Origin of the sequence: Lapillicoccus sp. (genome assembly GCF_046595215.1) — a bacterium.
In the GTDB taxonomy this organism is placed as follows: domain Bacteria; phylum Actinomycetota; class Actinomycetes; order Actinomycetales; family Dermatophilaceae; genus Lapillicoccus.
The window spans coordinates 1-45,033 of the sequence record NZ_JBKJPP010000216.1 but is presented as its reverse complement, the minus strand read 5'-3'; the positions used below and the strand labels follow the sequence as shown (position 1 = coordinate 45,033).

At 71.5% G+C, this 45,033-nt stretch carries 45 protein-coding genes, 1 tRNA gene and 1 pseudogene; 27 read left to right on the top strand and 20 right to left on the bottom strand.

Annotation, left to right across the window (positions count from 1 at the left end; genetic code table 11):
- The 8 genes from ACLL9L_RS18595 to ACLL9L_RS18560 form a co-directional block, all read right to left on the bottom strand.
- Positions 1–206, bottom strand: a 206-nt coding sequence (locus ACLL9L_RS18595; protein WP_411286142.1) for a hypothetical protein, incomplete at its 3' end; no start/stop codon positions are given.
- A gap of 149 nt (positions 207–355) precedes the next feature.
- Positions 356–943, bottom strand: coding sequence for a hypothetical protein (locus tag ACLL9L_RS18590; RefSeq protein ID WP_411286141.1), 588 nt, complete (start codon positions 941–943; stop codon positions 356–358).
- Positions 944–1,043: 100 nt separating this feature from the next.
- The gene (locus ACLL9L_RS18585; RefSeq protein ID WP_411286140.1) at positions 1,044–1,460 is read right to left on the bottom strand and encodes an SRPBCC family protein; all 417 of its coding nucleotides are present in this window, start codon (positions 1,458–1,460) and stop codon (positions 1,044–1,046) included.
- A 309-nt stretch (positions 1,461–1,769) separates the two neighbouring features.
- Positions 1,770–2,501: a gamma-glutamyl-gamma-aminobutyrate hydrolase family protein gene (locus ACLL9L_RS18580; protein WP_411286139.1), complete on the bottom strand. Its 732-nt coding sequence runs from the start codon at positions 2,499–2,501 to the stop codon at positions 1,770–1,772.
- Between the two features lie 3 nt (positions 2,502–2,504).
- Positions 2,505–3,272: a 3-oxoacyl-ACP reductase gene (locus ACLL9L_RS18575; RefSeq protein ID WP_411286138.1), complete on the bottom strand. Its 768-nt coding sequence runs from the start codon at positions 3,270–3,272 to the stop codon at positions 2,505–2,507.
- Between the two features lie 56 nt (positions 3,273–3,328).
- On the bottom strand, positions 3,329–4,684 hold the full coding sequence (locus ACLL9L_RS18570; RefSeq protein ID WP_411286137.1) for an aldehyde dehydrogenase family protein: 1,356 nt from the start codon (positions 4,682–4,684) through the stop codon (positions 3,329–3,331).
- A 1-nt stretch (position 4,685) separates the two neighbouring features.
- Positions 4,686–6,059 carry a glutamine synthetase family protein gene (locus ACLL9L_RS18565; protein ID WP_411286136.1) on the bottom strand — a complete coding sequence of 458 codons (1,374 nt, stop codon included), beginning with the start codon at positions 6,057–6,059 and terminating at the stop codon, positions 4,686–4,688.
- 20 nt (positions 6,060–6,079) lie between these two features.
- Entirely contained in the window at positions 6,080–6,808 is a 729-nt protein-coding gene (locus ACLL9L_RS18560; RefSeq protein ID WP_411286135.1) for a FadR/GntR family transcriptional regulator, read from the bottom strand.
- Positions 6,809–6,980: 172 nt separating this feature from the next.
- Here ACLL9L_RS18560 and ACLL9L_RS18555 point away from each other — a divergent pair, with 172 nt between their 5' ends.
- Positions 6,981–8,537 carry an amino acid permease gene (locus ACLL9L_RS18555; protein WP_411286134.1) on the top strand — a complete coding sequence of 519 codons (1,557 nt, stop codon included), beginning with the start codon at positions 6,981–6,983 and terminating at the stop codon, positions 8,535–8,537.
- Positions 8,538–8,580: 43 nt separating this feature from the next.
- On the opposite strand, the gene ACLL9L_RS18550 is transcribed toward ACLL9L_RS18555, so the two are convergent.
- Positions 8,581–8,979, bottom strand: coding sequence for a PPOX class F420-dependent oxidoreductase (locus ACLL9L_RS18550; protein WP_411286133.1), 399 nt, complete (start codon positions 8,977–8,979; stop codon positions 8,581–8,583).
- A 103-nt stretch (positions 8,980–9,082) separates the two neighbouring features.
- On the opposite strand from ACLL9L_RS18550, the gene ACLL9L_RS18545 reads away from it, so the two are divergent.
- Both ACLL9L_RS18545 and ACLL9L_RS18540 read left to right on the top strand, forming a co-directional pair.
- A complete protein-coding gene (locus tag ACLL9L_RS18545) occupies positions 9,083–11,260 on the top strand; it encodes a glycosyltransferase (RefSeq protein ID WP_411286132.1) in 2,178 nt (725 codons plus the stop codon).
- Complete coding sequence (locus ACLL9L_RS18540) at positions 11,257–12,570, top strand: nucleotide disphospho-sugar-binding domain-containing protein (RefSeq protein WP_411286131.1); 1,314 nt, start codon at positions 11,257–11,259, stop codon at positions 12,568–12,570. Before ACLL9L_RS18545 ends, ACLL9L_RS18540 begins: the two co-directional genes overlap by 4 nt.
- A 126-nt stretch (positions 12,571–12,696) precedes the next feature.
- Here ACLL9L_RS18540 and ACLL9L_RS18535 read toward each other — a convergent pair whose 3' ends face one another.
- Positions 12,697–13,101, bottom strand: a complete 405-nt coding sequence (locus ACLL9L_RS18535) for a DUF1622 domain-containing protein (RefSeq protein WP_411286130.1) — start codon at positions 13,099–13,101, stop codon at positions 12,697–12,699.
- Positions 13,102–13,151: 50 nt separating this feature from the next.
- Positions 13,152–13,529 (bottom strand): DUF3253 domain-containing protein, encoded by a 378-nt coding sequence (locus ACLL9L_RS18530; RefSeq protein ID WP_411286129.1) that lies wholly within the window; start codon positions 13,527–13,529, stop codon positions 13,152–13,154.
- 69 nt (positions 13,530–13,598) lie between these two features.
- On the opposite strand from ACLL9L_RS18530, the gene ACLL9L_RS18525 reads away from it, so the two are divergent.
- The gene (locus ACLL9L_RS18525) at positions 13,599–14,525 is read left to right on the top strand and encodes an NADP-dependent oxidoreductase (RefSeq protein ID WP_411286128.1); all 927 of its coding nucleotides are present in this window, start codon (positions 13,599–13,601) and stop codon (positions 14,523–14,525) included.
- A gap of 22 nt (positions 14,526–14,547) precedes the next feature.
- On the opposite strand, the gene ACLL9L_RS18520 is transcribed toward ACLL9L_RS18525, so the two are convergent.
- Complete coding sequence (locus ACLL9L_RS18520; RefSeq protein ID WP_411286127.1) at positions 14,548–14,691, bottom strand: hypothetical protein; 144 nt, start codon at positions 14,689–14,691, stop codon at positions 14,548–14,550.
- On the bottom strand, positions 14,691–15,284 hold the full coding sequence (locus ACLL9L_RS18515; protein ID WP_411286126.1) for a hypothetical protein: 594 nt from the start codon (positions 15,282–15,284) through the stop codon (positions 14,691–14,693). The genes ACLL9L_RS18520 and ACLL9L_RS18515 overlap by 1 nt, the downstream gene beginning before the upstream one ends.
- Positions 15,285–15,373: 89 nt before the next feature.
- Here ACLL9L_RS18515 and ACLL9L_RS18510 point away from each other — a divergent pair, with 89 nt between their 5' ends.
- Positions 15,374–15,763 carry a TraR/DksA family transcriptional regulator gene (locus ACLL9L_RS18510; RefSeq protein WP_411286125.1) on the top strand — a complete coding sequence of 130 codons (390 nt, stop codon included), beginning with the start codon at positions 15,374–15,376 and terminating at the stop codon, positions 15,761–15,763.
- Positions 15,764–15,887: 124 nt separating this feature from the next.
- Complete coding sequence (locus tag ACLL9L_RS18505; protein WP_411286124.1) at positions 15,888–16,349, top strand: SRPBCC family protein; 462 nt, start codon at positions 15,888–15,890, stop codon at positions 16,347–16,349.
- Between the two features lie 34 nt (positions 16,350–16,383).
- On the opposite strand, the gene ACLL9L_RS18500 is transcribed toward ACLL9L_RS18505, so the two are convergent.
- A complete protein-coding gene (locus tag ACLL9L_RS18500) occupies positions 16,384–18,003 on the bottom strand; it encodes a phytoene desaturase family protein (protein WP_411286123.1) in 1,620 nt (539 codons plus the stop codon).
- 411 nt (positions 18,004–18,414) lie between these two features.
- On the opposite strand from ACLL9L_RS18500, the gene ACLL9L_RS18495 reads away from it, so the two are divergent.
- Genes ACLL9L_RS18495 through ACLL9L_RS18485 form a run of 3 tightly spaced genes read left to right on the top strand, consistent with a single transcriptional unit; the run spans position 18,415 to position 19,872 of the window.
- Positions 18,415–18,597, top strand: a complete 183-nt coding sequence (locus tag ACLL9L_RS18495; protein ID WP_411286122.1) for a hypothetical protein — start codon at positions 18,415–18,417, stop codon at positions 18,595–18,597.
- Positions 18,594–19,202, top strand: coding sequence for an isopentenyl-diphosphate Delta-isomerase (gene idi, locus ACLL9L_RS18490; RefSeq protein ID WP_411286121.1), 609 nt, complete (start codon positions 18,594–18,596; stop codon positions 19,200–19,202). The genes ACLL9L_RS18495 and idi overlap by 4 nt, the downstream gene beginning before the upstream one ends.
- A gap of 31 nt (positions 19,203–19,233) precedes the next feature.
- Complete coding sequence (locus ACLL9L_RS18485; RefSeq protein ID WP_411286120.1) at positions 19,234–19,872, top strand: CDP-alcohol phosphatidyltransferase family protein; 639 nt, start codon at positions 19,234–19,236, stop codon at positions 19,870–19,872.
- Here the strand turns inward: ACLL9L_RS18485 and ACLL9L_RS18480 are convergent.
- Positions 19,786–21,212 (bottom strand): annotated as a pseudogene (locus tag ACLL9L_RS18480) (dihydrolipoyl dehydrogenase family protein). The gene ACLL9L_RS18485 and the pseudogene ACLL9L_RS18480 sit on opposite strands and share 87 nt — an antisense overlap.
- Positions 21,213–21,523: 311 nt before the next feature.
- Between ACLL9L_RS18480 and ACLL9L_RS18475 the strand changes: the two are divergent.
- Together ACLL9L_RS18475 and ACLL9L_RS18470 are read left to right on the top strand one after the other, a co-directional pair.
- On the top strand, positions 21,524–22,228 hold the full coding sequence (locus ACLL9L_RS18475) for a class I SAM-dependent methyltransferase (protein ID WP_411286119.1): 705 nt from the start codon (positions 21,524–21,526) through the stop codon (positions 22,226–22,228).
- A gap of 37 nt (positions 22,229–22,265) precedes the next feature.
- Positions 22,266–22,988: a haloacid dehalogenase type II gene (locus ACLL9L_RS18470; RefSeq protein WP_411286118.1), complete on the top strand. Its 723-nt coding sequence runs from the start codon at positions 22,266–22,268 to the stop codon at positions 22,986–22,988.
- On the opposite strand, the gene ACLL9L_RS18465 is transcribed toward ACLL9L_RS18470, so the two are convergent.
- Genes ACLL9L_RS18465 through ACLL9L_RS18445 form a run of 5 tightly spaced genes read right to left on the bottom strand, consistent with a single transcriptional unit; the run spans position 22,982 to position 27,369 of the window.
- On the bottom strand, positions 22,982–23,311 hold the full coding sequence (locus ACLL9L_RS18465) for a DUF427 domain-containing protein (RefSeq protein ID WP_411286117.1): 330 nt from the start codon (positions 23,309–23,311) through the stop codon (positions 22,982–22,984). The two genes, ACLL9L_RS18470 and ACLL9L_RS18465, sit on opposite strands and share 7 nt — an antisense overlap.
- Positions 23,308–23,760 carry a PaaI family thioesterase gene (locus tag ACLL9L_RS18460; RefSeq protein WP_411286116.1) on the bottom strand — a complete coding sequence of 151 codons (453 nt, stop codon included), beginning with the start codon at positions 23,758–23,760 and terminating at the stop codon, positions 23,308–23,310. The genes ACLL9L_RS18465 and ACLL9L_RS18460 overlap by 4 nt, the downstream gene beginning before the upstream one ends.
- Positions 23,757–25,229, bottom strand: coding sequence for a glycoside hydrolase family 130 protein (locus ACLL9L_RS18455; protein ID WP_411286115.1), 1,473 nt, complete (start codon positions 25,227–25,229; stop codon positions 23,757–23,759). The genes ACLL9L_RS18460 and ACLL9L_RS18455 overlap by 4 nt, the downstream gene beginning before the upstream one ends.
- Entirely contained in the window at positions 25,226–26,236 is a 1,011-nt protein-coding gene (locus ACLL9L_RS18450; RefSeq protein ID WP_411286114.1) for a glycosyltransferase, read from the bottom strand. Before ACLL9L_RS18450 ends, ACLL9L_RS18455 begins: the two co-directional genes overlap by 4 nt.
- On the bottom strand, positions 26,233–27,369 hold the full coding sequence (locus ACLL9L_RS18445; protein ID WP_411286113.1) for a glycosyltransferase: 1,137 nt from the start codon (positions 27,367–27,369) through the stop codon (positions 26,233–26,235). Before ACLL9L_RS18445 ends, ACLL9L_RS18450 begins: the two co-directional genes overlap by 4 nt.
- Positions 27,370–27,680: 311 nt before the next feature.
- Here ACLL9L_RS18445 and ACLL9L_RS18440 point away from each other — a divergent pair, with 311 nt between their 5' ends.
- The 16 genes from ACLL9L_RS18440 (at position 27,681) to ACLL9L_RS18365 (ending at position 44,906) form a co-directional block, all read left to right on the top strand.
- Entirely contained in the window at positions 27,681–28,703 is a 1,023-nt protein-coding gene (locus tag ACLL9L_RS18440) for a glycosyltransferase family 4 protein (RefSeq protein ID WP_411286112.1), read from the top strand.
- Positions 28,700–31,225, top strand: a complete 2,526-nt coding sequence (locus ACLL9L_RS18435; protein ID WP_411286111.1) for a DEAD/DEAH box helicase — start codon at positions 28,700–28,702, stop codon at positions 31,223–31,225. The genes ACLL9L_RS18440 and ACLL9L_RS18435 overlap by 4 nt, the downstream gene beginning before the upstream one ends.
- 106 nt (positions 31,226–31,331) lie before the next feature.
- On the top strand, positions 31,332–33,044 hold the full coding sequence (locus ACLL9L_RS18430) for a SulP family inorganic anion transporter (RefSeq protein ID WP_411286110.1): 1,713 nt from the start codon (positions 31,332–31,334) through the stop codon (positions 33,042–33,044).
- Between the two features lie 337 nt (positions 33,045–33,381).
- A complete protein-coding gene (locus ACLL9L_RS18425) occupies positions 33,382–33,582 on the top strand; it encodes a hypothetical protein (RefSeq protein WP_411286109.1) in 201 nt (66 codons plus the stop codon).
- Positions 33,583–33,686: 104 nt separating this feature from the next.
- On the top strand, positions 33,687–34,313 hold the full coding sequence (locus tag ACLL9L_RS18420; protein WP_411286108.1) for an NTP transferase domain-containing protein: 627 nt from the start codon (positions 33,687–33,689) through the stop codon (positions 34,311–34,313).
- Positions 34,314–34,340: 27 nt separating this feature from the next.
- Positions 34,341–35,234 carry an AAA family ATPase gene (locus ACLL9L_RS18415; protein WP_411286107.1) on the top strand — a complete coding sequence of 298 codons (894 nt, stop codon included), beginning with the start codon at positions 34,341–34,343 and terminating at the stop codon, positions 35,232–35,234.
- A 2-nt stretch (positions 35,235–35,236) separates the two neighbouring features.
- Complete coding sequence (locus ACLL9L_RS18410; RefSeq protein WP_411286106.1) at positions 35,237–36,340, top strand: vWA domain-containing protein; 1,104 nt, start codon at positions 35,237–35,239, stop codon at positions 36,338–36,340.
- Entirely contained in the window at positions 36,333–37,649 is a 1,317-nt protein-coding gene (locus ACLL9L_RS18405) for an XdhC family protein (RefSeq protein ID WP_411286105.1), read from the top strand. The genes ACLL9L_RS18410 and ACLL9L_RS18405 overlap by 8 nt, the downstream gene beginning before the upstream one ends.
- Before the next feature lie 29 nt (positions 37,650–37,678).
- The gene (locus tag ACLL9L_RS18400; protein ID WP_411286104.1) at positions 37,679–38,146 is read left to right on the top strand and encodes a (2Fe-2S)-binding protein; all 468 of its coding nucleotides are present in this window, start codon (positions 37,679–37,681) and stop codon (positions 38,144–38,146) included.
- Complete coding sequence (locus ACLL9L_RS18395; protein ID WP_411286103.1) at positions 38,143–40,602, top strand: xanthine dehydrogenase family protein molybdopterin-binding subunit; 2,460 nt, start codon at positions 38,143–38,145, stop codon at positions 40,600–40,602. The genes ACLL9L_RS18400 and ACLL9L_RS18395 overlap by 4 nt, the downstream gene beginning before the upstream one ends.
- A complete protein-coding gene (locus ACLL9L_RS18390) occupies positions 40,599–41,456 on the top strand; it encodes an FAD binding domain-containing protein (RefSeq protein ID WP_411286102.1) in 858 nt (285 codons plus the stop codon). Before ACLL9L_RS18395 ends, ACLL9L_RS18390 begins: the two co-directional genes overlap by 4 nt.
- 4 nt (positions 41,457–41,460) lie before the next feature.
- Positions 41,461–42,216, top strand: a complete 756-nt coding sequence (locus ACLL9L_RS18385; RefSeq protein ID WP_411286101.1) for an SRPBCC family protein — start codon at positions 41,461–41,463, stop codon at positions 42,214–42,216.
- A gap of 99 nt (positions 42,217–42,315) precedes the next feature.
- A complete protein-coding gene (locus ACLL9L_RS18380; RefSeq protein WP_411286100.1) occupies positions 42,316–43,359 on the top strand; it encodes a chorismate-binding protein in 1,044 nt (347 codons plus the stop codon).
- Between the two features lie 100 nt (positions 43,360–43,459).
- Positions 43,460–44,299, top strand: a complete 840-nt coding sequence (locus ACLL9L_RS18375) for an aminotransferase class IV (RefSeq protein WP_411286099.1) — start codon at positions 43,460–43,462, stop codon at positions 44,297–44,299.
- On the top strand, positions 44,296–44,781 hold the full coding sequence (locus tag ACLL9L_RS18370) for a TIGR02611 family protein (protein WP_411286098.1): 486 nt from the start codon (positions 44,296–44,298) through the stop codon (positions 44,779–44,781). The genes ACLL9L_RS18375 and ACLL9L_RS18370 overlap by 4 nt, the downstream gene beginning before the upstream one ends.
- Before the next feature lie 48 nt (positions 44,782–44,829).
- Positions 44,830–44,906, top strand: a tRNA-Val gene (locus ACLL9L_RS18365).
- Positions 44,907–45,033 lie beyond the last annotated feature (127 nt).

Genomic DNA, 45,033 nt, shown 5'->3' with positions numbered 1-45,033 from the left:
GGGACCTGCGGCAGGGTGGCGTTCCTTGCTGCGGCGACGAACGCCGTCTCGTCCTTCAGGTGCGTCCTGCCGGGGGTGCCGGGGGCGTAGTTGGCGACGTCGTTGAACGGCTGGCGGTGGTACTGGACGTTGGCGCCCGGTGTCCCGGCCACGGCAGCGTCCCAGCCGCCCGAGTACCAGTTCCACGTTACGCCGACCGAGCTCATCCGGTCGCCGATGTTCGGGTCTGGGGCGTCGTCGATGAGCGGGATCGTCGCACCGAAGGACGACGCGGGCGGGCTGGACGGCCGGGCTCACCACAGGGCCGTGGGCGACCGGCAGTCCCCAAGCCGTTGTGGTGATCCCGGCGGCCGGGTCACCAACGGTGTGCGACGTCGATGACCACTCGTGATCCCGTGCCCGGCCCGGCCAGGACGAAGACGCGGAATGGCAGCCGAGCCCGAACGCCGAGTCCGATGTTCGACTGGCCCTCAAAACTACCCGCGGAAGCGACTTGCCGGAACGTCCGGTAGCCCGTGACCGACGTCAGCTCGCCCGGGACGGCGGGGGAGTAGGTCGAGTTCCCGGTGTTGATGTCGTTCGTGGGGGAGTGAACGACGATCTGCAGCCGTGCGCCTCCGCGCAGCTGCACGACGTCACCTCTGGGATCGTTGAAGACGGTCGAGACGTAGGTCGCCGACGCGGCGGCGCCCCCTGACCTGACATCGAGGACCAGCCGGTCGTAGCACGCGTGCCGACCACTGCGGACGTTGACGAGCGCGCTCGAGATGGTGGGGTCGGACGGCACGCTGAGTGAGGCCTCCTTGGGGAGCGAGCCCCACGTCAGGGCGCAGGAGGGCGCGGCAGAGGCCGTGGTGGCGGTCAGCCCCACGGAAGCCGTGGCCGCGAACAGCGCGGCCATGATCGAGGAGCGGACGATGTGCAGGCGATGACGGGTTGTCATGACAGGTCCTCCTTCCGGACACCTCTACAGACGCTGGGCTCCGGTCAGAGGTTGACCTGCGCAGGTTGCACGGCGACCACGCGGGCAGGGGTCCTGAGGATCAGCCGGCGGCGGACTCCTCCGCTGCGGTCTTGATCCCGACCAGGGTCTCCTCGAGGCGCGAGTCGATGGATGGACCTGCGGTCCGCTCGGTGTGCAGACGCACCGTCAGATGTGAGGTGCCCTCGGCATCACCGGGGTCGACGTCCAGCTCCCCTCGGTAGTCGTTCGGCCCGGGAGCGCCCCAAGCGAGCGTCCTTCCCTCCTGCTTCACCGACACCCAGGCCTCGCCCTCGACGTCCCTCTCAGGGCCATCCGGCGGGTTGAGGTGTGCGGTCACCCGCACGCGGTCGTCGCCCGCCGGCTCCACAGAGGTCAGCTGCGGCAGGAAGCGAGGGAGGTTCTGGACGTCACCGAGATAGGAGAAGAGTAGTTGTGGCTCGACGTTGACAGTCGTGGACTTCTCGTAGTCACCCATGACGTTGCTCTACCCCCTCCTGCCGCCCCGAAACGCCTGCGGACGCTCGGCCCTCGGATCCGTCTGCGTGCACAGCCTGCTCCCGCTCGGTGCATGTCGTCCCCGGGCCACCCTCCTTGCGCGTCGCAGCCCGGTGGGCCGCACGGGTCGCGCAGCATCCGCGGAGTCGCCGGTGTGCGAGGCTCACAGCTGCGTGGGCTCACAGCACGGGTAGTCGAAGTTCGGTGTTGCCGTCAATGACGGTCTCGTTGATCCTGGCGACGAACGGACCCTCGGGCGGCACCGCGTGGTGTCCGACGGTTCCCCGGATCAGCTCGCGACGGGAGGGACCGGCCCTCGTGCGGCGGCCGCGACCAGGCCCCGGAAGAGGCCGGCGTCCTCGCGTGTCTCGGGATGCCACTGAACCCCCAGCACGAACCTGTCGCCGGGACGCTCAATGGACTCCAGTGTCCCGTCCGCCGCCGCGGCGGCGACGGCGTAGCCCGGGTGGGCGTCGACCGACTGGTGGTGGTGGCAGCCGACCTGCAGCCGGTCACCGAGGAGAGTTCTCAACCGCGAACCCACGACGACCGCCACCTCGACGTCTCCGAAGCGGTCCCCACCGGGGTCGTGCAGGTCGGTGCCCGTCACCTCGGGCGTGTGCTGGTGCAGCGAGCCGCCCCCGTGGACCGCCATGAGCTGCATCCCCCGGCAGATCCCGAGCACCGGCAGTCCTCGCACGTCAGCCGCGTCGAGGAGCGCCAGCTCCCAGCCGTCGCGGTCCCGGGCCCACCGCACGGTCCGTGCGTGCGGCTCCGCGCCATAGCGCGACGGCTCGACGTCGGCGCCACCGGCGATGACCAGGCCGTCCAGCCTGGCCACGACGGCGGTCGCGTCCCGCGCGCAGCGGCGCGGCGAGGAAGGAGGAGGCAGCAGCACCGGTATGCCGTCCGCGCTCTCGATCGCGACGGCATACGGCGTCGGCAGCAGGTCGGCGGACTGCGTCCAGATCCCCCAGCTGGCCTCTTCGCGGTAGGTGGTGATGCCGATGAGGGGGCGCACGGGTCAGACCGGGGTGACGTAGGCGCCCGAGATGCCTCCGTCGACGAGGAAGGTGCTCGCCGTCATGAAGCTCGACTCGTCGCAGGCCAGGAACAGCGCGGCGTTGGCCATCTCACGGGGTTCGGCGAAGCGACCCATGGGGATGTGCACGAGCCGGCGTCGGGCCGCCTCCTCGTCCTTGGCGAACAGTTCCTGCAGGAGGGGGGTGTTGACCGGGCCGGGGCAGAGCGCGTTGACGCGCACCCCCTGGCGGGCGAACTGCACCCCTAGCTCGCGCGACATCGACAACACGCCACCCTTGGAGGCCGAGTAGGAGATCTGCGAGGTGGCGGCGCCCATGACGGCCACGAACGAGGCGGTGTTGATGATCGAGCCCTTGCCCTGCTCGATCATGTACGGCAGGGCAGCCTTGCAGCAGAGGTAGACGCTGGTGAGGTTGACCTCCTGCACCCGACGCCAGGCGTCGAGGTCCGTGTCGAGGATCGAGTCGTCCTCCGGCGGTGAGATGCCGGCGTTGTTGAAGGCGACGTCGACCGACCCGAAGGTGTTCTTGGCGGCGGCGAACAGCGCGTCCACGTCGCCCTTGCTGGTCACGTCGCAGTGCACGAAGAGACCGTCGACCCGCTGCGCGATCTCGTCTCCGCGGGCGTCGTCGAGGTCCCCGATGACAACCCGGGCACCCTCCTCGGCAAAGCGTTCGACGGTGGCCAACCCGATCCCTGAGCAACCACCTGTGATGACGGCAACCCGGCCCTCGAGACGTCTGGTCATGACTTCCTTTCCCCGTTCGCCCGGGCGAGGCAGGCCCGCGCCCGACGAACTTTCCTCTAGTTGGCGATGAACACGTTCTTCTCCTCGGTGAACGCCCGGGGCGCGTCGGGGCCAAGCTCGCGGCCGAGGCCGGACTGCTTGAATCCTCCGAACGGTGTCCAGTAACGCACCGAGGAATGGCTGTTGACACTGAGGTTGCCGGCGTCCACACCACGCGCGACGCGCAGGGCCCGGCCGACGTCGGAGGTGAAGATCGACCCCGACAGTCCGTAGTCCGTGTCGTTGGCGAGCTCCACCGCATGGGCCTCGTCGTCGAACGGCAGCACCGCCACGACCGGCCCGAACACCTCCTCGCGCCAGATCGGCTCGGCGGTCGACCCGGGGATGACCACGGTGGGCGGCACCCAGAAGCCGGGCCCGTCCGGCGTGGTCCCGGCAAAGGCGACCTCGATGCCCGCCAGGTGACCCAGCACGCGGTCGCGCTGCAGCGCGGAGATGAGGGGGCCCATCTCGCTCGACCGGTCGGTCGGCTCAATGACCTTCAGGCCCCGGACCGCCGTCTCGAGCAGGCCGAGGAACTCGTCGTGGACCGAACGCTCAATGAGGATGCGAGAGCGGGAGCAGCAGTCCTGGCCGGCGTTGTCGAACGCGGCGTACGGCGCACTCGCTGCCGCTGCCGCGAGGTCGGCGTCGGCGAAGATGATGTTGGCGCTCTTTCCCCCCAGCTCGAGGGTGCAACGTTTCACCTGGTCGGCGCAGCCACGCATGACCTGCTTGCCGACCTCGGTGGACCCGGTGAAGCACACCTTGCGCACGAGGGGGTGGGTGACGAACCGCTCGCCGACCACCGACCCCTTGCCGGGGATGATGGTGAGCACTCCCTCCGGCAGGCCGGCCTCGATCGCCAGCTCTCCGAGCCGGATCGCGGTCAGGGGCGTCAGCTCGGCTGGCTTGAGCACCACGGTGTTGCCCGCGGCCAGGGCCGGCGCGAAACCCCAAGCGGCGATGGGCATCGGGAAGTTCCACGGGACAATGATGCCGACGACGCCGAGCGGTTCGTGGAAGGTCAGGTCGACACCCCCGGGCACGGGGATCTGTCGGCCGAACATCCGCTCGGGGGCTGCCGAGTAGTAGTTGAGGCAGTCGCGGACGTTGCCGGCCTCCCACGTCGCGTTGCCCCACGTGTGTCCGGCGTTGCGCACCTCGATCGTCGCGAGCTCGTCGATGTGCTCGTCCACGATCGAGGCGAAACGCCGCAGCAGTCGTGCCCGCTCACCGGGCGCGACGGCACGCCAGGCAGGGAACGCCGCGTGGGCCCGCTCGATCCAGGCGTCGACCTCCACGACGGACGCGAGGTGGACCTCGGTGAACGGCTCCGCGGTGGTGGGGTCGATGACGGCGTAGGAACCCATGTCACATCCTCTCGAAGCTACGTCGCAGCTCCCAGTCGGTCACGGCCGCGTCGAAGGCGGCCAGCTCGACGTCGGCCATGTTGGTGTAATGGTCGACGACCTCGTCCCCGAAGACGGCGCGCGCGACGCTCGAGGTCGTGAAGGCATCGCGAGCGGCGCGAAGGGTGTGAGGCACCGTCGGCAGCCCCGACGTGTAGGCGTTGCCCGTCGTCGCCGGGCCGAGCTCCAGCTCGTGCTCGATGCCGTGCAGACCTCCGCCGACCATGGCAGCGATGGCGAGGTAGGGGTTGACGTCACCGCCGGGGAGCCTGTTCTCCATCCGGGCCGAGGGTCCGTGGCCGACGAGCCGGACGGCGCAGGTGCGGTTGTCGCTGCCCCAGGCGATCGTCGTGGGGGCGAATGAGCCCTTGGCAAAACGTTTGTAGGAGTTGACGTTCGGGGCGTATAGCAGGGTGAAGTCAGCCATCGTCGCCAGGACGCCCGCGACGAAGTGGTCGTACAGCGCCGAGCGGGCACCGGTCTCCTGGTCCCAAAACACCAGCTCGCCGTCGGCTCCGCGCAGCGAGAGGTGGATGTGGCACGAGTTGCCCTCCCGCTCGTTGTACTTGGCCATGAAGGTCAGCGACTTGCCGTGCAGGGAGGCGATCTCCTTGGCAGCGGTCTTGTAGACCGCGTGGTTGTCCGCGGTCACCATGGCCCCGTCGTAGAGGAAGCCGATCTCGTGCTGCCCGGGGTTGCACTCACCCTTGGCACCCTCGACGTTCATGCCCGCGGCATACATCGTGTTACGGATGTCGCGCAGCAGCGGCTCGACCCGGGAGGTCCCGACGATCGAGTAGTCGACGTTGTACTGGTTCGACGGCGTCAGACCGTCGTAGTTGGCGGCCCACGCCTCCTCATAGGTGTCGTTGAAGAGGATGAACTCCAGCTCGGTTCCCGAGATCGCCGACCACCCTCGCTCGGCGACCCGACCCAGCTGCCGGGCCAGCACCCGTCGCGGAGACGGCTCAACCGGCTCGTGGTCGGTGCGGATGAGGTCGCACTGGACCATCGCGGATCCGGGCAGGTGGGGCAGCGCCCGGATGGTCGAGAAGTCCGGCCGGAACTCCATGTCGCCGTAGCCCTGCTCCCAGGAGGTCATCGCATAGCCGTCGACGGTGTTCATCTCGACGTCGACCCCGAGCAGGTAGTTACACCCCTCGGTGCCGCTCTCGAGCGCCACGTCGATGAAGTATGCCGCGTGCAGACGTTTGCCCTGCAGCCTCCCCTGCATGTCGGTGAAGGCCAGGACGACCGTGTCGATCGACCCGTCGAAGATCCTGGCCTTGAGGACCTCGAGGGTCCACATCCTCGGGTTGGGCAGGGGTGCGGTCATCGCGTTTCTCACTTCCGGGTTCAGCCGAGCAGTCCACGCAGCAGGGCAGCAGTGTCATCACAGTGGCTCTCCATCGCCCGACGAGCCCGGGTGGGGTCACCGCGCAGGATCGCCGAGACCACCGTCTGGTGCTGGCGGTTGGAGTGGGTGATGTTGGCATCGAGGACCGGGATCTGGGCCAGCAGGTCGTGCAGGTCCGACTGGGCCGAGGCCACGGCCCGCATGGTGAGCGGGGACTGCGTGACGGCGGCGATCACCAGGTGGAAACGGGAGTCCGCCTGTCGGTGCGCGGCGTGGTCCTTGGCGAGGGCGACCTCGCGGTGGGCATCGGAGAGCAGGTCGCGCTGGCGAGGGGTGAGGTCACGGCTGGCGGCGATGTATGCCGCTCCGGGCTCGACCACGCGCCGGAAGACGAGGGCGTCCTGCAGGTGGGCGCCCCTGTCGGAGAGGTCAGCCCGGCCCCGGGCGTCGGGGGGAGAGGCCGTGTAGACGACCTCGGTCCCGCCCCCCCGGCCGCGTCGCGTCTCGACGAACCCGGCCGCACGCAACGCCGCGATCGCCTCCCTCAGCGTCGATCTCGAGACGCCCATCAGTGCGGCGAGCTCTCGCTCCGGGGGGAGGGTGCTGCCGCGGAGGTAGACCCCCAGGCGGATGGCCGTGGCGAGCTGCTCGACGCAGGTCTCGAAGGGGTGCCCGCGGATCGGGCGCAGCACGACGGCGCTCAGCTCGATGCTCGCTCCGACCGTCACGCGTGCCAGTGTCCAGAACGATGGACGGCTCTGTCAACAGCGGCCCGACTTCAGACCTTTAGCGGGTCCGGGTCTAGACGCCGTGGAATGCGCGGCACTAGCATCGCCCCAATCTCGCTGACTGCAACGGCATTTCAACTACAACCGAAGTTCACCTGCATTGGGAGTTCATATGGCTGACCTGTCCGAGCTGTCCTCCGACGAGCGGCGCCTCGCCGAACTCGGCTACAAGCAGGAGCTTGACCGCAACTGGTCGGGGTTCTCGAACTTCGCAATCTCGTTCTCGATCATCTCGATCCTCGCCGGCTGCTTCACGACCTTCTACCAGGCGTGGCAGAACGGAGGACCTGTCGCGATCTCCTGGGGCTGGCCGATCGTCTCACTGCTGATCCTCGTCATCGGCCTGACGATGTCCGAGCTGGTCTCCGCCTACCCGACGTCCGGTGGCATCTACTGGTGGGCGGCCAAGATGGGTGGGCCCGCCGCGGGGTTCTTCACGGGCTGGCTCAACCTCATCGGTCTGCTCGCCGTCACGGCGTCGGTCGCCTACGGTGCGGCGACCTTCTTCGACCTCACCCTGGGCACGGTGTCGCAGGATTGGCACGACGGCGCCAGCCTGACCCGCACCTACCTCATCTTCCTCGTCATTCTGCTTCTCACTGCGGTCCTGAACATCTTCGGCGGCCACCTCATGGCGGTCATCAACAATGTCTCCGTCTGGTGGCACGTCGCCGGAGCCGCGATCGTCGTCATCGTGCTGGCGGTGGTGCCCACGACACACCAGGCGATCAGCTGGGTGTTCACGCACCGGGTCAACAACTCCGGCTTCGACGACGGCGCGGTGGCCAACCTCAAGTACTGGTTCCTCGTGCTGCCCCTCGGCCTGCTCCTCACGCAGTACACGATCACGGGCTACGACGCGTCGGCCCACCTCTCGGAGGAGACCGAGGCGGCGTCCGAGGCCGCAGCCAAGGGGATCTGGCGGTCCATCGCCTACTCCGCCATCGGCGGCTACGTGCTGCTCCTGTCCTTCCTCTTCGCCGTCCAGGACCCGCAGGGCCTCAGCGACGGGGCCGGCGCCGTGGACGTGATCTTCGGGCAGGCACTCCCCACCGGGTGGCACTTCCTCATCCTGTTCATCTCCACGGCCGGTCAGCTCTTCTGCGGTGCGGCGTGCATGACCTCGACCTCGCGGATGGCCTTCGCCTTCAGCCGTGACGGTGCCATGCCCGGCTCCCACCTCTGGGCCAAGGTCAACCCGCGCACCAAGGTCCCGCAGAACGCCGTCATCCTCTCGACCGTGATCGGCGCCCTCATCACCGCTCCCGCGCTCGTCAGCGTGGGCGGGACGCCCGTGGCCTTCCTTGCGGTCGTCTCGATCGCCGTCATCGGGCTCTACCTCGCTTTCGCCGTGCCGATCTTCCTGCGTTGGCGGATGCGCGACGAGTTCGTCCCCGGCTCGTGGACCCTCGGCAGCAGGTACAAGTGGATGAACCTGCTCGCCGTCGCGGAGATCGCCATCGTCTCGGTCTACTTCGTCCTGCCATTCACGCCGGCCGGGACGCCGGGCAACGAGGCCTTCACGTGGAGCTCGGTGAACTACGCCCCGATCCTCACCCTCGGCACCCTGCTCGTCCTCGCGATCTGGTGGCGGGTCTCGGCGCGGCACTGGTTCACCGGCCCGAAGCACACCATCGACCGGGACGTCATCGACGCGTTCGACGACTGACACCCGTGCGCGGGAGCGACCGACCGGGCAAACGGGCCGGCCGTCAGGCCGGGGTGATCCGCAGGATCACCCTCGGCTTGCGGCCCGCCCGGCCCAGCCGTTCGATCATCATCACGACCCGGAACTCCCACCGGTACTTCTTCCGGATGCCGTCCGTGAGGCGTTCGACGCCGTCGGCGTCCCCGACGACCTGTGCGACACCGGCCACGGGCGGCACGCCACCGTCCACCGTGCCCCTGCGGCTGCAGGGGCGCAGCTCGACGCGGGGGTCGGCGCGCAGGCGCCTGACCTTGCCGCTGGCTGCCGGGGTGGTGACGGTGAGGGCGTCGCCGTCCCGACCGATCCACACCGGCACCGACACGGCCTCTCCCGAGCGCCGGAAGGTGGTGAGGGACACGAAGCTCTCGTCGCCGAGGGCGGAGAAGGTCGGGACGGACGTCATCTCCCGACCGTAGCCGACCCGCCCAGACACCCCCCGCCACCCCCCGGTACCTCGGACGGAGGCCGTCCGCGAACCCCGACAGGGGCCGAACTACCATGCCCCCATGGATCGCGCCGCCGCAGCCATCGCCACGACCGTCGCCCTGGACGCCGTCCGTCGAGCACCGTCGATGCTCGCGGCGCTGCGTCGATCGGGGGACCTCGACGCCGCTGCGCGCGGTGACGGTGACGCGTCGTTGGAGTTGTTGCGAGCCGCCGCCCACGACGGCACCGACCAGGTCACCGCCATCGTCGCGGTCCACGCACTGGCGGCGGTCCACAGCCCTTCGGCGGCCGACGTGTTGGCCCTGCTGCTCGTCGGCGGCTCTCCAGCTGTCGTGGACCACGCCGCGTGGGCACTGGGGCGACAACAGCCGGTGCCGGCGGCCCTCCCGCTGCTGGTCGAGATGGTCGCCGACGGCGACTTCAGGGGAATGCTGGCACAGCTGACCCTGGAGTCGTGGGCCCCAACGGTGCCGGGTGCCGTCCTGGCCCAGCTGGAGGCCGCCTGGGAGGGAGAGTCTGACCCCGGCGCCCGGGCGCGCCTCGTCGAGACGGCGGGGCTCGTCCCCGGGGTCGCGACGACCAGCCCCCTGCTCGCCCGGGCCCTCGACCCGGCCGAGGCCCTCGCCGCGAGGGCCGCCGCGCTCGCGGCCCTCGGCGACCGTCCGGCATACCTCACCGGTCACGTCTCCGCGGCGTTGCGCGACCTCGCGAACGGCACCGATGCCCTGGCCGGCGTGGCCCGGCTGGCACAGCACGACCTCGCCAGCTCCGGTCCCGACCTGCCGCGTCATACCGACCGCGGACTCACCATGGCCCAGCTGTTCCTGCACGCCGACATCGACAGCAGCCTGTCGCACGCAGGCCAGGGTGACACTGGCGGCATCGCCACCCTGCTGGTCCACCTCGGTGACGCGATCCTCGATGGGCCGGGGCCCATCGACCGCGTCCTGACGATCTTCCGCGGCTGGCCCGACGACGGCCCCGACGCCCTGGCCGGGCTCGAGCCCCCCGGGCACCACTACGCGTCGGTGCCCTTCTTCGGGCCCAAGGTGGCGGCCGCCGACTCCTGGCCCCTGCGGGTGGCCGCGTGGCGCGGTGTCCGTCGGATCCTGCGCGCCGCCGGCCCGGTCGACGTGCTCCACCTCCGGATGGCCGACGTCGGGTCGATGGCGGCTGCCGCCGCTGCCCGCGACCTCGGCATCCCGGTGGTGCTCACCATGGCCCCCGATCCGCAGGCCCTCATCGCCGCCCGGGAGCGGGCCGGCACGCTGACGCGACGGACCTTCGGCGACGCAGACCGCCGCGAGCACCTCTTTTTTCGCGACCGGCTCCTGCACACGTTGGCCGGGCAGGCCGAGCACGTGGTCCTGTTCCCCCGACCGGACCTGGCGACTGATGCGCGCGACCTCCTCGGCCTGGACCTGAGCCTGCGGGCCCACGACACCTCGGTCGTCGCGGAGGGGGTGGAGCTGACGGCGCTCGACCGGGCCTCGCGCGAGGTGCGCGGGGCCCCGCCTGCCGGACCGGGCACGAGCGAGGCGCTGGCAGCCCTGGACGAGCTGCTGGGTCACCTCCCGGCGGCGCGACGCGGGCTGCCGATCGCCGTCACCGTGGGGCGGCTGCACCGGGTCAAGGGGATGGCGACCCTCGTACGGTCCTGGGTGGCGGACCCGTTGCTGGGGTCGCGGTGCAACCTGCTCGTCGTCGGCGGTGACCTCGAGCAGCCCAACGACGATGAGTCCGGAGAGCTGTCTCTCATCGATGCGGCCGTCGGTCGAGACGCGGCAGCGGGCCGCGGGCTGCTCCTCGCCGGGCACCGCCCGAACGCGACCGTGGCCGTGTGGTTGGCGGCTGTGCGCCATGGTCGGGCGGGACTCGCTGCGGCGGGCGGCGTCTACGTCTCGGCCAGCCTCAAGGAGGAGTTCGGCATCGCGATCCTCGAGGCGATGGGCAGTGGTCTCGTCGTCGTCGCTCCCGATGCGGGTGGGCCGCCGACCTACGTCGAGGACGGGGTGACCGGCATCCTCGCCGACACGCTGTCGGAGCCGGCGCTGGCCGCAGCCGTCCGGGCCGCCCTCACGCTCGCGGTGGGGCCGGGGGCGGGGGAGCGGGCCGCCCGGGCGCAGACCATGGTCCGCGAGCGCTTCAGCATCGGCACGATGGCCTCGGCCCTCGCCGCCGTCTACGAGCGCGTCGGCACGACGGCGTATGCCGTTGCCGCCGGGTCCGCGCGGTGACCCTGCTCGTGATCAGCCCCGACTATGCGTCGCATCTCTATCCCCTCGCCACTCTCGCGACCGCCTGGCAGGACGTCGACGAACGGGTCGTCGTCGCGACGGGTCCCGCGACCGACTCCATCGTGCGGGGGTTCGGTTTCGAGCGCGAGCACCTGGCGCTGGCCCGGGGTTCGAACCCCGGGGTGATCCGCGCCGAGGACCAGCCCCGCGGCGAGGATGACGCGCTGCGGGGCTTCTTTGCCTCCACTCGTCGTGGAGCGGTCGAGACGTTGGCGTTCCAGGCCATGTCCCGCGGGGACGACCTGCTCTGGGATCCCGTGGGGGTGGCCCGTGACGTGCTGCGCATCGTGGGCACGGTGCAGCCCGACCATGTCGTCGTCGACCACCTCGCCTTCAGCGCCCGGCTGGCCCTGCAGAGCGCGGGGGTCCGCCACGCCGACGTGGTGCTCGGTCACCCGTCGGCGCTGAGCGTCGGGGCCGAGGTCTACGGGTATCCACCGGCCTTCCCCGCCAGGTTCCATACCGACCCGAGTGCCCTGGCGGCACTCAAGCAGCTCTGCGAACGGGTGCGCGAGGCGTTCACGGAACACTGGAACTCGGCCCTGCGGAGCCTCGACCCCGGCGCCATGGCAACGTCGGACGCCTTCGCCGAGACCGGCGACGTCCTGCTGCTGAACTATCCCGTCGAGCTGCACCCGCCCGAGCGCACCGCTCTGCTGCCCGCCCACGCCTTTCTCGGGTCCTCGGTGCGCTCGGAGGCGCGCGACGACGAGGTGCACGCCTGGTTGGCCGAGAGCGGCCCACCTGTGGTCTACGTCAGCTTCGGCAGCTTCCTGTCGGTGCGCGGTGACGTGCTCGCCACGGTCACCGAGGCCCTGCGGGGCCTCGACGTGCGTGTCGCTCTCGCGAGCGGTTCGACGCCAGTGGGGGACCTGGGTGTGGTGCCCCGTTCGTGGCTGGTGCGTGCGGTGCTGCCGCAGGTCACGCTCTTGCAGCACGCCGTCCTCGCCGTCTCCCACGGCGGCAACAACAGCGTGACCGAAGCACTCACGGCGGGAGTTCCCCTGTTGTTGCTGCCTTTCTCCACCGACCAGTTCGCCGGCTCCGCCGCGATCGAGGACGCCGGGTTCGGCGAGGCGCTGGACCCCAATGGCGCCTCCGCGACCGACCTGCGGGAGGCGGCGTCCCGGTTGCTGGCTCTCGCCGGGAAGCCGCGGTCACGACTGGACGCCCTGAGCGCGTCGCTGGTCGCGACGCCGGGCGCCCACCGAGCCAGGGCTGCGTTGGACAGTCCGCCGGAACGGCCCTGACGCACCACCCGCCCGGGTGCGCACGCCCGGTCCTGCCGGCTCCACCCATCACATCCGACCGGCACGGCATACCGCTTCTCGTCACCTGCTGCCTCCTCGTGCCCCCATCATCGAGGTCCACCCTCGTCAGCTCGCGCCGCGACCCGTCGTCGCACTGCCCGGGGAGGCGGCATCGGCCCCGGGGCGGGCCTTCGTCCTCCACCCGTTCCAGGGCCAGGCGCCGTCGATCTCGACCTCGAGGGAAAAGCTCAGGACGATCCTGATGACGACGATCAGCCCCAGCACGCCGACACTCTGCACGGACTGGTCCACGACAATGGTGCGCACGATGTCGGCGATGATGAGCACCTCGAGCCCGAGGAGGATGACCCGCCCGAGGTTGGCCCGCAGGCGCCGGTAGGGGTCGACGTCGTGGCGCAGCACCTGCCGGCCGTACCACGCGAAGGCGAGGATGCCGCCGACCACCATGATGGCGCCGCCGGTGGTCTCGATGACCTTGACGGCGGCGATGGCGAAGTCCTCGTAGCTCACGCGCCCACGCTAGTCCCAGCGTGGGCCGACGCCGGCGGGTGCCCGCCCGGTCAGCCGTCGCGCCGGATCCGGCGGATCCGGATCGGGCCCCTGGCCGTCGACGGGTCGACCCGCTTGCCACCCTGGGTGATCTCGACGTCCCCAGCTGCGACGAGCCGTCGTGCGGCCCGGCGGGCCGGTTCCATCAGCCCCCGCCAGGAGTCGTCGCCCGCGACGGCGCGGGCCGCCTCCGACGGGCAGACCGTGCCCGGGCGCGAGGCGAGCAGCGACAGGATCTCGGCCTCGAGACGCCGGTCGACCGCGGTGACGCCGTGCTTGCGGCACCCGACGCTGCAGTGACGCACCTCGTCCCACGTGTCGGCCCACTTGGCCCGCCAGGTCATCCGCCGTCCGCACGACGCGCAGGTCTTCTCCGGGAGATCGGCCACGCCTTCCATTGTCCGGCATCCGGAATGGTCCAGCGGAATAGCCCTCAGGCAGAGGCAGTTGCGACGAGCATGAAAGCCATCACGTTTGATCACTACGGGGACCCCGAGGTCCTCACCCTCACCGACGTCGACGAGCCCAGGGTGGGCCCGGGGGAGGTGCTCGTCCGGGTCCGGAGCGCCTCGGTCAACCCCGTCGACTGGAAGGTCGTCAAGGGCAACCTCGACGGGGTGCTCCAGACCGTCTTCCCCGCCATCCCCGGGTGGGACGTCGCCGGGGTCGTGGAGCGGGTCGGCTTCGACACCCCGGAGTTCACGGCGGGGGACGAGGTCATGGCCTACGCCCGCAAGGACGTCGTGCAGGGTGGCACGTTCGCCCAGCTCGTCACCGTCCCGGTCCGGGCGCTCGCGCTGAAGCCCGCGTCGCTCGACTGGCATCAGGCTGCGGGGCTGCCGCTCGCCGGGCTCACGGCATACCAGATGATGACCCGCCTGGAGGTCGCCGCCGGAGAGACGGTCCTTGTGCATGCGGCGTCCGGCGGCGTCGGCATCCTTGCCGTGCAGATCGCCGCTGCCATGGGGGCGCGGGTGATCGGCACCGCGTCGGAGGGCAACCACGCGTTCCTGCGTGAGCTGGGCGCCGAGCCGGTGACCTACGGCGACGGGCTGACGGAACGGGTGCGCGAGCTGGCGCCCGATGGCGTCGACGTCGTGACCGACTTCGTCGGGGGCGTCCTCGACGTGACGAGGGCCGTCCTGCGGGCGGGCGGGCGGCACGGCTCGATCACTCAGCCCGAGGTCTCCGAGGCCGGCGGGCTCTACCTCTGGGTGCGACCGGATGCCGCCGGGCTGCGGGCCCTGGCTGACCTTGCCGACGAGGGAGAGCTGACCGTGCCCGTGGCACAGACGTTTTCGCTCGCCAATGCGGCGGATGCCTTCCGGCTGAGCCAGACCGGGCACGTCCGCGGCAAGGTCATCGTCGAGGTCAGCCAGCAGTAGTCCTCGATGAGGGGACTGTCAGTCAGTCGGCGAGCCCCACGAGCTCGCGCAGGACGTCCCCGAACGACCCGACGGGGATCGACAGGTGCCCCTCGGTGTCCAACAGGTGCGAATGCGCCTGTGGCACTGCGTCGCTGAGGGCTTGGCCGTGCGCAAAGGGCACCATCAGGTCGCGCCCGCCCTGCCAGACCGTGGCGGGCACGCTGATGGCGGACAGCTCGAGCCCCAGGGCTCGACGAGCTGGTCAAGCGTGATCTCCCGAAGACCGGGCAGCTCCGAATCGAGGTGGGACCGCAGTGGCGCCTCGCCGGCGAGAACGGCCGTGAACTCGGCGATGTCGTCCTGGCCCATCCCCGCGAGGAAGTCCGGTCCATCCGCGTCGTAGGGCGCGACGCCACAGATGGAGGCGACGGCCTCGGTCCGATCCGGCAGGAGTGGGCACAGGCGATGGCGTGCGGTCCACCTCCCGAGACGCCCGCCATCATCGCCCGGTCGATGCTCAACGCGTCGAGAACGTCCCGGGTGTCGCCCGCGGCGTCGGCGACGGTGCGCCCCGGCTGGGCGGGTGGAGGTGCGGTATCCCGGCCGGGCGAAGGTCACGAGGCGGATGTCGTGCTCGCCGCTCGACGAACCCAGTCGGGGGAAGGCCATCGGGGTGCCGTGGTGCAGGACCCGGACGCGGGTGGGCCCGGGACCCGTGTCGCTGACCTCGAGGACCCGGCCGTCTCGGACACTGACCGCACTGCTGTGCCAGACCATCGGAGGGCACCTGTCCGACACCGGTCGCATGATGTGGCCCCGCACGCGGCCGGAAATAGGGCGAGCCGCGCCGATGTTGTCCAGCTGACATGGACAGAGCACTGCACCCGTCCGCAGGCCCCGGCCTAGCCGCCCGCCTGGAACGCGGGCGCGAGCTCGCGGCGGCTCGTCTGGGCGGGATGCAGGACGACGTGGAGGCCATGATTGCCGCCTCGCTCGACTCGAACGCCGACGACGAGCATGACCCCGAGGGCGCCACGATCGCCTTCGAACGCGCTCAGCTGTCCTCCCTCACCGAGCGCACCCGGCGGCAGCTGTCGGAGCTCGACCAGGCAATCAGCCGTGTGGCGTCGGGGACCTACGGCCGCTGTGAGGCCTGCGACCAGCCCATCGGGGACACCCGTCTCGAGGCGCGACCCTCGGCGCGGACCTGCATCGGATGCGCCCTGCGGGCCGAAGCAGGCACGTCGAGGCGCTGAGGCTCCGACACCGGTGACGGAGGTGAACAGCGCCAGACGGGTTGCCATCCGACGGCGTCGGGTGACTACGGTGGGCATCGGCGGCGCCCACCGCTGGAGCGCCGTGCCGAACAGGGAGTCCGACGTGATCACCGTGACCCGGGAGACCGACGCCTCGCCCCGTGACGTGTGGGCCGTCATCAGCGACGGCTGGTCCTATGCCGGGTGGGTCGTCGGAGCGTCCCGGATCCGTGCTGTCGAGGGGCACTGGCCCGCCAAGGGCTCCCGGATCCACCACTCCGTCGGCGCGTGGCCGGTCCTGCTCGGCGACGAGAGCGTGGTGCTCGAGTCCGAGCCCTCGGCCCTGATCCGGCTGTCTGCACGGGCCCGGCCGGTCGGCGAGGCCTGGGTCGAGATCGTGCTGCTCCCGCACCGCCGTGGGACGCGCATCGAGATGCGCGAGGACGTCCGTAGCGGCCCCGTCACGCTCGTCCCGGCGATGGTGCGGCAGCTGGGAATCGCCCCTCGCAACCGGGAGACCCTGCGCCGCCTGGCCCTGCTCGCCGAGCGCAACGCCCACCCGGACCAGACCTCGACGCTCGGGTGACCTCGGTCCCTGCAGGCGGCCGGCCCCGGACCGGTCAGCGGCCGGCGGGGTCCGCGTACATCCGGTGCAGGGCTCCGAGGGCGAGCCGCCGGCCCGGACGTCCCCACCAGCGCTGGTCGGCCAGGGCGGTGCGGGCGGCGAGGTATCCGCAGGCTCCGTGGACCCCCCCTCCGGGGTGGATCGCGGCACTGCCGAGATAAAGCTGGTCCACGGGCGTGCGCGCCCCCCCGACACCTGGCACCGGGCGGAAGATCAGCTGCTGGAAGAGTTGCTGGGTGCCGCCACCGACGGCGCCGAGACCAAGGTTTTCGTCGGAGGCCTGCAGGTCCGACGGCCGCTGGACCCACCGGTCCAGGACGAGCTCGCCCCACCCGGGCGCGTGCGCCTCGAGCATCTCCTCGGTGCGCTCGACGAGGTCGTCGGCGTCGCGGTCGTCGGTGCTTCCCCGCGGGAGGTGGGTATAGGCCCAGAGGGCCTCGGTGCCGGCTGGTGAGCGCGTCGGGTCGATCGTCGACATCTGGCCCACGAGCGCGAAGGGCCGCCTCGGCGTGCGACCGGTCGTGAGGTCGGCCGACCAGTGGACGAGCCCGGCCATGTCCGCGCCGACGTGGACGACTCCGGCCGACCGCGCGTCGCGCGCGGTCCACGCCGGTGTCCCACGCAACCGGTAGTTGAGCTTGACGGTGGGCAGGTCCCAGGCAAACCGGTCGAGCTGGGCCCGGAACCGCTGGGAAACCGCTTGCTCGTCGAGGAGCCGGTTGTAGAGCGTCGGGGCGCTCGTGTCGGCGATCACCGCGCGCCGGGCACGGACGGCTCCGCTCGCGGTGCGCACCACGTCGGCGCGCCCGGCCACCACGTCGACGCGCTCGACCCGCTCACCGGTCCGGATGTCGACTCCTGCGGCCCGCGCCCGTGCGGCGAGAGCCTCGGCGAGTCGGCCGGATCCGCCCTCGGGAGAGGGGAACCCGACATCCTGGGCGAGCATCGCCATGATCCACCCGAACACCCCGCTGCCCGGGGCGTCGGGGGGGATGTCTGCGTGCATCGCGTTGCCGGCGAGCAGCAGCCGCCCGGCTTCCCCGCGGAACAGCTCCTCACCCATCCTCGTCGTGGGCAGGAGCAGGAACCGGGTGAGCCGGGCCAGGTCGGCCGCACCCACGGCTCGGGCGAACCTCAGCCCGGGGGCCACCGGCGGCCACCGGGTCAGCAGCGCGTCGAGCATCGGCCCCTTGAGGCGTTGCCACTCCTCCACGAGGTCCAGCCACGCCCGTCCGTCGGCGGGGTGCTCGTCGGCGAGCGCAGCGGCGGTGCGCTCGGGGTCTGCGTGGATGGTCGCCCCCCGCTCGTCCTCGGGGGAGGACGGGTGGCTCAGGACGACCTCGGACCGCTGCCAGCGCAGGCCGTGGGACTGCAGGTCGAGAGCGCGCAGCACGGGGGAGGCTGCAGCAAGGGGGTGGCAGGCGCTGAACTCGTCCAGCACCCACCCCTCCCGTTCCACCGAGGAGATGGCGCCCCCGACCTTGTCCCTCGCCTCGAGCAGGACCACGTCCCACCCCGCGTCCGCGAGCGTGGTGGCGGCCACCAGGCCGTGGTGGCCCCCGCCGATGACCACGGCGTCCACGGTCTCGGTGGGGCGGGGCGCGGCACTGGTCATGGTTCCATCGTGGCACCGCCGGTCTCCCGCAGCGACAGCGACCGCCCCGGTCAGCCGTGGCTCCCCCGCGCAGCGCCTGCCTCGCGACGTCGACCCGGGCGATGGCGACGGCCGCCAGCAGGAGGCATGAGCCGGGCGCCGCCCGGTCACCGAGCGACCGCGGACCACCCGGGCCGAGCACCGTGGGCGACGGAGGCGCCGACGAGCACGAGCGGCGCAGGCGACGCACTGGTCGTGACCGGCCGCGACGGCCAGGAGCGCGATGAGGTCGCCACGGCGATGCCCGGGCCGGGGTGGCTGGCCACAGCCCGGGCGCAGCCGGCGAGATGGTCCTGGGCCCAGCGCAGGGCGCCCCAGAGCGCCGGAGGGCCGCGTGGGACGCGATGGTGCCCGGGTGTCTAGGGTGGTCGGGTGAGCCACCCTGCCGCCGTGTCCGGCGTCCTGCCGTCGGACCGTCACGCGCAGCCCGAGGTGACCGACGCCCTCCCGCTGGGGCGGTATGCCGCGCTCGCGGCCGTCGGTGAGGCAACCGAGGTTCAACCGGGATGGAGGTATGCCGTGCTGACCGACGCGCCGGGACGCGCGCCGTGGTGAGCGTGGAGACCGTCGTCCTGCTCGACGCGCAGGGCGAGGCCATCGGCACCGCACCGAAGCGAGAGGTGCACCACGGGCACACCCCGCTGCACCTCGCCTTCTCGGCCTACCTGTTCTCGGACGACGGCGAGCTGCTCCTGACGCGCCGGGCCGCGGACAAACGGGTCTTCCCCGGCCTCTGGACCAACTCGGTCTGCGGCCACCCTGCGCCCGGTGAGTGCCTGCCCGAGGCGGTGTCCCGCCGGGCCCGGGTCGAGCTCGGCGCGCAGGTGCGTGGGCTGAGGTTGGTCCTGCCCGCGTTCGCCTACCGGGCCCAGATGGACGGCATCGTCGAAAACGAACGGTGCCCCGTCTACATGGGGTGGCTCGACCGCGGACGACCCCTCGTGCTCGACCCGAGCGAGGTCGGCGAGGTCGAGTGGGTGGACTGGCGGACCTGCGCCCGCCAGGTCGCTGCGGGGGAGCGGCCGGTCTCGCCGTGGTGCGTCGAACAGGTCCGCCAGTTGATGGCGCTCGGTGACGACATGACGCAGTGGCCCCAGGCCGACGTTGATCTCCTGCCGCCGGCCGCACCCCGGGTGCTCGGTGGGGCAGGTCCCGCTTGATGGGTCCCTCCGGCGTGAGGACGCAGTAGCTTTGTGGGACAAGAGGATCCGCGACGCCCTCGACGGCCCTCTGCGCCGTGCGGCGGCGAGGATCGACGTCCCGTGGCTCAGCCCCAACCGGCTGACCGGAGCCGGGTTGGTGCTCGGGCTGGCCAGTGCGGCCGCGGCAGCCACCCAGCTGTGGTGGGTGTCGTTGGCCCTCTGGCTGGCGTCACGCGCGGGTGACGGTCTGGACGGGCCCCTGGCCCGGCGACGCGAGGCGCAGGCCCTGCGTCACTCGGACGTGGCTCCGTCACGGGCGGGGGGCTTCCTTGACGTCATGGCGGACTTCACGGTCTACGGCTCGACCGTTGTCGGTGTGGCCGTGGGGGCGACCTCGGGGGAGGGCGCGACCTGGCTGCCCTTCCTGTGCGTGCTGCTCGCCTACTACGTGAACGGCGCGGCCTGCCTCGCGTTCTCCTCGATCACGGAGCGGACCGGTCGATGCCGTGACGACGGGCGGTCTCTCACCTTCCCGGCCGGGGTGGCAGAGGGGGCCGAGACGATCGTCGTGCACAGCCTGTGGCTTGTCCTGCCCCAGTTCTCAGGGGTGATCGCCAGCGTCTGGGCGGCCGTCGTCGGGGTGAGTGCCGCGCACCGCGTCGCGGCGGGATACCTCGCCCTGAGATGACGTGCGGTCCAGGGCCCATCGCCGGACGGACCCCATGGCCGTCACCAGACGTGCGGTCCGCGGCGCAGCCAGCCGGTCATGCACGTCGGCGACGACCGCGTTCCACGGCCCGTCGTTGAACGTCGGATAGGGATGGGTGGTCGTGGCCAGGTGCCGCGTCCTGAGGCGCCGGGTCACCGCGAGGGTGAGCTCGCCGAGCGTCTCCCCGGCCCGGGGCCCGACGACCGTCGCTCCCCTGATGATGCCGCGGCGGTCGACGAGGATCGTGGTGAAGCCCTCGGTGCTGTCCTCGGCCACAGCCCGGTCGACGTGCTCGTTCGGCCACCGGATCACCCGCAGCCGCGCCTGGCACCCATCGGTGGGAAGGCCGACAGCAGCCACCTCCGGCTGGGTGAACGTCACCCTGGGTACGGCGGTGGTGGAGACCGGGCGACGCAGCCCGAGTACGGCATTGGTGGCGGCGGTGCTGCCGTGCACGCCAGCGACATGGGTGAACTGGGGATGCCCGGTCAGGTCGCCCGCGGCCCAGATCCGTGGGTTGGTCGTCCTCAGCCGCGGGTCGACGATGACGAACCCCTTCCGGTCGATGTCAACGCCTGCCGCCTCCAGGCCCAGGGACTCGGTGCGGGGGGGTCGCCCGACGGTCACGAGGAGCCGGTCGTGGGGCACGCTCGACCCGTCAGCAAGCCGGGCCGCCGCGCCTCCGGCGGCTGAGGTCTCCACCGAGACGGCGCTGACCCCGGTGCGAAGCGTCACGCCGTCCCGAGCGAGTGAGGTGGCGAGGACGGCGGAGGCGTCAGGGTCCTCATGGGGCAGGATGCGGCGCGCGCCCTCGATGATCGTGACCTGGGTGCCGAGCCGGGCGAAGGCCTGGCCGAGGTCGCAGCCGATGCTGCCACCGCCGAGGACGCTCAGGCGCTGCGGCAAGGACGTCAGCCCCAAGACGGTGCCGCTCGTCAGGGGGCGGCGTCCGCCAGCCCCGGGACCGAAGGCAAGAACGGGGAGGCACCGGTGGCCAGCAGCGCCTGGTGGAAAGTAACGAGCCGGCCGTCGACCGTGACCGTCCTCGGCCCCGTGAACATCGCGCGGCCCCACAGGTCATGGACGCCGACCGCCTCGAGCGCCTCCGTCGAGTCGAGGGGAGCGATGTGGGCGATCGACGAGCGCACGTGCTCCATGACCCGGTCGAACTGCACGTCGACGACGGGGACCTCGATGCCGAGCCGGCCCGCCGATCGGGCCGACCCGGCTGCTGCTGCGGCAGCCAGCAGCGCCTCGGACGGCACGCACCCCGTCCACAGGCAGTCGCCGCCGGGCCGGGCCCTCTCGACGAGCAGCACGCGGGCCCCAGACGCGCCGCGGTCCTTGCGCCGACGATGCCCGCCGTCCCGCCCACGACCAACAGCAGGTCCCACTCGTCGCGGCGGTCGCGGTCGTCGCTGAGCCGGTGCCGTCGGGGCCTGTTCGCCGGGATCAAGAGCGTCTCCGTGGGAGATGACGTCGCGGTTGGGGCAATGACCACCCGCAGGCACGACCGTGCCCGGGCCTCACCGTACAGAGCGTCGCCCCCGACGACGAGGGGCCCGGTCCGGTGCGGCACAGTGGGGGGCGCCCGAACAGAGCATGGCGACCCAGCGTCGAGGAGCACGGCATGCATGAGCGTTACACGGCGATCGCACCGCTCTACGACGTGTTGTCCCTCGAGTGGCCCGTCTATCGGGCCGGCCGGGTCGCGGGGATCCCGTTGCTGGGCCTGTCAGCCGGTGACGTGGTCGTGGACGTGGGCTGCGGGACCGGGCTCGACTTCCCGCTGCTGCGCGAGGCGGTCGGGCCCCGCGGTCACGTCGTCGGCGTGGACGCGAGCAACGACATGCTGCGCACGGCCCGACGCAAGCTGGGCTCGCCGCCGCCCCCGAACGTCCACCTGGTGCAGCACGACGCCCGACAGCTCGGCTCATTGGCGGGCGTGCTCCTCGAGCCACCCATCGCCGTGGAGAGGCCGGTCGATGCCATCCTCTTCACCTACTCGCTCTCCCTGGTGACCCCGTGGCAGCAGGCCTGGACAGCGGCCACCGCGCTGGCCCGCCCCGGCACCCGGATCGTCGTCGTGGACATGGCCGAGCCCACCGGTCGAGGCCGGGTCCTGGCGCCCCTGGCCCGGCTGGCCTGCCGGCTCGGCGGCGCCGACATCGCTGCGCACCCGTGGAGTGCCCTCGCGCGCGAGTGCGACGACGTCACCCACCTCTCCGCGAGGGCCGGCCACCTCCAGATCTGGGCCGGGACCTGGCCGGGTGCCTCCACCGACCCACCGACCGGCCCACCCGTGAACCCAGCGTTACCCACGAGACCGACCTGACCGACCTGACCGACGAGACCGACACCAGGAGCCCGACATGACCGACCCCCTCGAGGACCCGCAGACCGACGCCACCACCGCCCCCCGCGAGCCACGCCGCCCGCGCCTCATCGTCTTCGACGTCAACGAGACGCTCTCCGACATGGGCCCGATGGCCGAGCGCTTCGTCTCCGTCGGCGCGCCCGCTCACCTGGCCGCCACCTGGTTCGCCGGCCTGCTGCGGGACGGCTTCGCCCTCACGATCACCGGCGACAACCCGTCCTTCGCCGAGCTGGCCTCCCAGTCCCTGAGACCCGCCCTCGCCGGGCTGGTCCCCGACCTGGACTCGGCAGTCCGCCACGTCATGAAGGGCTTCGCGTCCCTGCCCGTCCACCCCGACGTCGTCGAGGGGATCCGGGATCTCCACGACATGGGGATCACCCTCGTCACGCTCAGCAACGGCGCGGCCGCGATCGCCCAGGGGCTGATCGAGCGCAACGGTCTTCGACCGTACGTCGACAGGGTGCTCTCCGTCGAGGACGCGCCGCAGTGGAAGCCCGCCGCCACGGCATACGGGTATGCCGTGCAGGCGTGCGGAGTGGCGGCAGCGGAGGCGATGCTCGTCGCCGTCCACCCGTGGGACATCCACGGCGCCCACCGGGCCGGGCTGTCGACGGGATGGCTCAACCGCGGTGGCGTGGGCTACCCGTCGTTCTTCGAGCGCCCCGACGTCGAGGCGCCGTCGCTGCCTGATCTCGCGCGGCGCCTGGCGGACTACTGACCGGGGCTGGGGCGCACCGTCACCCCGCGCCAGAATGCGACGTGGTCGCGGATCTGCTCAGCCTCTGCCTTGGGCTCGGGGTAGTACCACGCGGCGTCGGTGTTGGTGTCGCCCTCGACGGTGAGTGAGAGGTAGGACGCGGTGCCCTTCCACGGGCACACCGTGGTGGTGTCGCTGCCCTGGAGGAAGCTCTCGCCGACCGAGGACCGGGGGAAGTAGTGGTTGCCCTCCACGACGAGGGTGGCGGCCGATTCGGCGATGACGGTGTCGTTCCAGACGGCTTGCATGGACTGCGCGTGGGTGCTCATCTCGTGGGTGCTCATGTGGCCACAACGTCCGGGGTGGCCCCGGCTGTTCCACCGAGGTTCTGGAGGCGCACCTGCCCGCGCGAGACGAGCCGGTCCCCACCGTCGCGGGTCTCGACGACCCAGACCTGCTGCGAGCGCCCTCGGTGCAGGGGCGTGGCGATGGAGGTGAGGCCGGCGTCCGTGACGGCGCGGTAGAAGTCGGTCGAGTTGCTGACCCCCACGACCTTGCCCCTGTCGCCGAGCCACAGCGCGGCGCCGATGCTGGCGAGGGTCTCGACGACGCTGCAGTGGACACCGCCGTGGACGATGCCGTAGGGCTGGTGCAACGCGGTCCGACCCGACCACCGCGCCGAGACCTCGTCGCCGTCCGCCCGCACGAGCTCGAGACCGAGCGAGGCGGCAAAGGGCCCGAGCAGGCCCGTCAGGGGGTGCATGGTCGGGGTCTCCTCCTGGCTCGGAGTCATGAGGTCAGGCGGTCGAGGAGACCGGGGAGGTCGACGAAGGCGAACCGGATCGAGGAGTCGCTGCAACCGTAGGGCAGCACCACGCTGCGCCCGTGGACCAGCGCGCCGCACGAGTAGACGACGTTGGGGACGTAGCCGTTGCGCTCGTCGGCGCTCGGGGTGAGCAGGGGCTCGGGCAGGACCCCGAGGACCACGGTGGGGTCGTCGAGGTCCAGCAGGATCGCGCCGATGGAGTAGGTGCGCATCGGCCCGACCCCGTGGGTGAACACCAGCCAGCCCCGGTCGGTCTCCAGCGGCGAGGAGCAGGCGCCGAGCTGGATCATCTCCCAGGGACGGCGGGGGCTCTGGATGGTGACCGGGCGCCCCCAGCGCAGCGCGTCGGGTGAGCTGGCCACGCTGATGCTCTCGCGGTCCCACCGTGACAGGCTCCAGAACCGGCCACGGATGTGTCGGGGAAACAGGGCCATCCCCTTGTTCTTGGCGGCCGGCCCGATCTGCTGGCGGATGGAGAAGGTCGTGAAGTCGTCGGTGCGCAGCAGGTGCGGGGCGATCGCCGACCCGTCGTATGCCGTGTAGGTGGCGTAGTAGGTCGCGCTGCCGTCCTCGGTGACGAACCTCACGAACCGGGCGTCCTCGAGCCCGTGGCTCTCCGCGGCGCTGCTGGGGTGGATGACGCACTCGGACAGGTCCCGCCCCGGCGGGAACGTCAGCTCGTAACAGCTCGCGGCCACCCTCCGGATCCGCTCGATCAGCCCGTCGTGGCGGTTCCAGCCCTTGCGGTCCTGCTCGCTGGAGGCCAGCACGCTCTCGAGCTGGTCGGGGGTGAAACGGGCGGGTAGCTGGCGCAGGACGCTCTCGGCCGTGAACGCGTCTCCCCCCTCGTCGAGCGCCTCGCGCAGGAAGTCCGTGGACATCGGGATCGGGGTGGTCCGGCCCGTGGTGAGACGGGTCCCGGGCTCGTCGAGCCCGACGGCGCCGTCGGCGGTGAGGGTCCCGGTGCGGAACTCGATGCTCGACAGGTGTCCCTCGCCCACGGCCCGCATGCTCATGATGAAGCGCACCGCCCCCGGTCCGACCCCGTCTTGGTCCGGGTGCTCGACGATGGAGGGGTTGAACAGCGCGGCCGCCTCGATGGCGAACTCCTGGGTGAGGTAGGCGCCCATGAGCTCGGATCGTTCCTGCGACACCCGGCTCGAGTCCGGCAGCCGGTGGGCGATGAGCCCGAAGTGCTCGCGGAAGATCGCCCGGAGATCGCGGTGGCGGTCCGAGAAGGCCTCGAGGGTCGCCGCCAGCGTGCGGGAGACGTCCTCGTCGGACATGCCCGACAGCCGCTCGATCACCGCCTCCGCCCGGGAGATCCCGTGCTGCGGGAGCTCCTGGCCGGGCAGGAAGGGCCGGGCGAGCACCCTGCGGTCGTCCGGCCGCAGGACGACGTCCCCGCGGCGCACGAGCTGGGGGTCGTCGCTCATGGGACCGCCACCAGGACGCGGCGGCCCAGCTGCCGGACGGCGAGCAGCGCCAGGGTCGACTCGGCGCCCTGGTTCTCGTTGCGTCCGTCCGCCTCCAGGCCGTCGCAGCCACCGCCGCTGTCCTCGTCGACGAGCGGGATGCCGATGTCGTTCGCCCCGTCGAACCATGCCTCGCACCTGCGCAGGCCCTCGCCCCAGGCGGGCTCGCCGGTGACGTGATGGGCTCGAGCGCAGGCATCGGCCAGCGCGGCCACCTCGATGGGTTGCTGGTCGAAGCCCGGTCGTGGCTCCCCGAGCGACCAGCCGCCGGCCGGGGTCAGCGAGAGGTGGTCCCCGTCCGTCTCGACGTCGAGCAGCCAGCGCAGCATGGTCAGGCCGTCGGTCAGCCAGAGGGGCTCGTCGAGCATGGACCCGGCGGCCAGGAGCGCCTCGGGCAGCGCGGCGTTGGCGTAGCGCAGCCGCGGCTCGGGCCAGCGCCAGCACGGGTCCGGCGAAGGGGAGCCGATCAGGCGTGCCGCATCGGCCAGCAGGTCGCGCGCGGCCCGGTGACCGGGGTGGACCCCCAGCACCTCTGCCGCGCCGAGGGCGGCGAAGGCCATCGCCCGGGTGTGCGGCGAGCGCCGCCTTGCGCTGACGTTGAACAGCGCGAGTGCCTCGTCCTCGAGCCGTGGTGCGCGGGCCACCGCCGTACCGAACCCCCACAGCGCGCGTCCCCAGCAGTCCTCCACCGTCGGGCCGTCCTGCCAGGCGCCCTCGATCCCGAGTCGGTTGCGGACGCCGCCCGCCGGGTCCTGGGCCCCCGCTAGGAAGGTCAGGTAGGTCCGGGAAAGGGCCACGGTCCGCGGCTCGGGGTCCGGCTCACGCGCGGTGACGACCAACCCGCGCGCCACGTCGTCGACGCAGTAGCCGTGCTCGACGCGGCGTTGGGTCAGCTCGGCGTGCTCGAACAGGCCGACTGCGTCAGTGAGTCTCACGAGGTGCTCGAACGACAGGCGGGGGGGAGTCATGCACTGACCCGGGCCAGGCTGGTGCCCAGCGCCCGCGCGGCCACGTCCCGGTACTGCTCGGCCACCGCCGACCACAACAGCGCGGGGGCGATCCGGTCGGCCTCGGCGGCCATCTCCTGCGCCAGACCCGGTTCCGTCAGCACCCGACGCAGGGCGGCGGCGATGGCCGCGGGATCCTGGCGGGGGACGAGGATCCCCGCGCCGCTGGAGAGCAGCTCGACGGCATGGGGGAACGCGGTGGAGACCACCGGCTTGCCTGCGGTCACGGCCTCGACGAGGACACCGGAGGTCACCTGGTCGCGGGAGTCGTAGGGCAGCAGGACCACGTCCGCCTCCTGGACGAGGGACTGGAGCTCACCCGTCGCGAGGTAGCGCCCGTCGAAGGTGACGAGGTCCTCGACCCCGAGCGCCCGGGCGCTGGACTGCAGGGCCTCGCGGTAGCGCTCACCCTCGCGTTCGACGACCTTGGGGTGGGTCTCACCCACGACGTGGTAGCTCGGCGTCGGGTCGATGTCCCGGAGGGCGGCCATCGCCGAGATACCCCACTCAATCCCCTTCCCCACACCGATGAGCCCCCAGGTGAGCACGACCGGGGGACCGTCGCCCCCCACGGCCCGGACCGGGTGGGAGCGGGTGTCCGCCGCGCCGTGCGGGATGACCCGCACCTTGGCGGGGTCCACCCGATAGTTCGCGACGAGCCGGTCCATCGCCGTGTGGGTCATTGTCACCACCGTGTCCGCCAGCAGGACGAGCTCATCGAGGATCGCCTTCTGCCGCAGGGTCGGCGTGACGAGGACCGTGTGGAGCACGACGACGACGGGCGCCTCGACAGCGCGCACGACGTCGAGGACGTCGGACCCGTCCGGGCCCCCGAATATGCCGTACTCGTGTTGGACGAGGACGACGTCGTACCCGTTCAGCTTTGCCGCGGCGACTGCCGCACCGCCAGCCTGCCCGCGCACCCACTGGTGGCGTACCTCTGGCGGGCGGTGCACGTCCAGGACGTCGACCAGCCCGATGACGCCGACGCTGTCCCGGGGTGATTGAAGGGCCTCGACGAGGGCGGCGCTGAAGGTGGCCAGGCCGCACTGGGTCGGGGGATAGGTGCTGAGGATGCCAAACGATGGTGCCATGGAGGGTCCTTCTCGAGCCGGTTCAGCGCCGAGCCCGACGCCGAGGACGGCCATCTCGAAGGCCGCACGTTCGCGCAGAGTGCGCCGCGGTCCACCCCGGGGGACCCACGGGGGCGGTTCGATCACGACGTCCTTGTCGATGACAGTGCCCCGTCCAACTGGGGCAACCGATGGCGGGAGCCTAACAGCCGCAGGGGTCCGTCGCCCGTTGACGTGAAGGCGACAACCCGCCGACACGGGTAGGGTCGCGCCCACCGACGCGGTCGGGCACCGCCGGTGCGCGTATGCCGTCGACTCCCGATCGGGGATCCGTGAGGATTGGCGTCATCGCCTCCATCGCCCACCGTCTGCCCCCGCTCGGCTACGGGCCGTGGGAGCAGGTGGCGTCCACCCTGACCGAGGGCTTCGTCTCCCGCGGTCACGAGGTCACCCTCTTTGCCAGCGCCGACTCGCGGACCGCGGCGCGGCTGCACGCGACGAGCCCGGGGGGCTACGAGGAGGACCGCACCCTCGACGCGAAGGTCTGCGAGGGGCTGCACAACGCCGCCGCCTTCGAGCGGGCCGGGGAGTTCGACGTCCTCGCCAACCACTTCGACTTCATGCCCCTGACCTACAGCCGCCTGGTCAGCACGCCGGTCGTCACGACGATCCACGGGTTCTCCTCGCCCGACATCGTGGAGGTCTACCGCGCCTACGACGACGTCGCGCACTACGTCGCCATCAGTGACGCGAACCGGCACCCCGACCTGCACTACGCCGCGACGATCCACCACGGGATCGAGGTAGCGGACTTCACCTTCGTCCCCGCACCCGGCGACTATCTGCTCTTCCTCGGCCGGATCCACCCGCACAAGGGGACCCATATGGCCGTGGAGGTGGCCCGCCGGGCCGGGATGCCGCTCGTCATCGCGGGGATCGTCCAGGACGAGGCCTACTTCCGCGACGCGGTGCTTCCCCACGTCGACGGGATCGCGGTGTCCTACGCCGGGCCGGTCGGCCCGGTCGAGCGGGACGCCCTGCTCGGCGGGGCCGGGGCCCTGCTGCACCTCATCAGCTTCGCCGAGCCGTTCGGCCTGTCCGTCGTCGAGGCCCTGGCGACCGGGACACCGGTGATCGCCACCCCCCTCGGGTCGATGCCGGAGCTCGTGCGCGACGGGGCGACCGGGTTCCTCGTCGCGGACGTCGACGAGGCGGTCCGCGCCGTCGGCCGGCTCCCCGAGATCGAGCGCTCGACCTGCCGTCAGGACGCGGTCGACCGGTTCAGCGCCAGCCGGATGGTGGACGAGCACCTGGCGGTGTTCGACCGGATCGTCTCGAGAGGACGGGAGCAATGACCCTCGCGGAGATCCTGGCGACCTGGGACGCCCCGCCCGACGCGGACGCCGTGTTCGAGGCGTTCGGCGACTGGGTGACCCGGCAGGGCCTGAGCCTCTATCCCGCCCAGGAGGAGGCCCTGATCGAGGTCGTCTCCGGCTCCAACCTCATCCTCGCCACCCCCACCGGATCGGGCAAGAGCCTGGTCGCCGTGGGCGCCCACTTCGCCGCCCTCGCCGCCGGAGGTCGGACCTTCTACACCGCCCCGATCAAGGCCCTCGTCTCGGAGAAGTTCTTCGCGCTGTGCGACGCGTTCGGGGCAGACCGGGTGGGGATGATGACCGGGGACGCCGCGGTGAACAGCGCGGCGCCGATCATCTGCTGCACGGCCGAGGTGCTGGCCAACGTCGCCCTGCGAGAGGGGGCGCGCGCCGACGTCGCCCAAGTGGTCATGGACGAGTTCCACTTCTACTCCGAGCCGGACCGCGGCTGGGCCTGGCAGGTGCCCCTGCTCGAGCTGCCCCGGGCCCAGTTCGTCCTCATGTCGGCGACGCTGGGGGAGACCGAGCGCTTCGAGGCGGACCTCGTCCGGCGGACCGGGCGGCCCACGGCGGTCGTCACCTCGGTCGAGCGCCCCGTCCCGCTGACCTACCACTGGGCCATGACGCCGCTGCACGAGACGCTGGAGGAGCTGCTCGCCACCCACCGGGCCCCGGTCTACGTCGTCCACTTCACCCAGGCCGCCGCCCTCGAACGCGCCCAGGCCCTCATGTCGGTCAACGTCTGCAGCCGCGCCGAGAAGGACCAGATCGCCGCGTTCCTCGGCGGGTTCCGCTTCTCGGCCGGCTTCGGCCGGACGCTCTCGCGGCTCGTGCGGCACGGCATCGGCGTCCACCACGCCGGCATGCTGCCCAAGTACCGCCGGCTCGTCGAGCAGCTCGCCCAGCAGGGGCTGCTCAAGGTCATCTGCGGCACCGACACCCTCGGCGTCGGGATCAACGTGCCCATCCGGACCGTCCTGTTCACCGGCCTGACGAAGTTCGACGGGACGCGCCAGCGCCTGCTCAAGGCGAGGGAGTTCCACCAGATCGCCGGGCGGGCGGGTCGCGCCGGCTACGACACCGCAGGCACCGTCGTCGTCCAGGCGCCGGACCACGCCGTCGAGAACGCCCGCCTGGTCGCCAAGGCCGGCGACGATCTCAAGAAGCAACGCCGGATCCAGCGCAAGAAGGCGCCCGACGGCTTCGTCAACTGGTCCGAGGACACCTTCGCGAAGATCGTCGCCGCGCAGCCCGAGCCGCTCGTCTCGAGGATGCGGGTCAGCCACTCGATGGTGCTCAACGTCCTGGCCCGACAGGAGGACCCGTTTACCGCGATGCGGCGCCTGTTGCGCGACAACCACGAGGAGCCGCGGCGCCAGGTGCGCCACGTCCGACAGGCCGTCCAGATCTACCGTTCCCTCCTGGCCGCGGGGGTCGTCGAGCAGCTCGACGCCCCGGACGAGCACGGCCGGATGGCCCGTCTCGTCGAGGACCTCCAGCTGGGGTTCGCCCTCAACCAGCCGTTGTCCGCCTTCGCGCTGGGAGCCGTGGACGTCCTCGATCCCGACTCCCCGGCATACCCGCTCGATGTGCTCTCGGTGGTCGAGGCAACCCTGGAGGATCCCCGCGCGATCCTCATGTCGCAGCAGTTCGCGGCCCGCGGCGAGGCCGTCGCGCAGATGAAGGCCGACGGGATCGAGTACGAGGAGCGGATGGAGCTGCTCGAGGAGGTGACCTGGCCCAAGCCCCTCGAGGAGCTGCTCGGAGCGCTGTTCACGACCTACCGCCAGACCCACCCATGGGTCCCGGAGACCGCGCTGTCACCGAAGTCCGTCGTGCGCGACATGTACGAGCGGGCGATGACCTTCGGTGAGCTCGTCGCGTTCTACGGCCTGACCCGCTCGGAGGGCGTCGTCCTGCGCTATCTCTCCGACACCTACAAGGCACTGCGCCAGACCGTGCCTGACCACGCGAAGACCGACCCCGTCCTCGACGTCATCGAGTGGCTCGGCGCGGTGGTACGCCAGACCGACTCCAGCCTCCTCGACGAGTGGGAGGCCCTGACCGACCCCGACCGCGAAGAGGGGGTGCCGGTAACGCCCGACTCGGTCACGGCTGCTCCCCGCCCGGTCACCGGCAACGAACGTGCCTTCCGGGTGATGGTCCGCAACGCGATGTTCCGTCGGGTGGACCTGCTGTCGCGCCGACGGTGGCTGGCGTTGTCCGAGCTCGAGACGGACCCGCCCGGGTGGTCCGCGCAGGACTGGCAGGAGGCGGGGGAGGCCTACTACGCCGAGCACGACGACCTGGGGGCAGGGCAGGAGGCCCGCGGCCCGGAGCTGCTGCAGATCGCCAGGCAGCGGGACGTGTGGCGGGTGGTCCAGGTCATCGACGACCCGCAGGGCGACCACGACTGGCGGATCACGGCGGACGTCGACCTCGTCGCCTCGGACGGCGCCGGTGAGCCGGTCGTGACGGTCGTGGCGTTCGAACCGCTGTGACGGGACCCGACCTGCTCGGCGGGACCGCTCGAAGCGGGGACCTAGGTCCGCCCTGCCCACCCGCGGGGCGGGCAAGACTCGTGACGTCATCGCACCCAGGAGAGACATGAGCGTTCCGCTGCGCCCGACCGAGCGATCCCCTGAGGGGCTGGCAGCCGCACTGTCCTGGGTGGTGGCGCGGATCCGTGCCCTGATGCCCCGCCGCGCCGACCTGACGGCCATGGGCCGCCGACCACGCAAGGACGTGGTCGCCGGCCTCACCGTCGGCGTCGTGGCCCTGCCGCTGGCCCTGGCCTTCGGCATCTCCAGCGGGCTGGGGGCCCAGGCCGGCCTCGTCACGGCCATCGTCGCCGGGGTCGTGGCCGCGCTCTTCGGGGGCAGCCACGTGCAGGTGAGCGGTCCGACCGGCGCGATGACCGTCGTCCTCCTGCCGATCTTCGCGGCGCACGGCGTCAGCGGCGTCCTCGTGGTCGGGGTCCTGGCCGGTCTCGCCCTCATCGGCATGGCCATCGCCGGACTGGGCCGGTACATCACCTACCTCCCGCTGCCGGTCATCGAGGGCTTCACCCTGGGGATCGCGGTGATCATCGGGCTCCAGCAGGTGCCCGGCGCCCTCGGGATCGCCCCGACGGGAGAGGGCGTCCTGGCCGTCGCGGGCAACGCCGTGCTCGCCTGGGTGTCCGCTCCGCAGTGGTGGCCGGCGGGGATCGCGGCCGGTGTCGCCGGCGGGATGCTCCTCATCGGCCGGTTCCGACCCGCCGTCCCGGCGTCGCTGCTGGCGATCGTCGCGACCACCGTCCTCGTCGTGTGGGCCCACCTGCCGCTGGCCACCATCGGCCCGCTGCCGCCGGGCCTGCCGGTCCCGAGCATCCCCACCATCGGCTGGGTCGACCTGCGCAGCCTCGTCCTGCCCGCGCTCGCCGTTGCCGCCCTCGGCGCCCTGGAGAGCCTCCTGTCCGCGGCGGTCTCCGATGCAATGAGCGTCTCGGAGCGCCATGACCCCGACCGCGAGCTGTTCGGTCAGGGCATGGCCAACCTCGTGAGTCCGCTCTTCGGGGGGATGCCCGCCACGGCGGCGATCGCCAGGACCGCGGTCAACGTCCGCAGCGGGGCGACGTCACGGCTGTCCTCGATCGTCCACGCCGTCGCACTGCTCCTGGTGGTCCTCGTGCTCGGTCCGGTCGTCAGCCACATCCCCCTCGCGGCCCTGGCAGGGGTCCTCATCGCCACCGCCATCCGCATGGTGGAGGTGTCCAGCCTCCGGGCCCTGCTCCGCTCCTCGAGGAGCGAGGGGGTCGTGATCGGCCTCGTCGCCCTCGCGACCGTCGTCGTCGACCTCGTCACCGCCGTGCTGCTCGGCATCGTCACTGCGGGCGCGTTCGCCCTCCGCTCGTTCGCGAAGACGACCCAGCTCGTCGAGGTCTCGATCGAGGGCCCGGACGCCGACGACGAGGCGGCTGCGCTGATGGACGAGCACATCGTCGCCTATCGGCTCGACGGTCCGCTCTTCTTCGGTGGGGCCCACCATGCCCTTCTCGAGCTCAGCGAGCTCAGCGATGTCCGGGTGGTGATCCTGCGCATGTCGAGGGTCGCGACCCTGGACACGACCGGGTCGGCGGTGCTGCGCGACACCATCGAGAAGCTCGAGCGCCGCGGCACCAGGGTGCTCCTCTCGGGTGTGCCCCTGCGGCACGACCCGATGCTGCAGGCGCTCGGGGTCTACGACAGCCTCGCCCATGAGCGTCACCTCTTCGCCACCACGCCCGAGGCGATCGCCCACGCGCGGGTGCACGCGGCCCGGATCCCTCACCCGGATTGAGCAGCTCCTCAGCGGTGCGGGGGCCGGGCCCCGCTGCACACTCGGCGCGGCTCGCGAACCACCAGGATTGACGATGGCCGCACCCCGGCTGTTGGCAGACACTGAGGGTCTGGGCAGGGCAGAGACTCACAACCGGAGGTCAGGCCATGATCACGTCCGTCCCTCTCACCGCAGTCCTGCCGGTCACCGACATCGAGCGCGCCACGGTCTTCTACCGGGACCGGCTCGGTCTGGTGGACGCCGGCACCGAGCCCAGCGGCAACCACCTGCTCCATGCAGGCTCGGGCTCGATGATCGCCCCAATGCGACCGAGCGGGGTGCCCAGAGCAAGCACACGGTGCTCAGCTTCGAGGTCACGGACATCGTCGCGGAGATCTCGGACCTCGAGAGCCGCGGCGTCTCCTTTCTCGACGACGACCTGCCGGACCTCAGGACGACGGACCACGTCTGCGTCCTCGGGTCCGAGAAGGCGGCGTGGTTCAGCGACACCGAGGGCAATATCCTCTGCCTCCACGAGCCCGTCCCCCCCGCGTCCTGACGCGGGCACCACGCCGGCGCGACGCGGCCTCCGCGGACCTTCGCGGACCTCCAGGGGTGGTGGACGCCCAAGAGCGGTGGGGACCGGCGTGGTTGGGTGGACCCATGGAGACCCGCCCCGCGCCTCCCGCTGCACAAGGTCACCGCCGACCCGCCGGTGTCCTCCTCGCTGCCGGCGCGGGCCGCCGGATGGGCACCCCCAAGGCCCTGGTCCACGACCCGGACGGGACCTCGTGGTTGCGTCGGAGCGTCAGGGTCCTGCGCCGTGGTGGCTGCGCCCCGGTCGTCGTCGTCCTCGGCGCCGAGAGCGGGCCGGCGGCAGCGCTGCTCACCGACCAGGACGTCACGCTCGTCGTGGCGGATGACTGGGTGGAGGGGATGGGGGCCTCGCTCCGGGCGGGCCTGGCCCACCTGCTGGCGACGGACTCCACCGTCGCCGTCATCAGCCTCGTCGACCTGCCCGACGTCGGACCCGACGTCGTCGAGAGGGTCACCGGGGCAGCTGGTGACGGGGCCGCTGGTGACGGCAGCGCCGTCCTCGCCCGTGCGGCATACGACGGGGTGCCGGGGCACCCGGTGGTCATCGGCCGCGAGCACTGGCCGGCGGTGATCTCCTGCGCCGTCGGCGACCGGGGGGCCAGGGACTTCCTGTCGGCGCGCACCGTCGAGCTCGTCGAGTGCGGCGACCTGGCCCACGGTTTTGACGTGGATACGCGCGAGTCCCTGTCCTGATGGCAAAAGATCATGCATGATCTAGTCATGGAACCGTCACTCACCTCGGCAAAGGAGCTGGACGAGCTCCTGCGGGGGACGGGCTACCTCACCGACGACGCGCTCGCCACGGTCGCCTTCCTCGCCCTGCGGCTCGGCCGGCCCCTCCTGCTCGAGGGAGAGCCGGGCACCGGCAAGACTGCGCTGGCCGAGGCCCTCGCGCAGGGCCTCGACATACCGCTGATCCGGCTCCAGTGCTACGAGGGCATCGACGCGTCCCAGGCGCTCTACGACTGGGACTTCCCCCGCCAGATCCTGCACCTGCGCGCGCTCGAGACCACGGCCCGCCTCGGCGACGGTGAGGGCCACGGCGCCGACGTGGAGAAGTCGCTGTTCGACGAGCGGTTCCTGCTGGCTCGGCCCGTGCTCCGCGCCCTGCGTGAGAGCCCCGTGGTCCTGCTCGTGGACGAGATCGACCGCGCCGACGACGAGTTCGAGGCGTTCCTCCTGGAGGTGCTCTCGACCTACCAGGTCACCATCCCCGAGCTCGGCACGATCAAGGCCGTCACGCCGCCGATCGTCATCCTCACCTCCAACCGCACCCGCGAGCTGCACGATGCGCTCAAGCGCCGCTGTCTCTACCACTGGATCGACCACCCGGGTCTCGAGCGCGAGCTCGCCATCGTCCGCAGCCGCGCGCCCGAGGTGAGCCAGGCCCTCTCCGAGCAGGTCGTGCGGCTCGTCCAGCAGCTGCGCTCGCGCGACGACCTCCTCAAGCCGCCCGGTGTCGCGGAGACCCTCGACTGGGCCCGGGCCCTGGACACCCTCGGCGCCAGCGACCTCGACGTCGAGACGGCCGCAGCGACGCTCGGCGTGGCCGTGAAGTACCGCGAGGACGCCGACCGGGTCCGCGCCAGCCTCGACCGGATCCTCGGCGGTTGAGGATGACCACCGCCCCCGACGCGCTCCTGCTCGGATTTGCCCGCGCGCTGCGCGCTTCCGGTATGCCGGTCACGCCCGACCGCGAGGCGGGCTACCTCGAGGCGGTGGCTGCCGTCGGCATCGGCGACCGGCACGCCACCTACTGGGCCGGGCGGGCCACCTTGTGCTCGGGCCCCGACGAGATCGAGCGCTACGACCAGATGTTCACCGAGTGGTTCCAGGGTGAGCACCCCCAGGGGGGCGCCCGGAAGACGCCCACCGTGCCGCCGACGCTGGAGGCGAGCCTCGACGACGACACCGACGGGGAGGGCTCCGAGGAGCGCGACGGTGACGCCCTCAGGGCGACCGCCAGTGCGACGGAGGTCCTGCGCCATCGCGACGTCGGCACCATGAGCATGGCCGAGAAGGCCCTCATGGCCGGCCTGTTCGCGTCCATGAGGCGACCGTCGCCGCGGCGCCGGTCCGGGCGGCATACGGCGTGGCACCGGGGGGAGATCGACGCCCACCGAACCCTGCGCCGGCAGCTCGAGCGTCTCGGCGAGCCCGGCCCGCTGGCGTGGCGCCGTCGGGCCACCCGACCGCGGCGCATCGTGATGCTCGTCGACGTCTCCGGCTCGATGAGCGCCTATGCCGACTCGTTGCTGCGCCTGGCCCACCACTGGGCCGGGGGTGGGCGGCCGGTCGAGGTCTTCACCATGGGCACCCGGCTGACCCACGTCACGAAGGCCCTGCACCAGCGCGACCCCGAGCGGGCGCTCATCGCGGCCGGCGAGGTGGTGCCGGACTGGTCAGGTGGCACCCGCCTGGGAGAGTCGCTCAAGGCGTTCCTCGACCGGTGGGGCCAGCGGGGGATGGCCCGCGGCGCCGTCGTCGTCGTCTTCAGTGACGGATGGGAGCGCGGCGGTGTCGACCTCCTCGACGAGCAGATGCGTCGTCTGCAGGCTCTCTCGCACCGGGTCGTCTGGGTCAACCCCCACCGTGGCAAGGTGGGCTACGAGCCGGTCCAGCAGGGCATCCTCGCCGCGCTGCCCCACTGCGACCATTTCCTGGCCGGCCACTCGATGCGCACGTTCGAGGCACTGACGGAGGTGGTTGCCGATGCGTGAGGTCCTCTCCGAGCTGCTGCACTGGTGGGGGCAGGGCGAGACGGTGGGCGTCGGCACCGTCGTCGCCACCTGGCGCTCGGCGCCCCGCCAGCCCGGCGCCTCCATGCTCGTCGGTCCCGGGGGAGAGGCTGTCGGGTCGGTCTCCGGCGGCTGCGTCGAGGGGGCCGTCTACGAGCTGTCCCAGTCGGTGGTCGAGTCAGGTGCGCCGGTGCTGCAACGGTATGGCGTCAGCGACGAGGATGCCTACGCCGTCGGCCTCACCTGTGGCGGCATCCTCGACGTCTATGTCGAGAAGGTATCGCAGGCGACCTTCCCCGAGCTCGGTGACGTCGCCGCGGACATCGCCGCGGGACGTCCGGTGTCGGTCGCGACCATCGTCGAGCACCCCGACCCCGCGCGGGTCGGGCTGCGCCTCATCGTGCGTCCCGAGGGCGACGAGCGCGAACGACAGGGAAGCATCGGCAGCGACCGTGCCAACGACGCTGTGGCGGACGACGTGCGCGGGCTGCTCGCCGCCGGCCACAGCGAGACGCTGACCTTCGGTCCGGACGGGGAGCGCCGCGGCGAGGGCATGCGCGTCTTCGCGGACGTCCATGCCCCGGCCGCCCGGATGCTCGTGTTCGGGGCCATCGACTTCGCCGCGGCCTGCGCCAGGGTCGGCAAGTTCCTGGGCTACACGGTCACCGTCTGCGACGCGCGTCCCGTCTTCGCGACGGCCAGCCGTTTCCCGGATGCCGATGAGGTCGTCGTCGACTGGCCGCACCGCTATCTCGCCGCCCAGGTGGAGGCCGGGCTCCTCGACGAGCGCACCGTGCTCTGCATCCTCACCCACGACCCGAAGTTCGACGTCCCGCTGCTCGAGGTGGCCCTGCGGTTGCCTGCGGTGGCCTACATCGGGGCGATGGGGTCACGACGCACCCACGACGACCGGATGGCCCGGCTGCGGGAGATCGGCATGACCGAGGGCGAGCTGGCCAGGCTGTCCAGCCCCATCGGCCTCGACCTCGGCGCGCGGACGCCCGAGGAGACCGCGGTGAGCATCGCCGCCGAGATCATCGCCCTGCGCTGGGGAGGCCGGGGCGAGCGATTGACCGCCGTCGACGGTCCGATCCACCACCACACTCCGTCCAGCTCACCCGGGTCGAGCGACCCCACCGACGCGACCTCGCCGTTCGGCGAGGTCGACCCCGACCCGGATGGCGAGTTCCGCTCGACACCCGGCGCGGTGCACGGTGAACCAGACGGTGGTTCGGGTGCCGGGCGGCACCCCGACCTCGCACGACCCCATGCCCGACGCAGCACGATCTGACAGCGCGACCCCGACTGGAGGAGTCAAGGATGACCCGTATCAGTGTTCAGGTAGACGGAGAGAAGTACTCGGACGAAGTGGAGCCGAGAATGCTCCTCGTCCACTACCTGAGAGAGCAGCTCGGCAAGACCGGCACGGTCGTGGGCTGCGACACGAGCAACTGCGGAGCGTGCACCGTGCACCTCGACGGCCGCAGCGTCAAGTCGTGCAACGTCCTCGCCGTCCAGGCGGACGGTCACGAGGTGACCACCATCGAGGGGCTGGCCAAGGACGGCGAGCTCCACCCGATGCAGCAGGCCTTCCACGAGTGCCACGCCCTCCAGTGCGGGTACTGCACCCCCGGGATGATCATGCAGTCGATCGACCTGCTCAACGAGAACCCCAGCCCGACGGAGCAGGAGATCCGCGTCGGGCTCGAGGGCAACCTTTGCCGGTGCACCGGCTACCACAACATCGTCAAGGCCGTCCAGCAGGCCGCAGGAGGTTCGCACTCATGACCATCACCGAAGACCGACCAGCGCAGAGCCCCGAGAACGAGATCGGCAGCGCGCGCAAGCGCAAGGAGGACCGGCGGCTGATCACCGGCCGGACCAAGTGGACCGACAACATGCAGATGGCCGGGATGCTCCACCTCTGCATGGTCCGCAGCCCGTTCGCCCACGCGAAGATCACCGCGATCAACGTGGACGCCGCCAAGGAGGCGACCGGGGTCATCACGGTCCTCACCGGTGAGGACATCAAGGACGTCCAGGGCGGACTGCCCACTGCCTGGGCGATCACCACCGATCAGAAGAGCCCCAACCACCCGTCCATGGCCGTCGACCGCGTCGCGTTCACGGGAGAGATCGTCGCCGTCGTCGCAGCCCGCTCGGCGCGCGAGGCACGGGACGCAGCGGAACTCGTCGACGTCGACTACGAGCAGCTCCCCGCGGCGCTCGACCTCAAGGAGGCGGCCGCCGACACGGTGCTCGCCCACCCTGACCTCGGGACCAACAAGGCAGCGTTCTGGCAGTTCGACTCGGGCAACGCCGGCACCGGCAGCAGCATCGACGACGCCATCACCGAGGCACGCGCCAACGGCATCGTCATCGAGCGCGAGTACCGCCAGCAGCGCCTCATCCCCGCCTTCATGGAGCCCCGCTCCGTGGTCGTGGACCCCACGGGTGAGCAGCTCACGGTGTGGACCTCGACGCAGGTGCCGCACATCGTCCGGTTCTTCCTCGCCGTGGTCCTCGGCATCTCCGAGAGCAAGATCCGGGTCATCGCCCCCGATGTGGGCGGCGGCTTCGGCGGCAAGCTGCAGATCACGCCGGAGGAGATCATCACGGTCCTGCTCGCCCAGCGCACCGGCAAGCCCTGCAAGTGGACCGAGACCCGTTCCGAGTCGCTGCTGTCCGGCCACCACGGGCGCGACCAGTGGCAGAACCTCACCCTCACGGCGACGAAGGAGGGCAAGGTCACCGGCCTCAAGGTCGACCTGCTCGCCGACATGGGCGCCTACGCCGGCACGGTGGGCACGGGTGTCCCGGTCCTCGGGGCGTTCATGTTCAACGCGATCTACAAGTTCCCGGCATACCAGTTCAACTGCACGCCGGTCTACACGAACAAGACCTGGGTGGACGCCTACCGCGGCGCCGGGCGCCCCGAGGCGACGTTCGGCATCGAGCGGATCATGGATGAGCTCGCCGCCGAGATGGGGGTCGACCCGATGGAGATCCGCAAGCAGAACTGGATCACGCACGAGGAGTTCCCCTTCACCACGGTGGTGGGCCTGGAGTACGACTCCGGCAACTATGAGGCGGCGACGGCCCGGGCGATGGAGATGTTCGACTACGACGGCCTGCGCGCGGAGCAGAAGCAGCGTCGGGAGAGCAAGGACCCGGTGCAGCTGGGGATCGGTATCTCGACCTTCACCGAGATGTGCGGCCTGGCTCCGTCGCGGGTGCTGGGATCGCTGAACTACGGCGCCGGCGGCTGGGAGCACGCCTCGATCCGGATGCTCCCGACCGGCAAGGTCGAGGTCGTCACCGGGTCCTCGAGCCACGGCCAGGGTCACGAGACGGCGTGGTCGCAGATCGCCGCGGACAAGCTCGGCGTGGCGTTCGAGGACGTCGAGGTCCTGCATGGTGACACGCAGATCTCGCACAAGGGCATGGACACCTACGGCTCCCGGTCGCTGGTCGTCGGTGGCGAGGCCGTCGTCAAGGCGGCGGACAAGGTGATCGAGCGGGCCAAGCCCATCGCTGCCCACCTGCTCGAGGCCTCGGCCGACGACCTGGAGTTCGCCGGCGGCAAGTGGTCCGTCAAGGGCACCGACAAGGGCATCTCACTCGGCGAGCTGGCGCTGGCCAGCTTCGCGGCCCACAACCTGCCAGACGGCACGGAGCCCGGGCTCGACGCGGACGCCACCTTCGACCCGACGAGCTTCTCCTACCCGCACGGCACCCACCTGTGCGCGGTCGAGGTCGACACCGAGACGGGCGCCATCAAGATGCGCAAGTACGTCGCGGTCGACGACATCGGCAACATCGTCAACCCCCTCATCGCCCATGGGCAGATCCACGGCGGACTGATGCAGGGCATCTCCCAGGCCCTCTTCGAGGAGGCCGTCTACGACGACCAGGGGACGCTTGTCTCCGGCTCGTTCGTCGACTACACCCTGCCCACCGCGGCTGACGTCATCAGCTTCGACATCGACAACACCGTCTCTCCCTCGACGACGAACAGCCTCGGCGCCAAGGGCGTCGGTGAGGCGGGCACCATCGCCTCGACGCCGGCCGTCGTCAACGCCGTCGTCGACGCCGTACGCCACCTCGGCATCAACGACGTCCGGATGCCCTGCACCCCGCAACGGGTGTTCACGGCCATCCAGACGGCCGGGCAGCACCAGCAGGAAGAGACCGCACCCGCGGCCATGCCGCACTTCGACGAGTCGGAAGGCAACACGCAATGATCCCGTCCCAGTTCGAGTACGTCGCACCGGAGTCGATCGCGGACGCCATCGCGGCCCTCGCCGAGTCCGGCGACGACGGCAAGGTCCTCGCCGGGGGCCAGAGCCTGCTGCCGGTCCTGCGGCTGCGGCTCAACACCCCGGAGACGGTGGTCGACCTCGGCCGGATCGCCGCGCTGCGGGAGATCAGCGAGGACGGTGACTACGTCGTCATCGGTTCGATGGCGACCCACTCGGACGTCCTTGCCAGCGACCTCGTCACGCAGCACGCGTTGCTCCTGCACAAGACCGTGACCGAGGTCGCCGACCCGCAGATCCGGCACCGCGGCACCGTGGGCGGTGCGCTCGTGCACGCCGACCCGGCGGGGGACGTGGGTGCCGCGGCGCTGGCCCTCGACGCCGAGTTCGTCATCGCCGGCCCCGGCGGTGCGACCCGGACGGTGGCGGCGAAGGACTTCTTCGTCGACATCTTCGAGACGGCCGTCGGTGACGGCGAGCTGCTCACCCAGGTGCGGATCCCCAAGCACACGGGATGGGGGGCCCACTACGAGAAGTTCGTCCGGGTCGCCCACCAGTGGGCCATCGTCGCCGTGGCGGCAACGGTCCGGGTCGAGGGTGGCTCCATCGCGGAGGCCAAGATCGGCCTGACCAACATGGGCTCGACGCCGTTGCGGGCGACCGCCGTGGAGGGGGCCCTGGTCGGCAAGCCAGCCGATGACGCGGCCGTGCGAGCGGCTGCCGCCTCGGCAGCCGAGGGCACCAACCCGCCCTCGGACCTCAACGGCGACGCGGCATACCGCAAGCACCTCGCCACCGTCCTCACCCGTCGCGCCGTGCTCGCGGCAGCCGGCGGCTGAGCCCGTGGAGCTGCACCACACCTTCACCGTCCCTGCGCCCGTCGACCGGACCTGGGAGACCTTCATGGACCTCCAGGGTGTCGGGGGATGTTTCCCCGGCGCCACGGTCACCCGTGTCGACGGCGACTCGTTCGACGGCACCTGCAAGGTCAAGCTGGGACCCATCGCGCTGGTGTATGCCGGGTCCGGCACCTTCGTCGAGCGGGACGACGCGACGCACCACGCGGTGATCGAGGCCATGGGCAAGGACAAGCGGGGCAACGGCACGGCCGGGGCGACGGTGACCATCAGCCTCGCCCCAGCGGGTGAGGGCACCAGCGTCGACGTCACGACGGACCTCAACGTCACCGGCAAGCCGGCGCAGTTCGGTCGCGGCGTGATGCAGGACGTCTCGGACAAGCTGCTCGGGCAGTTCGTCGCCTGTCTCGAGCAGCGCTTCGTCGAGCCGGAGCCGGAGCCCGAGGCCGAACCCGAGGCGCCGGCAGTCGACGAAGCCATTGCGTCCGGCACCTCGGCCGCCCCCGCCACCGAGGAGCTGGACGTCACCGCGAAGGCAGCGACCGCACCGTCGACACCGGCGATACCACGCTCAGCCCCGCGCCCGGCGCCACGGGCTGCTCCCGAGACGGACGACTCGCTGAACCTCGGCGCCGCCGTCATCCCCGTCCTGCTGAAGTCCTACGCCCCTCATGCGCTCGCTGCGCTGGTCGGGCTGCTGATCGGGGTGCTTCTCGGGAGGCGAGGTTCAGGGCGAGGCTGAGCCACCCGGCAGTCGCGCGAGGACGGCTCCCGTCAGGGAATCGCTCCTCGCGCGTCTGCGTTGTCGGGCTGCCTCCTTGCACCGGCCTATCATCACCGGGTGGACGTGGCCAGGTTCTCCGGTCGGGAGGCGCGCGGTGTGCGCGAGGTCCTCACCGGTGACCGGGCCGTTCGGGCCCTTGACACCGAGGGTTTCTGGGCGGTCGTGGCGACCTTCGAGGGGGACGTGACCGCGGTCCGCTTCGACGAGGTCCAGGAGACATCCCGGCTGGGCCCGGTGGCGATGTGGGCCCCCCTGGACCGGCACTGGCACAGCTCGCTGGACCACCCGGCATACGTCGGGGCCGTGCGCGAGGTGCGGGAGCGCATCGCCGCCGGGTTGGTCTACCAGGCCAACATCTGCCGGGTCCTGAGCCACCCTCTCGATCACGCGGCCGACCTCGACGGGCTCGAGAGCGTGCTGACACATGGCAACCCGGCGCCCCATGCGTCGCGGATCCGGGTCGAGCGCGCCGGCCTCGACATCGTCTGCGCGTCGCCCGAGCTGTTCCTGCGCCGGGACGGTCGACGGCTCGTGTCCGAGCCGATCAAGGGGACCGCGACGTCGGCCGAGACGATGCTGGACAAGGACTACGCCGAGAACGTGATGATCGTCGACCTCGTGCGCAACGACCTGTCCCACGTATGTCGTGCGGGCACCGTCGACGTCGAGGCCCTGTGCGCGGCCCGGGCCCACCCGGGCCTGGTCCACCTCGTCTCGACCGTCGCGGGCGAGCTGCGACCCGGGACGAGGTGGGGCGACATCCTCGGCGCGACGTTCCCCCCGGGCTCGGTCTCGGGGGCGCCGAAGTCGAGTGCGCTGCTGACGATCGCCGATCTCGAACCCGTGCCGCGGGGGCCCTACTGCGGGGCGATCGGGTGGGTCGACGCCGATCGTGGTGAGGCCGAGCTCGCCGTCGGCATCCGGACCTTCTGGGCCCAGCACGATGCGGCGGGCGAGCGGTGGCTGAGGTTCGGCACGGGCGCGGGCATCACGTGGGGCTCGGACCCGGAGGGGGAGTGGGCAGAGACGCAGCTCAAGGCCGCGCGTCTGGTCGGGCTCGCGTCCGGCGCTGTCGGGGCCGTGTCGTCCCGACCCGGCTGAGCCAGCCGGTGGGGACCCGACCCGCGCCCGGAGCTTCCTCGTGCGGGAACCTCCCGCGGGGGGTGCCACGTTGGGCGGGCAGAACTGGGAAGGTGAGGACATGACTGTTCGGGTGTGGGTCAACGGCCGGCTGCTGGAGGCGGGCGAGGCCGGCGTGTCGGCGCTCGACCACGGGGTCACCGTCGGCGACGGCGTGTTCGAGACGGCGAAGATCGTCGACGGACAGGGGTTCGCCCCAACGCGTCACGCGCGGCGGCTGGACCGTTCGATGGCCGGGCTCGGGCTGCCCCCGGCCGATCACGGACTCATCGCCGAGGGGGTCGACGCCGTGCTCGGCGCGGGCGACCCGATCCCGTTCGGGCGACTGCGCTACACCGTGACCGGCGGCGCCGGGCCGCTCGGCTCCGATCGGCACGACTCGGCCCTGACCTACATCGTCACCGCGGGCGAGCAGCCTCGTCCGCCGGCCTCGGGCAAGGTCAGTGTCGTCCCCTGGACCCGCAACGAGCGGGCCGCCACCGCCGGGCTCAAGACCACGTCGTATGCCGAGAACGTCATCGCCCTCGCCCGGGCGAAGGAGGTCGGGGCGATCGAGGCGGTCTTCGCCAACACCCGGGGTGAGCTGTGCGAGTGCACCGGCTCCAACGTCTTCGTCGTCGTCGACGGCGAGATCCTGACGCCGCCGCCCGAGTCCGGGCTGCTCGAGGGGATCACCAGGGCGTTGGTCATCGACTGGTGTCGCGAGGACGGGCTGACCGTCCACGAGCGGACCCTGCCGCTGTCGGTCCTCGAGAGCGCCGACGAGCTGTTCATCACCAGCTCCACCCGCGACGTCCTCGCCGTCCACGCCGTGGACGAGCGCAGTCTCGAGCCGGGCCCGGTCACCGCGCGCGCGGCGAAGCTCTTCGCCGCACGGGCAGCCAAGGACCTCGACCCGTGACCGCCGCGAAGGGACCCGCCGTGAAGGGAGCGCCGGGCGCTCGACCCGAGGACACCGACGACAACATCACGCTCGACGCGCGGGACGACGACTGGGCCTGGCGCCGTCGGATCCGCTCGACACCCGCCACCCACCGGATCTACCGCATCGCGGTCGGCGTCGTCGGTCTCATCGTCGTCGCCGCCGGGCTCGTCGCCGTCCCCGCACCGGGACCGGGCTGGCTCATCGTCTTCCTGGGGGTCTCGATCTGGGCGTCGGAGTTCGAGTGGGCCCAGCGGCTCCTGCACTGGGGCAAGGGCGTGCTTTCCTCATGGACCCGATGGATCCATGCGTCGCCGGGGTGGGTGCAGACCGGGATGGCCCTGGGCACGGCCGCCGTCGTCGCGGCGATCTTCTGGGCCTACCTCGCGTGGCAGGGCGCCCCCGCCCTCCTCCCGGACGGGGTCGAGGACTGGCTCGCCGCGCTGCCGGGCGTAAATTAACGTCACACCGCAGCGAGCGGCTACTGTGTCGCCTCGTTGCACCAACCCGGACGTGTAGCTCAGTTGGTTAGAGCGTTCGCTTCACACGCGAAAGGCCAGGGGTTCGAGTCCCTTCACGTCCACCAGCCCATCAGGCCTGTGACCTGCGCCGATGCTAGAGGCGCGACTCAGCAGACCGGCGCCGTGTCAGTTACGTGTCAGATCCGATCGAGGATTGAGCCCACTGGCGGCGGGGAGCGCGCTACGGCGGGG

Coding starts and splice junctions, on each gene's coding strand:
- ACLL9L_RS18565 (WP_411286136.1), bottom strand. CDS start 6,059: ATGACCGCACCCCTGCCCAACCCGAGGATGTGGACCCTCGAGGTCCTC.
- ACLL9L_RS18465 (WP_411286117.1), bottom strand. CDS start 23,311: ATGAGCACCCACGAGATGAGCACCCACGCGCAGTCCATGCAAGCCGTC.
- ACLL9L_RS18410 (WP_411286106.1), top strand. CDS start 35,237: ATGACCACCGCCCCCGACGCGCTCCTGCTCGGATTTGCCCGCGCGCTG.
- ACLL9L_RS18395 (WP_411286103.1), top strand. CDS start 38,143: ATGACCATCACCGAAGACCGACCAGCGCAGAGCCCCGAGAACGAGATC.
- ACLL9L_RS18590 (WP_411286141.1), bottom strand. CDS start 943: ATGACAACCCGTCATCGCCTGCACATCGTCCGCTCCTCGATCATGGCC.
- ACLL9L_RS18570 (WP_411286137.1), bottom strand. CDS start 4,684: ATGGGTTCCTACGCCGTCATCGACCCCACCACCGCGGAGCCGTTCACC.
- ACLL9L_RS18575 (WP_411286138.1), bottom strand. CDS start 3,272: ATGACCAGACGTCTCGAGGGCCGGGTTGCCGTCATCACAGGTGGTTGC.
- ACLL9L_RS18460 (WP_411286116.1), bottom strand. CDS start 23,760: ATGACTCCGAGCCAGGAGGAGACCCCGACCATGCACCCCCTGACGGGC.
- ACLL9L_RS18420 (WP_411286108.1), top strand. CDS start 33,687: ATGGAGACCCGCCCCGCGCCTCCCGCTGCACAAGGTCACCGCCGACCC.
- ACLL9L_RS18375 (WP_411286099.1), top strand. CDS start 43,460: ATGACTGTTCGGGTGTGGGTCAACGGCCGGCTGCTGGAGGCGGGCGAG.
- ACLL9L_RS18445 (WP_411286113.1), bottom strand. CDS start 27,369: ATGGCACCATCGTTTGGCATCCTCAGCACCTATCCCCCGACCCAGTGC.
- ACLL9L_RS18510 (WP_411286125.1), top strand. CDS start 15,374: ATGGACAGAGCACTGCACCCGTCCGCAGGCCCCGGCCTAGCCGCCCGC.
- ACLL9L_RS18525 (WP_411286128.1), top strand. CDS start 13,599: ATGAAAGCCATCACGTTTGATCACTACGGGGACCCCGAGGTCCTCACC.
- ACLL9L_RS18545 (WP_411286132.1), top strand. CDS start 9,083: ATGGATCGCGCCGCCGCAGCCATCGCCACGACCGTCGCCCTGGACGCC.
- ACLL9L_RS18470 (WP_411286118.1), top strand. CDS start 22,266: ATGACCGACCCCCTCGAGGACCCGCAGACCGACGCCACCACCGCCCCC.
- ACLL9L_RS18430 (WP_411286110.1), top strand. CDS start 31,332: ATGAGCGTTCCGCTGCGCCCGACCGAGCGATCCCCTGAGGGGCTGGCA.
- ACLL9L_RS18405 (WP_411286105.1), top strand. CDS start 36,333: ATGCGTGAGGTCCTCTCCGAGCTGCTGCACTGGTGGGGGCAGGGCGAG.
- ACLL9L_RS18390 (WP_411286102.1), top strand. CDS start 40,599: ATGATCCCGTCCCAGTTCGAGTACGTCGCACCGGAGTCGATCGCGGAC.
- ACLL9L_RS18400 (WP_411286104.1), top strand. CDS start 37,679: ATGACCCGTATCAGTGTTCAGGTAGACGGAGAGAAGTACTCGGACGAA.
- ACLL9L_RS18515 (WP_411286126.1), bottom strand. CDS start 15,284: ATGGTCTGGCACAGCAGTGCGGTCAGTGTCCGAGACGGCCGGGTCCTC.
- ACLL9L_RS18500 (WP_411286123.1), bottom strand. CDS start 18,003: ATGACCAGTGCCGCGCCCCGCCCCACCGAGACCGTGGACGCCGTGGTC.
- ACLL9L_RS18450 (WP_411286114.1), bottom strand. CDS start 26,236: ATGACTCCCCCCCGCCTGTCGTTCGAGCACCTCGTGAGACTCACTGAC.
- ACLL9L_RS18520 (WP_411286127.1), bottom strand. CDS start 14,691: ATGGTGCCCTTTGCGCACGGCCAAGCCCTCAGCGACGCAGTGCCACAG.
- ACLL9L_RS18555 (WP_411286134.1), top strand. CDS start 6,981: ATGGCTGACCTGTCCGAGCTGTCCTCCGACGAGCGGCGCCTCGCCGAA.
- ACLL9L_RS18475 (WP_411286119.1), top strand. CDS start 21,524: ATGCATGAGCGTTACACGGCGATCGCACCGCTCTACGACGTGTTGTCC.
- ACLL9L_RS18415 (WP_411286107.1), top strand. CDS start 34,341: ATGGAACCGTCACTCACCTCGGCAAAGGAGCTGGACGAGCTCCTGCGG.
- ACLL9L_RS18550 (WP_411286133.1), bottom strand. CDS start 8,979: ATGACGTCCGTCCCGACCTTCTCCGCCCTCGGCGACGAGAGCTTCGTG.
- ACLL9L_RS18455 (WP_411286115.1), bottom strand. CDS start 25,229: ATGAGCGACGACCCCCAGCTCGTGCGCCGCGGGGACGTCGTCCTGCGG.
- ACLL9L_RS18435 (WP_411286111.1), top strand. CDS start 28,700: ATGACCCTCGCGGAGATCCTGGCGACCTGGGACGCCCCGCCCGACGCG.
- ACLL9L_RS18585 (WP_411286140.1), bottom strand. CDS start 1,460: ATGGGTGACTACGAGAAGTCCACGACTGTCAACGTCGAGCCACAACTA.